This window comes from Leucobacter faecis, assembly GCF_054456695.2.
In genome coordinates this window covers 1-56,790 of sequence record NZ_JBTJER020000014.1, presented here as the reverse complement: position 1 = coordinate 56,790, position 56,790 = coordinate 1, and the positions used below count along the sequence as shown (strand labels likewise).

Here is a 56,790-nt window from a genome sequence, read left to right as displayed (position 1 = left end):
TCACGCTTGCGCTCTGCCGCGGGCTTGCGCACCTGCTTCTTGGCCGAAGTTGACACCACGCAACCCATCCTATTGAATAAGTGACCAAATAGGTGTTGTACACGTGTCCAACTGTTTTGCTCGGCAAAGGAGCCACCATGTCCGAAACGGTCCTTCCACCACACACGACAGCAGAGGCAGCGCGCCACCCAGAGACTCGCGGTATCGACCTCATCTCACCGAGTGAGCGGCGCGGCGGCCCACGCGATCTCCTGGCTGTGTGGGCTGCGCCCAACATCAGCGTGCTGAGCCTCACCGTCGGGACTTCCCTGGTGCTCGTCCTGGGGCTCGAGATTTGGCAGGCGATTTTACTCATAGCCGTCTCAAGCGTGCTCTGGGCATTTCCTGGCATCCTCGCCACGAGCGGCCCGGCCGTCGGCACCTCCGGCTCTGTGATTACTCGCGCAATCTATGGCATCAACGGGAACCGTGTCATTGTGGCGCTGCTGGGCTGGCTCATTTCGGGCGTCTTCCTCGCACTCAACTGGGTCGCTTCAACGTTCATGGGAGGCGAGCTCGTCACACGCCTGGGCATCGGCGCCGGTGGCTTCTATACAGCCGCCGGCGTAGCGATCGTCATTGCCGCCATCACCGTACTCGTAGCCGTCTACGGCCATGCTCTTATCTTGCGCGCCTACACGTTCGTCACGATCACGCTGCTGGTCGTATTCACCGTAGCGATTGCATTTCTCAGCCCTTACATGGACCTATCGTTCGCGCAGCCCGAACCGTTGCACGGCCTGGAGCTATGGTCGTCGCTTTCAATCGGCTTCGCGATTCTCGCTTCGACACCGCTGTCCTATAACAACAGCGCCGACCTTGCCCGCTACCTTCCCCGGTCTGCCTCGCCCACTCACATCGCACTCGCCACGGCACTCGGCGGGGCTGTTACCGGGTTTCTTGCTACCGCGGCAGGCACCCTGCTCGCGACCGCTGTGGGTGCACAGGCCCTCGAGTTCGGCATTGAGTACGCGCTTCTTGACCTGCTGCCCGGCTGGTTTGGTCCCGTCTTTGTTGGCGCGATCATTCTGAACACGATCGCACTCAACGGCATGACGACCTACACCGCGAGCATGGCGCTGCAGGCGGTCGGCGTGCCGATCCGGCGCATCCCATCGGCGGTTCTGATCGGCGCGCTTGGCACCGCATTCACGATCTACCTTGCTGCGTCGACGAGCCTCATCGACGCGGTCAACCTGATGCTGCAGTTTCTGCTGATCGTGTCGGTGCCCTCGATCACGATCTACGCGGTCGACGTACTGCTGCGCCGCAATCAATATGATGCGTTCGACCTCTTCGATGAGAGCCGCACGTCACGGTACTGGTACCGCGCCGGCTTTAGCGTCGCGGGTCTTGCGTCGTTTGCGTTCGGTGCGGTCGCGACCGCGCTCTTCCTCTCCACCGACGTGTGGACGGGCCCGCTCGCCGTCGCCCTCGGGCACATCGACCTCTCGGTGCCCGTCGGCGTCACGGTGAGCGCGCTCGTCTACGCGCTCCTCGCCCGCCCTGGCCGTTTCACGTGGCCCCTCACGAATCAGGATTCATGACCGACGCAGATCTCCTCATCTCAGCCGGAGGCGTGCTCAATTTCGCCTCAGATCAGGCCCCCGGGCCCGGCAGAGCGACCCACGTCGCCATATCTGGGCGCCGGATCATCGCCACCGGCGGCCCCGAACTTGCGGCCTTAAACCCCGCGGCCCGCAGGCTCGACTTTGGCCCGCGGGCCGCGATCCTGCCTGGCTTGGTCGACACCCACACGCACCCGGTGTGGGGTTCTGAGAGCCGCGGTGGCGGCGTCGATCTCACCGGTGTTACGTGCCTCGAGCAGCTGCGGCGCCGGATCGCGGCCGCCGCGGCCGGGGGCGCATGGGTGAGCGGCTTCGCGCTCGACCCTGCCGTGTTTGGGCCAGAACCTTGCGGCCGCGTGCTCGAAACCTGGTTTGCGGGTGTGCCGATCGTGCTCATGACGAGCGACGCGCACGCCGTGGTAGCAAGCCCCGCGGCCATCGAGGCGGCGGGAATCACGGGCGACGAAACCTTTGCCGACGCATCTCGGGTCGTCTGCGATGCGTCGGGGCCGACGGGCTGGCTAGTTGAGCTGCAGGCCATGGATCTGGTCTTCGCCGCGCTGCCGGCAGCGCCGCTCGAAATGCAGGCCGAGTACCTGCTCGACGCGCTCACCCAGTTCGCCTGCGCCGGGCTCACCGAAGTGCACGCCCTCGACTTTCATGACCCATCAAACGAGCTCTACGAGCTCCTCGAAACACAGGGAGAGCTGCCCGTACGGGTGCGGTGCTTCCCGCTCGTTCCCGCAGATTCTGGGCCCGATGTGTGGGCCGAGATCGCCGCGCTTGCAGCATGCGGCGGCAGGCGCTGGCACGTTGCAGGGGTCAAGTTGATGATCGATGGCACAGCCGACAACGGCACGGCCTGGTTTGAGCACCCCGACTGCCACGGTGAGAACCGTGAGGCGCTGTGGCGTGACCCCGAGGCGTTTCGCGCGGCCGTAGCCTTTTTTACGGCGGCCGGGCTGCCGACCGTGACGCACGCGATCGGTGACCGGGCGGTCGAGTATGTGCTCGACGTGATCGAGAGCACCGGGCACACCGCGGCCGCGCCGCACCGCATCGAACACATCGAGTCGATTCCTGACCGGCTGGTCCCGCGGTTCGCGTCGCTCGGGGTCGTCGCTGGGTTGCAGCCCACGCACGCAACCCGGTTCACGCGGGCCACGGGCGACGACCCGTGGTCGCAGCGGCTCGGCGCCGAGCGCGCCGCGCAGGGCTGGCGCGTGCGCGACCTGCTCGATGCGGGCACGACCGTGACCCTCAGCTCTGACTGGCCGATCGGCGAGGCGGACCCGCGTATCTCGCTCGCTGAGGCGCAGCTGCGACGACCGCTTGCTGACGCAGATCAAGAGCCGGTACAGCCCACGCAGCGCATCGGCGCGCGTGAGGCGTACCGCGCGATGACGGTCGCGGCGGCTGAGGCGAGCGGGGAACCCAGTGAGCGGGGCGTTGTCGCGGCGGGGTACGCGGCAGACCTCACGGTGCTCAGTGCCGACCCGACGATGCTTGCGCCCGAGGCGCAGGCGGGTGTGCGTGTGCTCGCCACCGTGGTCGATGGCGAGCCGCTCCTCGTTACACGCTGAGCGTGCGCCACTCCTTGCTGCCCGCGTCGAGCGGCGTGCCGTCGAGCACCCGCAGGGAGCGGGCGGCGGGGTCGGTGAGCACCGTGCAGAGGGTGGCCCAGCGCTCGCCCAGCGGCTGAGTCATGTCGGGCACACAGGTGAGCGGCGGCTCCCCCGCGCCGCTTTCGAGCAGCGCGACCAGCTGCTCGTCACCCGCGGGCAGCCCGGTCGCGAGCCGGCGCTGTACGAGCGCGAGCCGCTGCGATGAGTCGGGCTCGTAGACGGGCTTCTGCCGTTCGAGCGGCAGCGGCGCCTGAAAGTGGTTGGTGCGCACGACCGCGCCCGCCTGCTGCTCAATCTCGAAGACCCCCACCGGGGTGATCTCGAGCGACACCGCACGCCCCGCGTCGATGAGGGTGAACGCTGACGACGAGGTGATGGGGACCGCACGCACGAGCGCGATCGCTTCGGCGACTGTCGCGCACTCGGCGAGCACGACGTTCGCGAGCACGTGCATCGGCACCCCGCCGGGGCGGTCGTGTTCGTGGCCGAGAATGTTGAAGTGCAGTGCGAGCCCTCGCTCGTTGACCCCGATCTTGCCGATGATGCCCTGCTCGGTGACGCCCGCGAATCGGTAGCCCGGGCCCGCGACCTCTTGTGTGTGCCAGAACGGGTCGAGTTCGACGTGCCAGTCCCACGTTTGCACCCCGCGCTGGCGGCCGTTCACGAGCGCTGCGATCGTCGAGCACTCGTTGCTGGGCTTCGCCGAGGCGGCGAGCACCTCGGTGCGGGCGTTGAGCGCGGCGACCTGCTCGAGGGTGACTTCGGCCGCGGAGGCGATCGCCTCAAACTCGGTCACGATTTCTGGGCGCCACGCGCGCAGTGTGTCAAGCGTCACGGCTGCGGCCTGTCGTTCGGTGGCCTCGTCGACTCCGGCGGCGCGAAACAGCTCGGCGTACTCTTGATAGGCGGCGGCGAGGGTGTCGCGCAGCTGCGCCCCGCGACTCGCGCCGAGCTCGGCGCGCGTCGCACCGGTGATGACGAGGTGTTGGCGTGAAGGTTGCTGGGGCTCGTGGGACATGCGAGGAAATCTCCGTTGATCGGTGCGGATGCTTGGTGGCGCTCGTTGCGCCGTGCGTTCGAGCCTAGGTTTCTAAATCGATTTAAACAACTAGGCTTGAACCCATGCGTGCGCAGGGAAGACGAACCACCATCAAAGACGTGGCGCGGGCGGCCGGGGTCTCGCCTGCGACGGTCTCGCTGGCCCTCAACGGCAAGACCACGGTCAACAAGCAGACCGCTGAGCGTGTGCGGCGCGTCGCCCGCGAGCAGGGCTACCGCGCGCACGCGATTGCCCGAGGCTTGCGCACCTCAAGCTTTGGCATTCTCGGGCTGATCATTCGACCGCTGCACACCCTCGAGAATCCCATGCCCCAGGGCGTCGACTTCTTCATGCGCCTCGCGGGAGCGGCGGCGCTCACCGCGCTCGACCGCGGCTACACGCTCATGCTGGTCGGCGACCCGACCCAGCCCGACAGCCCCAACAGTGCACTCGCGGCCGACGCGTTTATTGTGCTCATGCCGCACGAGAACGACCCGATTCTCACCACTCTCGATGCCGCACAGATTCCGTTCGTGACCGTGGGCGCTGACCCGGCGCGGCCCGACGCCTTCGCCGCGATCGACACCCGCATCGACGAGGAAATGCGGGTGATGCTCGACCACTTCTGGGCACAGGGGGCGCGTCGCCCCGCGCTTGTCGTGGGCACCAAGCCCAACGGGTGGCGTGCCGAGTCGCTGCGGCACTATGCGCAGTGGTGCCGTGGGCGGGGCATTGCGGCCCGCGCAGGGTCACACCCCGAAGCGCTCGGTGAGGCCGCGGGTGAGGCGATCGCCGGGGAGCTATTCGGCTCGAAGAGTGATGCTGGCGGCACCTCTGCCGGCGCCTCTGCCGGTAATGCCGAGCTCGTGCCCGACGCGGTGTACTGCCTCACCGGGCGTCACGCCGACGGGCTGCTCACGGCGCTCACGGCGCGTGGCCTCTCAGTGCCCGGCGACGTGCTGGTCGCCGCGGCATCGGGCGCCCCGGCCAACCTGGTGTCGACGCCGGCAGTCACCACCCTCGACCTGCACCCCGACGATCTCGCCCGCACCGCGGTCGACGCCGCGATCGCGGTCGCGAACGGCGAGGCGCCCGCGGCTCCCCTGCGCGGCCCCGCGATCACGCTGACGGCCCGGGCGTCAACCGCGCGCGGCTGACGCCGGGGATCCGGATCACTGCTCGAGCTCGGCGAACTTCGCGGTCATCGTCGGATTGCCACGGGTGAGCTTCTTGATGGTGAGGTCGTCGGCTTTGTCGTTTGCGAGCCGCAGGTTGTTGGCCGACTTGTGCAGCGCCTGCTTCACCTTCTCGAGGTCCTTGATCGACTCGTCGATGCGCTTCACCGCCTCTTCGAACCCCTCTGAGGCCAGGCGCCAGTTGCGTCCAAACGCATTCTTAAATGTTTCGAGCTTGTCTTCGAAGTCGGTGATGTCGATGTTCTGCGCCTTCACCTGCGCCAGCTCGGTCTTGTACTTGAGGGCGTTCATCGCGGCGTTGCGCAGCAGCGTGATGATCTGCACAAAGAACTGCGGTCGCACGACAAACATCTTGGGGTATCGGTGCGAAACATCGACGATGCCCGTGTTGTAAAGCTCGTTCTCTGGTTCGAGCAGCGACACGAGAATGGCGTACTCGCAGCCCTTCTCGGTGCGGTCTTTGTCGAGCTCTTTGAAGAAGTCTTCGTTTTTCTTCTTGGTGGCGGTCGTGTCGGCCTCGTTCTTCATCTCGAACATGATCGACACGATCTCGGTGCCCGCCGCGTCGAGGTCACGAAAAATGTAGTCGCCCTTGCTGCCGGTGCGGGCGTCGTTGTCTTTCTCGAAGTATGCGAGCGGAAACGCGGTCGCCCGCAGCTTGTTGAACTCGATCTCGCAGTGCTGCTCGAGCGTCTCGCCCACCATCTTGGTCGAGAGCTTCGCTTTCATGTCGCGCAGCCGCTCGATCATGTCGTCACGGTCTTTGATCTGCGTCTCGTACTTGTCCTTCAACGACGTTTCGGCGAGCTCTTTCTCAAGCGCCGCGCGGTCGAGGCTGTTCTTGAGCTCATCGCGCTGCTTCTCGACCTTGCCGACGGCCGCCGCGAGCTCAACCTGTTTTTCGAGCGTGGCCGAGGCGAGCTGCGCCTTGAGTTGCTGCACCTCGGCCGCGCGCTCGGCCGCCGCTTTCTGTTGCTCGGCCGCAAGCTTTGACGCGGCAAGCTCGGCGGCCGTCTGCTGCTCTTGTCGCGCCACCGCTAGATCGCTCTGCAGCGCATCGCGCTCTTTTTCGAGCGCCGCAAGCGCCTCGGTCACCGCGAGCTTTTGGTCGGTCTCACTGGCTTCAAGTTTCGCCTGCAGCGCCTGCGTCTCGGCCTCTTTCTCGGCGACGGCACGCTGCATCTCGCTGCGGGCGTTGGCCGCGGCGAGTTCGAGCGCGCTGCGCTTTTGGGCCTCGGCAATCTCAAGCCGCTCGTGCAGCTGCGCCTCAAACTCGCTGTCGCGCACCTGCTTCACGATGTCTGCGTAGCCGGCCTCGTCGACGGTAAACGTCTGCCCGCAGTGTGGGCACTTGATCTCGTTCATGCCACCACCCTACGGCGAGCCTACGACAGCGCTACCGCGGCCATGCCCAAGACAGTGAAACCCGCCCGCTCACTGCGCGAGACTGCTCGCGAGACTGCTCGAGACATGCCACGCGCCGCGCCGCACCATACGCTCAAGCTCGTGCGCACGCGCCGCAAAATCTTCGCTCGAGGTAGACAGCGACACTGCGCCCACGAGGCCCCCAGAAGGCGAGCGCACGGGGGCCGCGATGCAGGCGAGGTGCGGCATGTACTCGTCGACTTCAACGGCCAACTGTTGCGCACGCACGTCTTCCAGCTGGGCACGCAACTCGGCCGCGTTCGTCACGCTCTGCGGCGCGACCCGCGCCAACCCGTGCTGCTCGAGGTACCCGGTGAGCTCGCGCTCATCGCACCCCGAAAGCATGAGTTTGCCAAACGCGGTGACGTGTGCGGCCTCATTAAACCCCACGTGCAGCTGCCCGATCCGGCGATAGCGTGTCGAATCAGCGACGTAAGCGACCGCGATCTCACCGCCCCGAAACACAGTGAGGTAGGCGGGCGCGCGCGCCGCGTCGCGCAGGCCACTGAGCACCTCGCGCACACCCGGAGTGACGGCGAGCTGCGCGTGCATCGCGCGGCCCAGGTGCTCGACCGCGCGGCCGAGCAGGTAGCGTGCGGCGCGAGTGCGCACGAGGTATCCGCGGCCCGTGAGCGTGCCGAGCAGCCGGTAGGTCGTGGCCACCGTGAGCCCCAGCTCGCTCACGAGTTCGCGCGCGGTGAGCCCGTCAGGCGCCTCGGCCACCGCGTCAAGCACCTGCAGCACTCGGTCTGCAGAGCGGATCGGGGCTTCTTCATCGAGCGGGCGGGCGGCCATGCCCCATGATAAGCACGCCTGGCCCGCAAAAGGCAACGATCTCGCCCCGCTTTTGCACACAGTGAGAACGCGGCTGGCGAGGCTCCGCACGTCGCGCGCACAGTGGAGGTAGACACTCCGTCTCTCCCCCAGTCTGGCATCGACGCCCGACACCGAAAGCGAGCACACCATGGCGAACAAGATTCTCATCATCACCGGCGACGCGGCCGAAACCCTCGAGGTGTTCTACCCCTACCACCGGCTGCAGGAGGCTGGCTTCGAGGTGCACATCGGCGCACCCGAAAAGCGCAAACTGCAGTTCGTGGTGCACGATTTTGTGGACGGTTTTGACACGTACACCGAGAAGCCCGGCCACACGTGGGACGCCGACGTGGCACTCGCCGATGTCGACCCGAACGACTACGTGGCGATCGTGGTGCCCGGCGGCCGCGCCCCCGAGTACCTGCGCAACAACGCCGACGCCCAGCGCATCACGCAGCACTTCTTTGCGCAGGACGCCCCGGTCGCCGCGACCTGCCACGGCCCGCTGTTGTTGGCCGCAGCGGGCGTGCTGAACGGCCGCACCACGTCGACCTACCCCGAGCTGGCGATCGACGTGACCGCCGTGGGCGGCACGTTTGAGAACGGCGGCGACGTCGTCGACGGCAACCTGGTGTCGGCGCGGGCCTGGCCCGACAACGGCACCTGGATGCGCGCGTTTCTCGCGCTGCTCGACGAGCGCGGCATCACGGCGTAACTCTGCTGGCGTGGCGCAGCTGCGTGGGCTGCGCTACGCGGCCCGCTCGGCCGCGAGCCTCGGCGCGAGATCCTCCATCTGATTCATCACGAGGTCGATCGCGGCGGGCTGCTGGTCGGGCGGGTAACGGTACTTGACGAGCAGGCGCCGGATCGACGAGCGCAGCTTAGCCCGCACGTTCTCGCGCACGCTCCAGTCGGTGCGCACGTCGCGGCGTACGATCTGCACGAGCTCGCGGGCGATCTGGGCAAGCGCCACATCGCCCTGCAGCTGTTTGGCTGACTCGTTGGCGGCGACCGCGTCAAAGAAGGCGAGTTCGTCGCGCGTGAGCGGCGGGTCAAACAGTTCACCGCGGGCGGCCTCGGCGGTGATCTCTTGGCCGACGCTAAACAGCTCGGCGATGACCTGCGCGGCGGTGAGCTGCTGGTTCGTGTAGCGGTTCATGATCTCGGTGATGCGCCCCGAAAACGCCTGCTGCCGCACGAGGTTGCCGCGCGATACCTCACGGGTTTCTTGGGTGAGCTGCGCCCGCAGCGCCTCGATAGCGAGCTGCGGGTTCGACGCCTGCTGCGCGCGGGCGAGCGCGTCGGGGCCGAGGTCGTCGAGTGACAACCCCGGCAGCCCGGCTGCCTCATAAATGTCGATGACCTCATTCGACGCGGTCGACTCGGCGACGAGGCCGCGCAGCACCCGCTGCACCTCCTCGGGCACCGGCTCGTCGAGCGCCTGGCGCGCGGCGGAGTCATACTTCGCCATCCACACCCGTACCTCTTCATAGAACGAGATCTCGTCGCGCAGCTCGGGCAGTTGTTCGCTGCCCGCCGCAAGCGCCCACGCACGGGCAAGCTTGCTGCTGAGCTCACGAAACCGCGTCGCCGCCGGCGTCACGCCATCTGCGGCAACGTGTGCCGGATCGCGCAGATAGCCGGTCGCGATGGTCGCGGCGGTGATGAGTGCGCGAGGGGATCCGGAGCGTGCGACGCGCTGCCAATCACAGCCCGCCAGCAGCGCGCGCAGCTCGGTGACGAGTTCGTGCGCGAACGCGATCGCCTCGGCCGTGTCGCGGCCCACGGGCCGGGTCTCTTGGTCGGTGGCGGTGTACTCGGCGAGCGCGGCGCTCAGGTTGTCGACGAGCGGGGCGTACGCGACGAGCAGCCCGTCTTGTTTGCCGCGGAAGGTACGGTTGACGCGCGCGAGGGTCTGCATGAGCAGTGCGCCCTTGAGCGGGCGGTCGAGGTAGAGCGTGTGCAGCGGCGGCGCGTCGAAGCCGGTGAGCAGCATGTCTTTCACGATGACGATTTCGAGCTCGTCGTCTGGGTCTTTGAGGCGCGCTTTGACGCGCGTGTTTTCTGAGTCCCGGCGCACGTGCTTCTTGATGAGCGCGGGGTCTGACGGCGTGCCCGAGTAGACGACCTTGATGCGGCCCGCGAGCGGATCGTCATCGTGCCAGTCGGGGCGCAGCGCGATGACCGCGTCGTAGAGTTTGGCGCAGATCTCGCGGGTGCCGCCCACGACGAGCGCCTTGCCGGGCCCCTCGATGAGCGGGCGCATGGCGCGGCTGCGGCGCTCCCAGTGGGTGACGATGTCGTGCGCGAGCTCATCGATGCGCTGCGGGGCGCCGTAGACGGCGTTCATGACCGCGACGGAGGCCTCGATCTTGGCGCGCTCGGTGTCGTCGAGGCCGAGGGTCGCTTCGTCGGCGGCCGCGTCGATCTCTTCGGGCGTGAGTTCGTGAGAGAAGCCCACTTTGATGAGCCGGGGCTCGAACGCGACGGGCACGGTGGCGCCGTCATCGACGGCACGGCTCAGGTCGTAGATGTCGATGTAGTCGCCGAACACGTCGCGGGTGTTGCGTTCATCGAACGAGATGGGGGTGCCCGTGAACGCGATGAGGGTCGCGTGGGGCAGCGCGCGCTTGAGGTGGTGGGCGTAGCCGTCGAGCGAGTCGTAGTGGCTGCGGTGCGCCTCATCGACGATGACGATGACGTTGCGGCGCTCGCTCAAGAGCGGGTGGCCAAGCCCCGCGTCTTTCTCGGCCTTACTGAGGCCAAACTTTTGCAGCGTCGTGAAGTAGATGCCGCCGGTGACGCGTGAGCTCAGTTCGACGCGCAGCTCTTCGCGACTGGCGACCTGCCGGGGGGTTTCGCCCAGCAGCCGGCTGCGCTTGAACGTCTCAAACAGTTGACCGTCGAGCTCGGTGCGGTCGGTGACCACGACGAGGGTGGGGTTCTTGAGTTTTGGGTGGCGTGAGACGAGGCCCGCGTACAGCTCCATCTCCATCGACTTGCCCGAACCCTGCGTGTGCCACACGACGCCCGCCTTGCCGTCGGAGTCGACGGCGTGCACCGTCGCGGCGACCGCTTTTTCGACGGCAAAGAACTGGTGCGGCTTGGCGATGCGCTTGCTGAGCCCCTGGTCACCCTCGTCGAACGCGGTGAAGTGCCGCGTGAGCTGCAGCATGCGGGCGTGATCGTAGAGACCGTAGACAGCGTCGTCGATGGGCTGCACGTCGACGACGGTGTCAAGTCCTGCGACACGGTCGATGCGCGGCTGCGCGAGTTTGTGGCCGTCGCCGTCGACGTTCCAGGGCGAGAAGTGGTTGAGCGGTGTGAACGGGGTGCCGTAGCGGGCCGAGAGCCCGTCGCTTGCGAGCGTGAACACGCAGAACCGAAACGCGAGCGGAAACTCTTCGAGGTAGGTTTCGAGCTGCGCGTGGGCGTGCGCGACGGTCGCGGTGGAGCCTGCGCTTTTGAGTTCGATGACGCTGAGCGGCATGCCGTTGACGTAGAGCACAACGTCGAAGCGGCGGTGGGCCTCGCCGTGGCCTGGGCGAGTTTCGCGCAGCGTCACCTGGTTGACAGCAAGCCAGTCGTTGCGAGCCGGGTCTGGGCTGAGCAGCTGCAGCGTGGGGTTTTGTTCGACACCGTCTGCGTCGAGATAGCTGAGCTGGTAGCCCTTGACGAGCCACTCGTGCACCCGGTGGTTCTCGGTGATCGCGTCTTGCGACGACGGTGTCGCGATCTCGCTCGCGGCCTGCAGCAGGTATTCGGCGGGCACGCCGGGGTTGAGCCTGCGCAGTGCTTCGACGAGCCGCGGCTTGATGAGCAGCTCGCCCCACGACTCGCGCTCGCCGGTGCCCGGCGCAATGTCTGACCCGACCGCGACCCGCCAACCGAGCGGCTCTGCCAGCTGGTCGAGCACCCGGTTCTCCCAGTCAGCCTCGCTCGTGCGCATCATGCGGTGTCGTCCGTTCTACGTTGGTGCGGCAGGTGCTCGTCGGTGATCGTCACACCTTCATTCACCCTAGCGAATGTGACGCCCGGTCCATCGATACCTGGACCTAAGACCTGCGTGAAGCATGCCGACCGAGAGTGCTATGTCGCCGACATGCGCCGAATCCGCGCCGCATAGTCATCGAGCACGCCCAAGATGCCGCGGTGCTGCCACACTCGCCCACGTGACTTCCCTGTCGTTTCAACGAGCACTCCCCTTGCAACCATTGCGTCGAGGGCGCGCAGCGCCGCCATCTCTCCCAGCCCAAGAGCCCGAATCAGGTGCTTCGTGTTCACCGCGGGCTGGCTGATCAGCGTCGGCAGGATCCGCCATGCGGCTGCATCGGAGCGAATGCCCGCCAGTTTGGCCTTCGAGTCGTCGAGCTGAGCCGCGAGATCATTCACGAGGTCGCGGCCAGTGACGGCCGCGACCCGACCGGCGCGCGCAAACTCATGAATGATCTGAGCCGCATCTCCCTGGCGAAAACTACCCAGAGCGGTGAAATAGCGGTCAATGTCGACGAGCAGTCCTGCTGAGATCGGTACCGCAGTCGATTTCACGAGGCCTTTGTTGCGCAAGATTGACTGGGCAAGAGCTCTTCCTGTGCGACCGTTGCCATCGGGGAACGGGTGGATCGTCTCGAACTGCGCATGAGCCACCGCCACTTGCGCCAACACTGGCAGATCTTGCCGCCGCACAAACCGAATGAGGTCGGCAATGGCAGCGGGCACGCGGGTGTGGTGCGGTGCCACAAAGTCTGCGGTCAATGGCCCGGCCTCCCCCGGCCCGATCCACACCTGCTCGGCCCTGAAGCACCCTGCGAGCACGGGATCGAACCCACGCTGGTGCAGCATCAGAGCTTTATACATGGCAAGAATGGATTCCTCGCTCACGTCGCCAGCTAAACCCAGTGCGGCTTCCATCGCATGCACGTTGCCGATGACCTCCCGCGCGTTCGCTTTATCGCCCTCATCGATCTCAGCGAGCGCAAGCTGCTTCGCCGAGGTCGTCAACTGTTCGATCTGTGAGCTCGAAGCAGCCTCCGTACGCAACAGAATTGCGGACATCGGACCAAGGGCAGGGTTGTCGCTTGCGAGGGTGCGCTGCGCGTGCAGATCAAATTCGACCAATTGGCGCGTTGCATCCTCCACATCAGCCAGCGCCTCTGCAGGAAAGGCAGGCGCCCATTCCGCGATTGGGGCAGCAACAGAAGCCCGGTAGGTTCCAGTCTGCCGCTCAAGTTCCGCGCGAGTGTACATTTCGGGCACGCGCGGCTTCCATTCGAACTCCTCAAACGAGACCGCATGAATTGGAATCAGTGCCCTCGCAATATCTGTTGCCACCGCACCATTTTACCAACACTTATTCCGATAAGTGTTGGTAAGGCGATGTGCATCCATCACTTCGCAAGCGCAGTGAATCGCATCTTCACCAGGAACTCGCACAGTGAGCGACACCGCCTCCGACCTAATTTAACCCCGGGACCGCTGAATCAATCGAAATGGCCCGGCCATATTGACTGGTTGCGTGGCTGCTATTGATTATCAAAAGTCGCGGTTTTTGATAATCATCGAGGAGGCCGCTATCAACTCAGTCTTTCTACACGCACGAGAGCAGAAAGCCTGACCTCTGGACTTATAGCAGGAACCTCGGTGCGAGATTCCACAAGCCCCAGCGCCCCCAAAGCCGCCATTCGCGCCGTCACATATATCGTTCCAAAGTCCCGCGCCCGTTCCAGACCCACCTCAAACTCACGCACACCATCGACGGATTGAGCTACGCCACCCCACCCTTCAACGAGTTGCGCGCCAACGTCAACGGTGACCGATCCACGCTCCCCAGCAACATGCAGATGACCGAGCAAGAACCTGCTCCCAAATTCGTCACATTCTGGCGCATATCCAACGCTCCAGGCGACATGAGGCCCATACACACCTTGCCCGTCGACTTCCACGGTGAGCACTCGAGGCCCTGCAACGTAGCCCATTCCGCCTTTCTCAAGCATGTGGCTCACCCTCCGCTCGGGCCCAGACACCATTAGTTGATATGCGGCGTGGCGCAGTAGCGCCAGGCAGCCTCCAGAGTGAGCTGCCGTCCGCCACACCCGTGACACCTACATGTCGATTCAGAGACAACGTCTCGCCAAGAACGTGAAGTGTTGCGGCGAGCGTGCCCACGCCAATGTTGTGCTCACCCTTCAGCCTGCGGGTGATCTCTGCTCGACTGACACCAAGCCTGCGTGCAAGTTCAGCGCGGCTCACACCACTACGCTCCAGGGCGGCTGCAATGCGCTCAGCCGCATCAATCTTGGCGGCCTCCTCAGCGTAGACAAGGTCATGCTTCGGATCGCCGCCCCTAAAAATATCTGTACTCATAACTCGTCCCCATTCCATTCCCAAAAGATGTCGAGCGCCTTGCGAACCTCCCGTGGAACCTGGCTGTCTTTTGGCTTTACACGACCGTGCGTCACATACCAGCAGGCTTGATACCGCACGACGTACAGCCGATATTTGTCGACTTTGATCTCATAGACCGTTGGGTCTTCACCCGCTGAGCTGAGCCGGCGAAAATTCTCGGGAGACTTGATTGGAATGCCATCACGCAAGTACTCCAAGTATCGCTCGTACCGCACGCGAAACCGCAGCTGTAAGGCTTGAATGAAATCAAACGCATCGCTCTTCCCCGGCCTCCGGTTCATTGCGAACACCGTGTCGCAGCTTGACCACAACCTCCTAATGTGTTCACTCATAACTTAACACTCTTCCTTGGGTGTTTCGCCGGCCCCGGACTCACGCATTACCAACGAGTTTGCACCCTGCACACTTTGGGCTGTCAAGCTCCGGCACCGGGGCTGACGCCGGAGCGCTGCCGAATCGCGGAATCACCTACATTTATCCCCCGCAACGACGGAGTCACTGAATCCGCTGCCTCAACCACCAGCTCGGCGGCGCCCTCGGGCGATCGATTATCAAATATCTCGGCTTTTGATAGTGATCGAGGAGGCAGTTATCCACTCGGGTACCGGATAGCGACCGAAGATGTCGGCTTCTGGCTCGCTTCCCTGGCAAACTGTAATCTTGATTACATGTCTAGTCATGTAGTCACGATCCGTCTCCCCGAAGCCCTCGGTGAGCGTCTTGATCTGCTCGCTAAACGCACACACCGCAGCAAAGCCTTCTACGCACGCGAAGCAATCGAACAGCACCTCGAAGACATCGAAGATGCGTACCTCGCCAGCGAGATTTCGCGCCAGGTTGCCACTGGCGAAATGCCCACTCGCGAGCTGAGTGGCCTTCGCCGCGATTTTGGAGCCGAAGGCGACCCCGACCTTTCACTGCTTGAAAACATTCAGTGAGTGACCACGCGTGGCCGGTGCGTTACACCGTCTACAAGCAAGCCAGTACATTCCACGCCTCACCTCGCCAGCCACCCTGCACGTCGAGGGAGCCGCTGAGGCCACAGCCTGCGTTCCCGACCCACCCCACGACAAGTCAGTCATTGCGGGCCGAGTCTGTGCTGGGCTCCTTTTTGAGCGTGCGGCGCCCAGCTCTCGCAGCAAACGCGTCGATCGTTTCGAGCACCGCTGGTGCTCTCCACACCGCTGGCCCTTTGTGTTCAACCTTGAAGGCAAGCACGCCCTCGTCACGAAGGTTCTTGAGATAGCGATAGACGTTTGACGGAGCGATACTGAGCGCCCGTGCGACCATCTCTGCGGTGAACGCTGGCCGCTCCAGGGCATAGTCGAGGATCTTCTGTTTCGCGCTCCCCTGCCTGGCTCGTGTAGCTTCTCGCCACTGCAACGCGACTGCATCGAGTTCTTCGAGCAACATACGGCCGTTAGGCACCGCCAAGAGTGACGCTGCGGCGAACTGCTGCACGATAGGCCCGACATCACCTTCGCGGTAGGCCGTGAGCGCGCTGTGATACCCCTGCACATCGGTGAGAAGTCCTGCTGACACGGGCACCGCAACAGTTCGAGTGATGCCACTGTGGCGCAGCATCGCTTGCGCTAGCGCGCGACCAGTGCGACCATTGCCGTCGCTGAACGGGTGGATCGTCTCAAACTGTGCGTGCGCAATCGACATGTGCACGAGGCCCGGCAAGTCACTGCGGCCACAGAACGCTGCGAGGTCTTGCATGAGTTCTGATACCCGGTTCTCAGCGGGCGCCACGTAGGTTGCTCCGATTGGGCTATACGCGCTCAACCCGATCCACACCGCCTCGCCACGGTACTCCCCTGGAGTATGGCGCGGTTGATCGCGCATCAGCACTCGGTGCATCTGCCGTATAGCTTCGACATCAATCGAGTCGCTGAGCTCTAGCGCAGCCATCAGCGCTCTCGTATTCGCCACAATCTCAGCCGCGTTGCGGGCGCCACGCCCGCCGAGTTCTGCCGTAAATATCTGTCGGGCAGAGGCAGTGAGGTTCTCGATCTGAGACGACGACGCAGCCTCAGAGCGCAGCAGGATCGGGCCAAACGCTGCCAGCCTGTAACCGCATTCTGTGTCGAAGCGGGCAAGTTCTTGTTCTGCTTCTCGGGCAAGATTGTCAACTTCGCGTGTAACGCGAGGCACACGGTGCGCGATGAACGGCGGCACGGCAGAGAAATAGGCCGCGCCCCGCTGAGCGAGCTTCGTAGCCTCGGGGCCGACGGCGGCAAACTGCCCGCCTTCCCATACCTGCTTCTCGTGGTCAAGCGCAGGCCACGAGGGAACATCCCCTTCACCTTGCTGCATCATCGTGCCACCTCACCAATTCGTGTCATGATAATCAAATCACAGTTCATTATCAAAAGTCGCGGTTTTTGATAATAGATGAATGATCCGTTATCAACTCGGCTTCCGAGCACACGAGGACATAGCAACCTTTTTGCCACGTTCGAAAAACGTTTAAAAAATCGGGCCGATTTTTTACACGTTTTTGTGATGTGTAAAGGCGCTTTACACGTGCTGTGGCCACCTGCGCCCATGTTTTCGACTGAAGCCTATGGATTCGTCCCCTCTATCAGGGACAAAATCATAGGCGCGGGTCGAAAGCATAGGCGCAGGTGAACATGATCGTTCCGGATCAGGCTCCCGCGGCCTCTGCGATGCGCTCGGCGTCGAGCACACGCAGCTGCCCGCTCATGAGCTTCGGCAGCAGCGCGTCCCGCGTCTCGGCGAGCGTGCGGTTCTCGCGCACTGCACTCTCGACTATGCCTAGTAGAGGAACGAGAGCTTCTTCTACTGCAGCTGCTTCGTGACTGTTCCACGCCATAGTTAAATGATCGAACGATTGCTTAGTGATTGTGTCGAACACAGATCCATGCGCCAGACTGCGCGCGTGCTTAGCAGCGAACAAGAGCGAGAAGAACAAAATACTCTGGGGCACCACACCGGGGACGAATCCATAGCAGGACTGATTAAACGCAGCCGGCTCCGCAAGACGGGCGACTTCCCCCACTGTGCCCCTTGCCGTCAAGATCACCGATCCAGATGGCAGTGGTTTAGCTTTCGTCTTCTCTGTCGCCAATAACGTAATTCGTTCAGCGGTCTCCAAGACAACGTTCGCGTTTGCCCCCGTCACGTCCTTTGCAGAAATCCACCGACATACGCCGTCAGCCCAGTATTCTTGCTTCGACCTCGCAGGTGTCCCGCCCAATATCGGATCAAGAATGCTACTCAAGGGAACCCGATCCCACGCCAAAGTTCGTGCACGGTAAAGGTCACGCGCGAGCTCGTCGGCGGTGGCGGCGAGGCGGGTGTTTGCCGCGATCTTGTCGTCGAGTGCGCCCAGCACCTCCGCGATCGCGCGCTGCTCTGCAAGTGGTGGCGCGACCGTAGGGATACCTCCGAGAATACTCTGGTTAAGCAACGGCTGACCTGATCCTGATCTCCAAGAGTTCAACTTCAGATTCTTCAAACTGTATGCCCAGAACCGCGCCGCACCTTTATCCCGAGGTGTAGCGATGAGAGCATTCTCTGTTATCCATGCACCAGCGTTCACGAAGTGCACTGACCCACAGAACGACCCCACACGGCCGATCACAATGGCATCGTCTTCAAGGTTCGAACTACCAGAAACGGCATACTGTCCATTGGCACCGTAGACCGGAACGTTCCCCTCGTTTAGGAGGTCAACGGTCTTTCCGTTTCGAAACGTAAGACATTCACCAAGCGTTACCTCGCGCCACTCAGACATCGACACGCCCCAGCTGCTCGCGCACCACTGCGGCCAGGCGCTCCGACTCTGCGAAGTGGGCGAAGAGCTCCGTCTGCAGGCGATCGAGCTTCTCGGCGATCGGCTCGCCGTCGTCCTCGGGCTCGGGAGCCCCGACATACCGGCCGGGTGTGAGCGCGTAGTCGGCCGCCTTGATCTCGGCGAGCGTCGCCGACTTCGCGAAGCCCGCCACATCGGCGTACCCCTCGGGGCAGGCCGCAGCCGCCGCTTCAGACTCGATGCCCCGCCACGCGTGGAACGTGCCCGCAATCTTCGCGATGTCTTCATCGCTCAGTGCACGCTCGGCTCGATCGACCATGTGGCCGAGCTCGCGGGCGTCGATGAACAGCACCTCGCCCGTGCGGTCAACGGTGGGAGAGGACACGGCACCAACAGCACCAGCACCAGCACCGCCAGCCCCAGCGGCCTTGTTCTTCGCGAAGAACCAGACGCACACCGGAATACCGGTCGAGCGAAACAGCTGCGTGGGCAGCGCGACCATGCACGACACCAGATCGGCCTCGACGAGCTGCGCGCGAATCGCACCCTCGCCGCCCGAGTTCGACGACATCGAACCGTTCGCCATCACCACGCCCGCCGTGCCGCCGGGGGCGAGCTTCGAGATGATGTGCTGAATCCACGCGTAGTTCGCGTTGCCCGCGGGCGGCACACCAAACCGCCACCTGGCGTCGTCTTCGCTGCGCGCCCAGTCCTTAATATTGAACGGCGGGTTAGCCATGATGTAGTCGAACTGCACATCGGGGTGCAGGTCGCGCGCGAACGTGTCGCCCCAGCGCGACCCGAGGTTGCCCGAGAGCCCGTGAATCGCGAGGTTCATTTTCGCCATGCGCCAGGTGCGTTCGTTGAGCTCTTGCCCGTACACCGAGATGTCGGCGCCCTCACCGTGGTGCGCGTCAATGAACTTCTCGGCCTGCACAAACATGCCGCCCGAGCCGCACGCCGGGTCATACACGCGGCCGCTCGCGGGCTGCAGCAGCTCAACGAGCACCCGCACCACGCCCGCGGGCGTGTAGAACTCGCCGCCGCGTTTACCCTCGGCCGCCGCGAACTTCTCAAGGAAGTACTCGTACACCTCACCCAGCAGGTCGCGCGCACGCCGCCCGTTCTCAGCCCCCTGCCCCTGGCCCGCAAACTTCGCCGAGTTGAACAGGTCGACGAGCTCGCCGAGCCGACGCTGGTCGAGGTTGTCACGGTTGAAGATGCGCGGCAGCGTGCCCTCGAGCTGCCCGTTCGCGGCCATCATCGTTTCCATCGCCTCGTCGATGAGCTGCCCGATCTGCTTGTCGGGCTGGCCGTCGACCCCGGCGAGCCCCTTCGCGTGCTCGGCGAGGTACTGCCACCTGGCACGCGCGTCGACCCAGAACGCACCGTTGCCGGTGTACTCCTCGGGCTCGTCGATGATGTCGGCGATCTGGTCTGCCTCGTAGCCGTCTGCGACAAGCTCTGCCCGAATCTGCTCGCGCCGCTCGTCGAACGCGTCTGACGCGTACTTCAAGAACACGAGCCCCAAGATGACGTCTTTATACTGCGACGCGTCCATCGACCCGCGCAGCTTATCGGCCGCCTTCCACAGCGTGTCCTTGAGCTCCTTCATGGTCGAGGGCGCGGCTGGCGCCCCCGCGGTCTTCTTACGAGGCGGCATGGGTGGTCCCTTCATCGGCGGGTGAGTGAGAAGTAAGTAGAGTCACGGTTGGGTCTTGCGGCGCAAGCTGCACACCCGCCGCGGCGGCATCGACGAGCAGCCGCTCGGCCCGCTCGATGCGGGCGGCGCGCGCTTCGAGCGCCCGGCGCTCGGCCCTCAGGGTAGCAAGCACCTCAGACAGCGCGGGCGCGGTGTTTGCGTGCACTCGGCGCAGCTGCCACCCTCGCCACGGGCTGCCCGGCTGCTGAGACGCCACGTCGGCCGCGAGCACGTCGGGGTGCAGGCCGCCATCTGGCGCGGCACGCAGCACGCGCGCCGGATACTCCACGACCGACGTTCCTTCGCGGTCCACGAGCGCGGCCGGGTGGCTGCCCGCCGTAAACACGACGTCGCCCGGCTCGGTGAGCATCGCGCGCGGGTACGCGGCCGCGAGCCGCAGCGGGTCGATCGCACGCTCGCTCCCCTCTCCACGCACCTCGGCCGCACCGATCACGCGGTACCCGGCAGCCCGCCCGGTTTGATCCGGATCATGCGTGCCTGCACCCGCAATATCGCTGGGGTCGAGGCGCGCGCCGCCGAGCAGCCGCAGCGCCTTTGCATCGAGCGCCTGCTGCGCCGTCACCGCGAGCGTCTGTGTGCCGGGCGTCGCGGTCACGGGGGTGACAGGCGCGGCAGGCGCCGGGCTCACGCGGAGGGTAGCCAGCGCCGCATCGACGGCCGCGGCGAGCTCGGTGGGAGCCGGCTGCGCCGAGATCAGCGGGGCCGCCAGCGCACCGTGCGCGACGAGCGAACCGCCCTCAGCGAGCAGCCGGGACGTGCGCACCACCCGCAGGTAGCGAAACGCGTGCCCGCGCACCTGCGTGATGCTGCCAAGCATGCTCGACAGGTCAGTTGCGAGGTCGCGCATGCCGGCGTGGGTGAGGCGCGTGCCGCGCAGGTCGCCGATTGCCGAGATGCGCTCGGCGATGCCGCCCGCGCGCTGCGACCCGCCCACCAGCCACAGTGCGAGACTGTGGCGGGGCGCCGCGGGCACCCAGCCCGCTGGCAGCCGCGCGATCGCACGCACCCGGCCCGTACGCAGGAGCGCGTCGCGCGACGCCTCGCCGGGGCCCGCGAGCTCGTCGACGAGCAGGGTGTCTGGGCCGAGCACGAGCGCCGTCTGCCACTCGTCGAGCTCGATCACGAGCTCCTCGAGCGCCGCAAGCTCTGCCTGGGGTGCCAGGCCGGGCAGCCGCGCGAAGACCAGGGACGCCGGTGTCGGTGTGTCTGCTGGTTCGTGGCCATGCACGAGGAGGTACCTGGCCGCATGCCTGGCGCTGCCGTCTGTGGGCAGCGCAATACACCGCTCGGTGTCTTCGCCTGGCCCGTCGACGAGGTCACGAAACGTCGCAGCATCTGCGAGCGGGGCGCCCGCGCAAGCCAGATCGAGCATGGCGGGCGGCATCGCCTGCGTGACGAGCAGACGCAGCAGGTGCAGCGCGTCAGCGTCGAGTGCGCCCGCGGGGCCGTCGTTCGACCGATGCCGGGCCGCAGCTACTCGCCGCTTCCACGCACCCTCGGGCGAGTAGGCGGCGTCGACGAGCGCGTCGAGGTACGCGGCCCAGTCAGTGCCCTTTGGTCTGGTCGTGATCTCTGCGGCGAGCGCTCGGTCTGACCGATCGTGGGTGACCGCGAGCGTGTCGAGGTCACGGCCTGTGAGGGGTTCGCCCACCCGCACCCGCAGGGCGATGAGCGCCTCGACGAGGGCCTCGTGCTGGCCGGCCTGCGCGACCGGGTCGGTGAAGGCCGCGGCGTCTGCAACCGCGTCGGGGTTGTTGCCGTGCCCCGTGTCCACGAGCCACGCTGCCACGTCGTGCGCGTCAAACAGATCGGTGCCCTTTTCGTGGGCCTGGGGCGAAGGAAAAGGTGTGGAGCTTTGCGCGAAGCGTGATCGCCAGGCCGAAACGACGGGACGCTGCACCCGCGCAAGCTGCGCGATCTGCGAGGGCGAGATGAATTGCCCGGTGCGGTCTGTCGTGGTCATGTGTTGATCGTACTGTGATTGCTCGCTTATTTGCTTGCGAAGTATTGATAAGGGGGCTTATCGACGGTCTCGGGACAACATGGTTCGTGCCAGCTCTATTGTCGATTCATCACCCACCAGCCATCATCAATGCTAGGAGCCCCGATGTCTCTTCCTGAAAACACTCCCCCTGTGGCGACCACGCCTCAGCCCGCGGCAGCTACCCCTCCGACCGGGGCGGCGACCGGGGCAGCGACCGCACCGGCTGCGGGACCGGCTGCGGCACCGGCTAAGAAGCCTCGCAACACCATTGGCCTCGTCGCGCTCATCACCGCGATCGTCGGGTTCATCTTCGCCTGCATGCCCGGCGCGCTCATCGTCGGATGGGTGCTCTTGCCCGTCGCGTTTATTCTCTCGATCGTCTCCCTCTTCATGAAGGGTAAGGGCAAGGGCCTCGGCCTCTCAGCCCTGATCCTCTCCATCGTGGGCACCATCGTTGGGTTCGTCGTGTTCTTTGGCACGCTCGCCGCGGGCATCGATGACGCTCTCTCTGGGAGTGAAACCTCCGTCTCAGCGCCACAGGAGTCGGGCGACGAAGCGTCGACCGACGCTGCAAGCGACACCGACGAAGCGGCGGGCGCCGAGGTGGGCACCCGCGCCAACCCCGCCGCCCTCGGTAGCCTGATCGAGCAGGGTGACTGGAGCGCCACCGTCAACAGCGTGAACCTCGACGCATCGCAGGCGATCGCCGACGCAAACCAGTTCAATGAGCCTGCCCCCGAAGGCAGCGTCTACGTGCTCGTCAACATCACCGCCACCTACAACGGCACCGACGAAACCGGCACGACGCCGTTTCTCACCACCGAGTTTGTGACGAGCGGCGGCAACACGCTCAAGAGTTACGACTCGATGGTCGTCGCGCCCGAGCCGTTCGACGTGATCGGCACCCTGTACCCGGGCGCGAGCAGCACCGGCAACTTCGTGTTCACCGTGCCCGCAGCCGAGGTTGCAGGTGGCACGATCGCCGTACAGCCCGAGCTGCTCGGCGACAAGGTATTCGTCGCGGTGCAGTAGCGCTGGTGTTATCGGGGGCGGGCGCTGCCGCGGGAGCGCAGCCCGCCCCCGTGCTGCTTCTGCTTTTGCTTTAGCTTTTGCTTCCCAGTATCAACCCCAGCGCCAGCACCAGCGCCAACGCCCGCACCAGCGCCCGCACCAACCCCAACGTCACGGCGATCTCGAACGGAAACTCCTATGCACATGAGCGCCCAACACCTCCCCCGCCACCACGACGAGTCACCAGCGCCCGCTAGTGCGGCTGATGACACACCTGATATCTCTGCCTGTCGCGAGGATCACGTCGTGGGCGGCGTACCCATAAAGCATCTGGTGGCCGGCAGCTTCATCATCGCAACTGCTTTGGGCCTCCCCGAGGCTGGGGCGCAAGCCATGAACCCTCCGTCGGCACGAACACAGAATGGTCCACAGCATGACGAACACTGAACCCACGGATCTTTCGCCGGCCCCGGCAGAAGTACTCGACAACACCTCAGCAGAGCGCCTCGCGCGCAAACGCCGACAGCTACGGACACTCGCGTGGGGAGCGGCCGCCACCATCGTGGCCATAGGCATCGCCTTCGGAGGTGTCGCAATCTCAAACGGTGTCGCCGATGCGAAAGCGGAGCGCGTAGAAGTCGTGTCAGCGTACGACGAAGCCTTCTTGCAGTATCGCGCCAGTAAAGAAACCTGGTCCGTCACCGAAGCAGAAGCCCTCGACGCTCGATCCGGCCTCAAAGCGGCTGACCTCGCAGCAGACGACGAAGCAGGCAAGGCCTTCTTGGCGGAGTGGGATACTGCGCTGTCGGCGATGCAGCAAGACGCAGACGCGATATTGGGAGCCAAACAACTGCCCACTTCAGCCACCAATGCAGAGCTCCAAGCGGGCACAAAGTCCATCACGCAACTCACTCAGTCTCTTGATGAAGACCTCGACTCCCTACTGGCCGCCCAAAACAGCTTGGAGAGTTCAATTGAAGAACGTGCTGAGATCGAACGAAAGGCAAAAGCCGAGGCCGAACTGCAAGCAAAGAAAGCCGCGGCACAGCCAGTGACGTACGAAGACCTCTTTCGGGCTGGCGACCAAGCAGCCGGCAACTACTACACGTTCACCGGCAAGATCATTCAAGCCATCGGCGACAGTCAGTATCGCGTGAGCATCACAGCAGACCCCGGCTACTCGCGCACGTTCTGGAAGGACCCGATTCTTGTCATGATGAACGGGGAGCCGTCGCAGCGCCTACTTGAAGACGACATCATCAGCTTCACAGCAGCCTCGCTCGGCGTCACTTCGTACGAGTCCATTTTCAAGCAAACCATTCAGATTCCGCTCGTCGCAGTCGCAGCCGCAGACGTCTCGGTCACCGGCCGCGACGGGTAGACAGCCCGCCAGTCCGTTTCGGCTACCGCACATACCCAAATGACGAGTACACATGAGAAATGCGTGATTTCCGTGTGTACTCGTCATTTGGATGTGGGGCGGGGGCGAGTTAGCCCTGCGAACGCGCGCGGCGCTTACGTGCTCCCGCGGTCACAGCCAGCGCGACAGCTCCGAGTCCCGTAAGACCGAGCGCGATGCCCCAGGGTGGGACCTCGGCGCCCGTACGTGTCAGCTCGGGGGGAACCTCCTTGGGCGGGTCAACCTTGGGCGGCGTCGTCACGGGAGGCTTCTCAGGAGGCGGTGGTGTCTCTCCCTCTTCGTCGCCCTGCAGTGTGATGCGCACATCGAACTCAGCCAAACGGGGGTCGACATTCGCTTTGTTGCCCGATGTCGCCGCTGCCGGGAAGTCGTAGCTGAGGGTGATGGGCACAACCTCACCCACCGCGATCGGCCCAGCCATGATCTGCGTCGTACCTGCCGCATCAAGCGAAGTCATCGATGCCTTGCCCGTGATCCAACCGATCGTCAGGTCGTCATAGAAGTCGCCCTGTGCGCCCGCCCCCGTGTAGAGGCCCGACGTATCGGGGGCTTCGTGTGACTCGTTGTGATGCACGTCTAGCGCCTCGGGCGTGCGCAGCTTCACATTGACAATGTCGGCCGTGAACGTTGCTGCGGTTGGCCCGCTGTTGCGCACGTAGAGCGTGCGTTCAGCCGTATCGCCCGGCACGGTCACGGGTGAGCCTAGAAAGCTTGCCGTTGTCGTCGAGGTGTAGGTTTTACCGTCCCACGACAGCTGCAACGCGTCATCGTGGGCGCCCTGCGCGACGGCTGGCGATACTGCGATCGCGAACGCGCTGGCGGGAGTTGCCATCGCTGGACCAAACCCTCCGCCCACCGTAATCATGGCGGCTCCTGCCAGCACACCGCACGCCAGGCGCACCCCGCGATTGAAGGAGGTTACTGTGCTCACGGGGTCTCCTCTGTGACTGCTGGGCGAAACGAGTTGTAGCCAAACATGATGGTGTGCGGCGGCCCAACGGTGTAATCAGGGTCCTTCGTGATCTGCACGTGCCAGCTATCGGTCGCCGAAAGCTCGGCACCGCTCGGGTCGTTGCCCGTCACGGTAGCCGTGTTCTCGTACTCCCCACTCGGCTGCGCTTCGCCGAGCTGCGCCGTGAGACACCAGTACTCGACAACGGGCTTGGTTGATACCGAGTAGCTGGCGTCAACAGGAACCGATGAAAGCCCCTCAACCGTTGCGGGCGGCACAGGCTTTGCGCCGCCAACCACGCACGACTCAGGCTTGTCGACCCAGTAGACGCCAACGGTCGATGCTCCAAACACCCCCGCACCCCAGTCTTTCGGCAGTGTCAGCTGGTACGCAAGGCCCTTGTTGCCCTGGCTCAACGACTCAGTCACGAAGGGAATCGCGATCTTCTTGTCTGCCTCAAGCTTCTGGGCGTCTGCGACGGTGATGGTGACGGGCACGCGGCCAAAATCATCAGCCGCCTGCAGCTGCTGCGCGTCGACGCGCGCAGCAGCAAAGTACTCGTACCCCGACGTGGTCTCACCAACGGCTTGCGCGCTATCGCTCCACAGTGCCAGCGTGCTGGCACCACCGAGCCCGACGGCAAGACCGAGAACACCGCACACCACTACTGTGACGGCCCGGCCTGGGCGCCGCGTTCTATTCATGAAGCTCATTGAAATCCATCTCCCGTACGGCGCTGATCGAGCGTGACCTCGATCGGACCAAGGTTCGCGACCTGGGCGAGGGTAGCTGCGCCCTGCCGGTCCTCCATCTCACTGAAATCAAGCTGCACCGTGAGCAGAAGCTTGCTGCTCTTACCCGCGTTATCTGCCACGAGTCGATGTTCATCGGCGTCGATCTGCACCGGCGTACCGAGGCCAGTGAGGTCGGTGAGGTCGGTGAGTGTGCCGTCGGCTGCCTGTAGGTACAGCGCATACGTGCCGTCGACGCCCTCGGGCAGTTGCGGCGCGACGGGCCAATCGACACCGAGCTCACCTACGAGATTGTCACCCTGCACAGCAGCCGTCAGGTCGAAGCTCGCTGCGAGCGAGTCCCCCTGCCGCACGAGAAAAGTCGCCGGATCAATGTCTTGCTGCGGGTGTGCAACATCTGGTGACACCTCGTGCCACACGCCGTCGCTCGCTTCGATCTCGAGGTCACCCGCGGTGATGATCACCGGATCGATCTGCTCAGCTGCGTTCCAGAGCGCGAAGCTTGATCCACCGCCCACGGCGGCGAGCGCAAAGGCCGCCACAGCTAGCACCGGAGTGCTCAGCTTGATACTCATTCTTGTTCCTTTGTGTTCTGAGGCTCATGCGTTTGGGAGGGGTGCTGGTCTGCTGCTCGTGCCCGTTTCGAGCCGCGCGCAGGCCACAGCACGGCATAGGCGCCGTACCCAAGCAACCCCGCCCCCGCGATTGCGATGAGCGTGCTGCGATGTTCACCGAAAGCGAGTGCTACGTGCCCGATTTGCGGCACGCTGTAGGCCACCCGGCCCATCACCTGTGCTGCCTCGATCGGATCGTCGTCTGACCCGTTCGCGTCGCCGCGTGTTGTATAGCGCGCTCCATCTGGGCCTAGCGAGACTCCCACGACACGGTGTGTGATCAGTGTCGGGTCGCCCGACACCGGCTGAAAAGTGACGGCGTCGCCGATGCGGTAGCGCTCTTGCGGCAGCACAACCACCATGTCACCCGGGTGATAAGTCGGCTCCATCGACCCCGTCAAGACAGTAAGCGCCTGCCCGCCAAATACCCGTGGCACGACCGCCAACGCAATCGCGAGCGCGGCGAGCGCGATCAGAAGCACCCATGTCGCGCCCTGCATGATGGCGCGCCAGAGCCCAGCTTCGCCCGCGGGCTCCCCTGCGCCGCCATGCGGCGCGACGGGGTCTGCTGCTGCGTGTAGCACGGTCACTCCTCGGGGTGCTCAGCGGGTTTCGGGTGTCTTGGCGGCAGCTGGCTAATGCTGCCTGGGATGGGAGGCTGCTGCCTCCCACCCCAGTCGAGTACTTAGTTGTAGCCGTGCGCGTCTTCACGCACCTGGTTGAGCTCGATCGCCCCCTCAGAAAGCGCAGCGGTGGTCTGCACCAGATCCTGCTCTGCGGTGGCAGCATCGAATGCGGCGGTCACGACGACGGTGTAGGTAGCGCCTGCGGTAACGACCGGCAGTGCGCCCTTGTTACCGTTGTCATTCGAAGCGAAGTTGAGTGCAACGCCGTTCGCGCCGCCGGTCGCGATCACGGTATCGTCGGCGTCGCGCACACTGTAGCTGAGCTCGAGGCCCGTCAGCAGGTCGCCGGTGTGAGCGTCGTCGTACGCGAGCGCCAGGTTGGCGACAAGGTTCTCGCCCTCGAGCTCGGGGGTAACGGTGTAGCGGCCCTCAATGGTGTCGCCCGGCACAACGCGGTGCGTTGCGAGATCGGCAATCACGTGACCTGAGTCCGTGCGGTCTGCCGAGACATCGAACCACTCTGACTTTTCGAGCGTCACGTCGAGGTTACCCGCGGTGATCGTTGCACCAGCGACGTCTTCGCTGTCGCTCCAGAGCGCGAACGTGGTGCCGCCGAGCAGCAGCGCTGCTCCTGCTGCACCCGCAATGATTCCCTGTGCCTGCTTCTTCATGGTGTTTCTCCTTTGTATTAAGCCCGGATCGGGCGGTCGGTATCGCGGGGAGTCTTCCCACGCGGTGATTAGTGTGAATCTGTGGGGGCGTGGTGTGACTAGCCCGAGGTGATGCGCACCGGCCCGGTCGCGGTGCAGCGCATGGTCGCGCCGGCTGCGAGCGTGGTGGCGGGGCAGTCGACGCTTCCCGCGGCGAGGCGGTTATCGACGAGGTTCAAATCGTTGATGTCGGTTTCACCGGTGTTGGTGACGTCGTAGCTCCAGCTCACCTTCGTGCCGTCTTTGATCGTCTCGCCCTTAGCGATCTCGGTCGCGGTTTCACGGCCGGGGGTGTTGATCGTGTCGGTGTCGTCGGTGGCCCAGCCTCGTTTCACGAGCGTGATGGACGGTTCACCCACCTGCTCGTTCTGAAAGGTGCAGATGATCTTGTCATCTTTGCTCGCAGGTACTGTCACACCCATGTCTGTGATGGGTTGCTGCACTGCAGCGCCGCCGTTCGTCTCGCATGACACCCCCGTCAGCTTCCATTTCGCGTCAGCCTGGCCAGCCGTGAGCCGTTCGGTAATTGAGATATTCGTTGAATCCTGCGCCTCATCTACAAAGCGCACGGTCTGCGTGAACGAACCCGTCGAGTCTGTAACGTTCGACGCCTCGTTGCTGCCGGTGCTTTCGAACTTGGCGTCGACACCGCTATCGAGATCGAAGTTCCATCCGGCCCGGGCGGGCGTGAACTCACGCTGCCCAAAACCGCGAACCTCTTTTTTGACCGTGATCTCTGCGGCACACTGGGTTTGCCGCGCAATCTCACCGAGACGCTCGGCCAGGTGCTCCCATTCCGTAGTGAAGTAGTCGGCATCTTCAACCTTTACGCCAGTTTTGAACTCCTGCTGACCCGAGATCGCGGCCAAGTTCACAGGGCTGCCTTTGACGATGTCACCCACCCCCACCGCAATGACTCGGGTTCCCTTCGCTTTCAACGCGTTGGCAGAGTAGATCGATGCCTCTACCTCAGAGATACGTGTCGCCTGCGTCAGTCCGTATGGCTTCGTTCCGTGTAGCGTGGGCAGACCATCTGTGACAACGATCGCAAGATCGAACTGGTTGGCGTCGGTTACAACTTGATACAGGCCTTGATCCCAGTTCGTGCCCACTGCGGTCTTGTATCCGTTGATCCGCTTCGTCATGTTCGCGAGATGGGTCGCATCATCGACAGGAGCGAGCGGGTAGTTGGCCGCTGTCGACGCAGGTGCCAGGTCAGCGAAGGTGAAGACCCCCACAGACGAACCAGTACCTGAGAGCGCATCGAGGAACCCTGTCGCGGCTGACTTGAGGCGAGGTAGGTTGCTCTTCTTCGTGATCGGATCCGGATTGTCGATCGATCGCGAGAGGTCGAGTACGAGCGCGACGTTGAGCCCAACACGGCACCCGAGGTCAGAGTTTTTGCGCGAATTTTGCCAAACCCCCAAGGAGTTTCGCTGTGGCACTGCTCCAGTGCCGACAGGGGCGCCATCCATAAAACGGCTGTCGTCGTCGTCCCATCCTGCGGGGTAGTCAACCCGTCCCGATTCGTAAGTGCGTCCGGGGAACAACCGCTTAGGCGTCAAAAATTCGTATCGTTGTTCGAAGTTCGGCTTGTTGTCCTTACCAGTACGAATGATGGGGTTTGCGTACCACCCGCCGTTCGCACCCACGGCGTCAGACTCGATCTGAGCAATCACAAGCCTCGTTGAGTGGTTCTTTTCGCCCACACCAGTTTCGGGCACGATGAAGGAACAGTGGCCGTCGGCGTCTGAGGTGCACGTAGCCCACGATTCGAGGATGGGCTGGTCCATCCAGTTATTCGCAGTCTTCGTGTGGAGGCGAAGCTTGATTCCCTCGAGCGGTGCTACACCGGTCGGTACGTTGGCGGCTCGGTCTCCACCCACCTTCACCATGATCACCGACTCGTTGGCCGCTTTGTCGGGCACAGGAACAGCACGCGAGGTGCCTTCGGTATTTGCCGCAGCGGTCGGAGACTCCTCCCACTCAACATCCATCGGTTCTGTTGCGGCCAGCGGCTCTGCGCTGTCGTTCGAATCAGCGAGAGCGTCTTCACTCGCGACACCATCCGCGCCCGTCCCACTCGGTCCCTGATCCGGAGCAGAATCACCAGCACCGTCACGCTCAGCGTGGTCAGGAGCGCTCGCGCCCTGAGTCGCCTGCACGCCATCTGTGCCCTGTGAGCCGGGCACAGCGTCGGCCGCGTCAGGCACGTTCATGCCGAGCAGCCCCAGCAGCAGGGGCAAAGCCCACAGCGCCGCCAGCAGTGACGAGCGCGAGGTGCGCTTGACACTGTGACGCGAGTGGTCAGGGGAAAAGTTTGAATGCATGAGAACACCTCTAAGTTCGCGAGTTCCCATGCCAGAGTCCCCGCGCGTAGCCGACGAAGTGCGCGGAGGGCAGCACAGATTCACCCGATGCAGAGGGCATCGCCTGTGTGTGGGCCGCGGCATGACTAATCTGGCCGCTGGCCCGTCCTCCCCGACGAAGTAAAACTTTACTCTCGGAGAAAACAACGGGATCGCCAAAATCGCGCCCAAAAGTCGACAGTCAACTTTTGGGCGTTCTCGCGGACCTAGCCCGACTTGGACAAGACTCGAACCGGTCACGATTTACGGACGCTTGGGCCCGTCTGCACCGCTTCGCGGTACGCTTATATGCTGTTCACGATCTAGGGGCATGCCCATGCCTCGCGGTATTTCAGCTGGGGAACGGTGCCGCATGCCACACAAGTTTGAGCTCAAGAATGAGGCGTTCGCTGAGTGTTCGCAGGTTTTCGACAACCACGCGGCCGACACCAAACGGGTCTCCCACGATATTTTGCAGTTTGTACAGTCGCTGCCCGCACAGGCACGGCACTGGTCGCTCGGCGAACAGCACGACGCCAATACGTTTCGGGTGGAGCATCTCACCGGCCCGTGGGCATCTGACTATGCGTGGCGCGAGCATTTCACGCGACAAGAAAGCGCTGGCGCACAGCACCTTGAGATTTTCGGGCTCTTTCCACATTTTGGGCGCTTCGGTTTCGAGGGTTCCGACCTCAAAGACACTGCCGCGTTTATTCACGCGGTGTCACGCTACCGACTCGCGCGCGGGCTGTTTAGCGCGCCGCTGCCCGCAGCGGCGCTACCGTTTCTTGCGCCGTTTGCTGAGGCGGGCGCCGAGTTTCGCCTACATCAGCGCATGCCCACGTGGATGTGGGTTGACTCTGGCACCACGGTCGCTGTGCCAACGACACCCGGCGTGCGCGACCGCGGTGACGTCACTGTCATTCACAGCCCCGTGCTCGCGCACGCGGCACGTGAACTCTTTCGTAGGCTCTGGCTTACGAGCTTCTCGATCGACGACCCGACGCGTGCACCCTGGTATGCCCTGCTTTCGCTATTGAACGAGGGACACACGATCGCGTCGGCCGCCGCGAAGCTTGGTGTCAGCGCCCGCACCGCCCGACGCAAGCTCGATAGCGCAATGGAGCACTACAACACCGATTCCTTCTTCACACTCGCAACCGCATGGGGTGCAGATACAGCAGCGCACCCGCCCATTTTGCCGCATCACGACGTGGGCGTTACACCGCCCTCACGGGCAAGGGAAACACCATGATCTCCCCACAAGACCAAGAGCTTCTGCTCAAACTGCTGCGCAACAGGCCAGGCCACGTAGCTGACCTCGCCTGGCTCACAGGACTCTCACGCACCGACCTTGACGCTGCACTTGAACGACTCGAGCACGCGGGCTATGTTGCGCGACGAGGCGACGAGCTACTCACCCATTCACCGGCCACCGTGAGCCTCGAATCCATGCGCAGGGTTCTTGACGACTACGTTGCCGCTACCCAGCGTCTCGCGAACGACGTGCAGGCGCTCACCGAAAGACTTCTCGACAGCCTGACACAGGCCAACACCATATCGGGCGGCAGCGCCCACCCCTACCCCGTCGAAACATACTCCGGCATGCTTGCGGGCCCGCAAGCGCTGCAGAGCATGATCTCCCACGACCCCGCCCGCGCTGACGTCATTGGCCTGCTGCCCGCTCTCCCGCCGCCTCCCATGGGCCACGACATGCAGCGCGACCTGTGGGCAACATTCGCGCTTGCCCCCCAGCGCTCTCGCATTCTCGTGCCGGAGTCGCCCGACGCACTCACGCTCGAAGACATGGCTGACGGCTTCGCCCAGAACAGCGAGGTGCGCACACTAACCGAACCGCCTTCTTGGATCTGGGCAGATCTACACTCTGGTCGCGTCGCATTGCCGGTCGTGTGGGGCGAATCGTTTCCGGCGTCCGTAACAGTTGTCGAGCACCCCGCCGCCACGCGTCTCATAGCCACCCTCTTTGATCTGCTGTGGGCGACAAGCAGCCCGATCATAGTGCCCGATGACGTGCCCCTCTGGGTGCCGGTGATGCAGCACATGCGTGACGGTCTCAGTCTCGACGAGGCCGCCGAACGCCTCGAGATCAACCCTCGCAGCGCGCGCCGACGGCTCGAACGCGGCATGCAGCACTACGGCGTCGATTCGATCTTCGCGCTCGGGGTCGCTTGGGCCCAGGATCCGGATCAGGGGTAGGCTCTACGCCTCGGCCGCTCGCTGAGCGCCGCTCAGTTGACGCGGCTCAGGTGACGGGGCTCAGTTGACGCGGCTCGCTGAGCGCGGCTCAGTTGACGAGTCGGCATCAGAACGACGAATCAGCACGGTAAATACGCATTTTCGATGCCGACTCGTCATTTCGATACCGACTCGTCGTCCCTCTGCAACCAGAATAGAGTCATGTTCGGAATCGATGTGCATGACCCGTGGCGGTCCCCTGAGCCCACGCTCCTGCCCGTGCCACAGACGACACGCGGGTTTGTCGTGCGGGTCGATCTGCTCCACACGAAGCCGCCCGTGTGGCGGCGCCTCGAATTGCCTGGAGACATCAAGTTGCCGCAGTTGCACGATGTGCTGCAGGCTGCGATGGGGTGGACCGACAGCCACCTGCACAAGTTTCGCACCAGCGATGAGCGCAACGCACCCGAGTTTCTCACCCCGTTCGACTTCGAAGAAGGCGAAGTGGGGGTCGCTGAGGACGGGGTACGCTTCGACCAAATCGTTGCCACCGTGGGCGATCGATTGTTTTACGACTACGACTTTGGCGACAATTGGCAGCACTGCCTGCGCGTCGAAAAAGTACTCGAGGCTGCGCCCGAGAACATCACGTGCACGGCCGGCAAGCTCGCCTGCCCGCCAGAAGACTGCGGCGGCACATGGGGTTACCAAGAGATTGCCGAGTGGGTGCGCGGCGACTACGCTGACGACCTTCGACCCGAAGTGTTCGAGAGCACTGAGCGCGGTCAGATGTGGCTGCCGCACGGGTGGCACCCCGAAGCGTTCGACCTCGCAGAGACAAACAGAATGATCGCGGTAGAGTGCGCTGAAATTTCGGCCGTCACCGCCGAGCTAGGAGCGTTGCTGACACACGCGGCAAGCAGTGGATCACGCACGCTGCGCGACCTGCTCTCGCTACCGATTTACCACTCAGACAGCCAGGCCCAGCCCCTCGTGACCGCCGAAGACGCTGACCGGTTAACAGCACCGTTTCGCGTACTACTCGACGTCATCGGCGAGAGCACACCGCTCACCGCGGCCGGGTACCTCAAGCCCGTGCACGTCAAACAGATCGCCGAAGAGTCCGGGGTAACCGAGTGGTGGTTCGGGCTCGTCAACCGCGAGGATCTCACCGCTCCCGTAGCGCTTCTGCGCGACAGCGCCCGAGCGTTAGGGCTCGTGACAGTGCGCAAGGGCAAGATTTTTACCACCCAGGCAGCCAAACGATGTGCGGGCAACCCCGAGGCGCTCCTCACACACATTGCTAGGCGGCTGCCGCTTGGCAAACCCGAGTACGAGCAGCACTCGGGGTGGATCGCACTCGTCGTTGCCGGGAGCGAAGCACCTATCGAGCAGTGGCGTGAAGCGATCAGCGAGATGATGTTCGAAATCGGTTGGCGCGATGGTAACGATCGGCGCGCCCTGCCGTCTCCGATGAGCGGCACGCTCGATGTACTCACACTTCTCAACGGGTACATGCGTAAGGGGTGGAACGCGGCCGGCACCGACCCCGCCGTGGCAGCGTTCGCACGCCGGGTCGTGCGCGGCGATTAGCACCGCCGAGCCGCGGGTGTGCCCAAACATGCCACGGGGCCGGATCCTTCCCGATCCGGCCCCGCGCCTAGCCCAGCAGTCCTAGCCCAGCAGGCCTAGCCCGCTAGTACCTAAACGTCGCGAGCCCGTCGCCGTCTGGAGCGCTCAGCGTGCGCAGCGTGCCCGACGAAGCGAGCGTCGTGATGAGCGCGCGGTTCGCGTGCGCACGCAGCACGGGGTCGGCGATGCGCGCATCGTCACGCGGCAGGTAGAGCGTGTCGACTCGGCCTTCACCCGCCGCCTGCGCGATCTCGACGAGGTCGAACGCGCCCTTGCCGTTGTGGGCGAGGGAGCGGGCGCGATCCTGCTCTTCAGCCTCGTGCGCGCGGTCGTTGTCGCGCAGCAGATGCCAGGCGGCCGAGCGCAGGTCGTCGGGCAGTGCGTGCTCGGGGTTGCCCGCGATCGCCTCGCCAAAGATCGCGGGGTAGTCGCAGGCCTGCTTGAACAGCGGCAGGTATTCGGCGACGGCAGCGAGCACGAGCGGCTGCGAACGCGCCGTGCCCAGCCGCGCCCCGACAGCCTTGCCGACCGCGTGAATGTACTTCTCGATGAGCAGCTGCTGCAGGTCGCCGGTGTGCCCGTTCGAGTAGGGGGCATTGGCGCCCGGGCCCGCCGACCGCACGTCGATCGTGCGCTCGGGCAGCTCTTCAACAACCTCGTCGAACGACGCCGGAATGTTCTCGAGCGGCAGCTCCTCGACCGTGTTGCGGGTCGCGTCGAACAGGCGCACCGCGCCCTTCGCGAGCGCGAGAATGTAGGTCTTGCGGTCGCTCGCGAGCACCGGGGCGAGCGGCAGCATGTTGAAACTGTCTGCGACGGTGAGGCTCTCGTGCACCGCGATCGGAATGCGCACCGCGTGGCAGAACCCCTCGGCTACGAAGATGATGAGCCCGCGGCTCTGCAGCCGCCAGTACGACGTGTCGGCTGCGATCTCGGCAACCGGCGCGAGCATGCTCGCGGCGTCAGCTTCGCTCACGCCGGCCGATTTGAGATGCGCGCGGGCGTCGCGCACCTGGTTCTTCAGGGTGAGCGCGCCGATGTTCGCCTGCGCGCCTGTCACGTCGGTCGGCACGGTGAGTGTCAGCTTGGGGCCCGCCTCGGCCCCGCGCCGAAACACGATGTCGAAGTCGAGGGCGTCGACGATTCCCTGGGACGTGTGTGTCATGTAATGCACCTTTCCGCGTGAAATACGACGGGGGTCGCCCACTACGGGACCCCAGTGTCCCCAGCCTGCAGCTTGAGGCCTGGTGCCTCCCAATACTCCCAGGGATCCGGATCACTGCACAAGGCCTACCGTGCTTCGGTGCCGTTGGGGCCCCGGCTTCGGCCGCTTGCGTTCTCGTCTCGCGCGTCAGTGGTGAGTTTCTCGGCTTGTGCGACGATGCTGCGGCTCATATTACGAAATATGAGACCGTGGAATGGCAGCATGCTTAGCCAGTAGAGCCTGCCCGCAAGACCCTGGGGGATGAAGGTTGCGCGTTGCCAGTACCTCGTCTCGTCTTTTTCGGCTTCAACGCCGAACTCAAGCCAGGCCTGACCGGGCACTCGCATTTCGGCTCTGAGCCTGAGTAGCTTGTTAGGGATCACTTGCTCAACTCGCCACACATCGACGGCGTCACCCGCCCTGAGATTTACGCGTGAGCGCCGACCCCGTTTGAGCCCGACCCCGCCCTGAAGCCGATCGATTACACCCCGCAGCGACCAGAGCAGCTGAGGTGAGTGCCACCCCTGTGCGCCCCCGATTTGTGAAATCACAGACCACACATCCTCTGCAGCCGCGCGTGAGTGCTGGGTACGCTCGTCGGTGAAAACCGTTCGGCCTGACCAGCCCGGGTCACTCGGCAACAGGTCACTCGGTAACGGCTCGCTCGATGCTCTCGGCACCCGGGCGTCGACCCAGCTCGTCTCGACGGAATCCCCTTCGATACGGCCGAGCGCAAACTTCACTGCTCGTCGGTACGGGGTGAGGCCAGGCTCTGGTCGCTCGATCCACTGGTCGACATCGTGTTCGAGCATCACACAGTCGTGCTGCAATGACTCGACGAGCGGGCGGGCAATCTGGCGTGGCACCGGCGTTACAAGCCCCACCCAGTGAGAGGCGAGCCGCGGTGTGAGGACAGGCAACGAGGCGATGTGCCGCTGTGGGAGCCCGGCTTCGAGTGCGTACCCGTTCATCATTTGGCCGTACCGCAGCACGTCGGGCCCACCAATGTCTAACGTTCTGTTCAAGTCATCTGGTATTCGAGCCGCGGCAAGCAAATAGTAGAGCACGTCACGGATCGCAATGGGTTGGATAAAGTTGCGCACCCATCGTGGCGCAGGCATGTACGGCAGCACCTCTGTAAGGTGGCGCACCATCTCGAAAGAAGCCGACCCTGAGCCGATGATTACACCGGCTTGCAGCACGATTGTGGAGACACCCGAGCAAAGAAAGATGTCACCAACCTCGACACGTGAAGCGAGGTGCTCTGAGAGTTCACCGTCTCGCGGGTGCAATCCGCCCAGGTAGATCGCCCGTTGCACGTGAGCGCTCGCAGCTTCGCCGATGACATTACGAGCAATCATCCGATCTGCGTGTGCGAACTCCTTGCCCGCAGTCATGGAATGGACAAGAAAGTAGAGCGTGTCTACGCCGCGCAAGGCCTGGCGCACTGCGGCAGAATCAGCTGCATCTCCAACCCTGATCTCGACTTGCGACGCCCAGGGCATCCCAGCAGCACGGTCACGGTCTCGTGTCAGCACTCGCACTCGGTAACCCGCCGCAAGTAGCCTGGGTACGAGCCTGCCGCCGACGTAGCCAGTTGCTCCAAACACGAGCACGAGCGGCGCAACCCCACCGAGGGAATTCGCACGCAATGCTCGTTCTTGACCTGTCGGAAAGCTGAGGTCAGCCTCTTCTGCAACTCCAGAAGTTGGCTGCGGCTTCATTCGTTCCATACTGACACCCCTTAGCTTCGACTCGACAGGCTGAACTAATCCGTTGTTGGAGGTTTTACTGCGTTCCAGGCTGCCCGATCGCCGACTATGCCCCGAGTAACCTCGTCAAGGAATCGGGCGACCACTAGTCTCTCTGCGCTCGAGAGCTGCGCAGCAGCGTTGAACCGCCTCGCCTGCTGGCGGCCCACCGATCTCTGTACGAGCGCGCGGGTGGCGGGCGACACTTCAATCTGAATGCCTCTGCGGTCGTGTGGATGGAGCGATCGAGACAGGTGCTCTGCCCGCTCGAGTTTATTGAGCAGCTTCGTAATCGAGGCCGCCGAAACCCGTAGGTAATCGGCCAGCATGCTAGGTGAGACGATGCGGTCCCCCTGCTGCTCAGAAACAACAAACTGCAGCGCCCGCATATCTTGTGCAGACACGCCGAGCGCGACGCGCGCTGATTCAGTCAGAGTGCGCTCTGCATTGCGCAGATGCGCGAGCCCGTTCACTACTTGGAGAACTTCTTCTACCTGCTCCTGCGACATGCCGGGAACTTCGAGTTCCTCGTTCTCTGCCGACGCATGCACGAGGCGGTCAACGCCTTGTTCACTGTGTGAATCATTCGCATCTGCACCGAACGTGTTCATGCTCGAGCCCCCGAAACAGTCAGTTGGAAGTGCATCATTTACTTTCCTTTGGTTTACTATAGCCTAAAGTCAATGAAATATTGAAGGCGCGCAGCCGTCTCAACAACGCTTGGAGGATCAATGCCACTAGCAGAACGCGTCGTGCTGCTCGACAAGGACGGCAGCCCGATAGGCGAACGAGCGAAGAGCGACGTACACACAACCACGACTCCTCTCCATTTGGCATTTTCTTGCTATCTATTCAACGATCAGGGTGAACTGTTGATGACTCGCCGGGCCATTTCGAAGCAGACCTGGCCGGGGGTCTGGACGAACAGCTTCTGCGGACACCCGGCGCCCGAGGAGAAATTCGAAGACGCCATCAAGAGACGTGCAGCCCAAGAGCTGGGCACCACAGTCCAAGATATCCGGTGTGAGCTACCGAAATTCTCTTACCGGGCAGTGGACGCCTCAGGGATCGTGGAGAACGAGGTGTGCCCCGTATTCTCCGCCCGAATTGAGGGGTCACTCAGACCGTGCAGCAGCGAGGTGAGCGAGTGGGCCTGGGTCCGTCCCGAAGCACTCGCCACAGCGCTCCCACTGACGCCGTTTGCATTCAGCCCCTGGCTGCGTGAGCAGCTTCCGCAGCTGCATGCCCGGGGGCTTTGGGGAAAGGGCAGCATCGATGCTTGACACACAGTTTCGTGGCGAGATGACTCAGGCCCTGGTGCACGAAATCTCGTCAGAGCTAACACGCATACTCTCCGAGCGCGGCGCACAGGCAAGAGGTCTGGGAGCCGCATATGACGAACTTTGGCAGCTCGCGATCAGGTGCGTAGGGGGCGGCAAACTCCTACGCCCGCGCCTCGTCATGGGCGCATTTGATGCATTCACCGATCATCACCCTGAATCAACGGCGCACCGGGATGCCGCGCTCACCGTTGCTGCAGCGCTTGAGATCCTTCACTACGCGTTTCTCCTGCACGACGACCTCATCGACGAAGACGTGCTGCGCAGAGGACAACCGAACCTGATCGGTCATCTCGCAAACGGAACACTCGGCACACCATACCCGGACTCCTCACAAGCTCAGCGTCTGCACTGGGCCCGCAGCAGCGGTTTGCTCATCGGCGATCTTATGCTGACCATCGCCCACCAAATCTTTGCAAGAGTCCATCTGCCCGAGGCGCAGCGCATCGCATTACTCGATGTGCTCGATGCCACAGTGACTGAGACTGTCGCGGGCGAATACTACGATGTTGGACTCGCTGACCGCTGCCTAGCCCCCAGCTTGACCGCTGTGCTTGATATGACGCGCATGAAAACAGCGACCTACACTTTCGAGCTGCCCCTTCGTGTCGCCGCGATTATGGCGGGGACGGACGACCGAACTCAGCAGCAGCTGGGCACCATAGGCCGCCATTTGGGCCTCGCCTTCCAGCTGCAAGACGATCTGCTCTCTGCCTTCAGCATGAGCATGACGCACGGCAAGGACCAGTTCTCTGACTTCCGAGAAGGCAAAGAAACAGCACTCATCGCGTTTGCACGAAACACGTCAGCTTGGCCAGCGCTCGCAGAATTGATCGGAGCTCAGGATTTCTGTTACGAGTCCGGGGTTCAAATTCAGCATTTGCTCGTGGAGTGCGGGGCCAAGGGCTTCATGGAGGCGATGGTGAGCGAACGCATCAGCACCGCCATCGCCTCGTTGACTCAGGGCCCCGGAGCGCTGCCAGCCCCAGTGTGCCTTTTCTTACTCGATCTCATCGACTCACTTGACGGGCGCACAACATGACAACCCGAAGAGACAATCTCGCACCGTTTGAGAAGTACAGTCGTGCTTCAGAACGCGCGACGGATCAGATAATTCGCAGCTACTCCACATCCTTTGGTGCCGCCACCAACCTATTGGGTGCCCGCCACCGCCAGCACGTTCGAAACATTTATGGACTAGTGAGGATCGCCGACGAGCTAGTCGACGGTGTGGCAGCCGCTGCAACACTCTCCCCTGCCGCTCAAGCACACCGCCTAACCGCACTTGAGCAGGAAACAGATGCTGCCGTCTCCACTGGCTACAGCAGCAACCCCGTCGTACAAGCCTTCGCCAATACTGCTCGCCTTTCGGGCATCGACTGCGCACTTACACGCCCATTTTTTGAGTCCATGCGCATGGATCTGCCCGTAACCACTTCGTCCGCACCCTCGAACAATGCACACACTTCGCAGATGAACGAGTTTGACCCGGGTGCCCATGCAGCCTACGTCTACGGATCAGCCGAGGTAGTGGGGCTCATGTGTTTACGTGTTTTCATGCAAGGTCAGGCACGGTCCGCGAGCGACATGTCGAGACTTGAGCACGGGGCCCGCAGCCTCGGCGCGGCATTCCAGAACGTAAATTTCTTGCGCGACCTCGCCGACGACACTGAACGTCTGCAGCGCAACTATCTCTGCGGAGATGCCCCCTTCACTGAAGCCCTCAAACAAGAGTGGATCGCAACGATCCGGGCACAACTCGCAGAAGCCAACGCAGTCCTGCCGCTGCTCCCAAGCGATGCGCGGGTAGCAGTGGACTGCGCACGTCGTTTGTTTTTGCGGCTGACGAACAAAATCGCTGCGATGCCCGTGGATCAGCTACTCACACAACGTGTCAGAGTTTCGAATCCCGCGAAAGCGTTACTTATTGTCCAGTCCATTTACCCCAGGCGAAAGCTGAGTAGAGTATGACTCGCACGATCGTTATAGGTGGCGGCGTTGCGGGTTTGGCTACCGCCGCTTTACTCGCGCGTGAGGGCCATCGCGTACGTTTGCTGGAGCGCCACGACCGCGTCGGCGGTCGCGCCGGCACGTTCCAAGACCAGGGGTTCAGGTTCGACACCGGGCCGTCGTGGTACCTCATGCCCCGGGTGTTTGAGCACTTCTTTGAGCTCCTCGGAACCTCGAGCGCAGAGCAGCTCGATCTTCGCACCCTTGACCCCGGATATAGCGTTTTCTCAATGCCACAGGAAGATAGGCAGGTGAAGCAGCTGACCATCCCGTTCGGCCTCGATCATGTCACCAATATTTTCGAGGAAGTTGAGCCCGGAAGCTCGGGGCGTCTGCGTAAGTATGTAGAATCCGCTTCGCGCACAACCGACATGGCTGAGCGCTACTTCCTATACAACACGTTCACCAGCTTCCGTTCGTTACTCACACCCGAAGTGCTGCGAGCAGTGCCTCGCCTGATCCCGCTCCTGCTCCGATCACTCAAGCGCTTCATCGAACCACGCTTCAGCGATCCAGTACTGCGTCAAGTGCTGGGATATCCTGCTGTATTCCTCGGCACCGACCCTCGTCGTGCGCCTTCCATGTACCACCTCATGAGCGCACTCGATCTCGACGACGGCGTGCAGTATCCAATGGGAGGTTTTTGGCGGCTAGTCGGAACGATCGAACAGCTCGCTCTCGACAACGGCGTCGAGATCGTCACAGGGGCCGAAGTTACCGAGATCCTGACTCGACAAGCCTCCGGTGGGGACTTTAGTGCGAGCGGGGTGAGATGGCGGGACCAAGACGGCACAGAGCACATCGAGCATGCCAACACCGTGGTCTCAGCAGCAGACTTGCACCACACCGAGACCGCACTATTACCGAAAGCCGCCCAGAGCTTTCCAGAAAGCTGGTGGCACAAACGCCAGAGCGGGCCGGGAGCCGTTCTTGTGCTCTTAGGCGTATCGGGCAAGCTGCCCCAATTGGGCCATCATTCGCTCTTTTTTACCGACGATTGGGACGCGAACTTCGATGCAATCTTTGGCCCACAGGCCCGCATTCCAGACCCTGCGTCTGTGTATGTATGCAAGCCGAGCGCGACGGACCCGAGCGTTGCGCCAGCAGATGCAGAAAATCTGTTTGTGTTAGTCCCCGTCCCAGCAGACGCGTCGATTGGATCAGGAGGTAACGAGGGTCTCGGCAGCTCAGCAGTCGAGCAGGCCGCAGATCGCGCTATCGATCAGATCGCTCACTGGGCAGGCATCTCTGACCTGCACGATCGAATCGTAGTGCGCCGTACCATTGGTCCCGCCGATTTTGTACAGGACTATTCTTCGTGGAGCGGGGGCATGCTCGGCCCGTCCCACATTTTGAGTCAGAGCGCGATGTTTCGGGCCCAAAATGCATCGAAGCGAGTCAAGGGGCTTTACTATTCCGGCGCAACCACGGCCCCAGGGGTCGGTGTTCCCATGTGTTTGATCAGCGCAGAGCTCGTCCTCAAGCACATTCGTGGCGACAAGACAGCGGGCCCGACAGTTCCTCGCGCAGGCGGTTTCTCACCTCCCGCGCCCGCGCCAAGGGTCAAACTTAAGCGCTCAGCACAGCGAGGGCTGAAATGAAACCGATCCGCATTCGGGTGGCATTCAGCATCGATTGCACCGCTGACGCAGCGTGGAACGCCATGCACTCTTCCTCGGTAGCTGCCACCCTCTACCGCCCGCTGCTACAAATGCAGCCCACAGAACACTCGTTCTCAGCCGCGTTCGCCCCGGGAACACCCGCAGATGTGCGACTCCTCGCATTTGGCAGGCTTCCAGTTGGGCGACAACGCATCCTCATCGAAGACATCACACGCGACCAGCTCCCTCCAGGTTCTCGCACGATGCGCGATTATGGCCGTCCGCTAAGTGGGCCGCTGGCGCTCACGCGCGGCTGGAACCACGAACTGTCGGTCTGGCCAGCGGGCAATTCGACTGCGGTGTGGCACGACGAGCTCACGGTCGCTGGCATATTCGCATACCCATTGTCATTGGCGCTCTGGCCCCTTTGGCTGTGGCGCAAGACCAAGATTCGCAGGCTCGCGCACGCTTGGCGCCGGGGCGCGACCGTCACGGACCGATAGCCAGCGAACAATCCGCAGCAGCACAAATGCCCAGGTCACTTAGAAAAGAAACGAAACGGCATGTTCTTCATTCCTGATTCAATGCAATACGTAGCCCTCATGTTGGCCTGCCTCCTGTTGACAGTACCCCTCGAGATAGTTCTGGGTGCGCGCGTGTATCGTCGGCCGCTGCGGCTCTTGCAAGCCGTTCTCGTCACGGTGCTGGTGTTCTCCATTTGGGACATCATCGCGATCAACGCAGGGCTCTGGAGCTACAGCGAACGCTTCACCACCGGTCTGATGCTTCCGTTTGCCCTGCCGCTCGAAGAACTCATCTTTTTTGTGGCGATACCACTGTGCGGGCTGCTCACGTATGAAGCTGTGGGGAGAGTCCTCACATACTTCAAAAAGGTCGTGCACCGCCGCACCCGTTCACATCAGGAGAATGAAAATGCTTGAGTACACCCTGGCCACGATGGTCACGATGGTAGCCGTGGTGCTCTTGGAGGTGCTGTGGTTGCGCACCGGAATCTTTCGGACTGCACAGTACTGGATTTCTCTGTTGATCATGTTCTCGTTCCAGGTACCTGTCGACGGCTGGTTGACGAAGCTTTCAAATCCAATCGTGATCTACAATCCAGACACGATGCTCGGCATCCGCTTCCCTTGGAACATTCCCATCGAGGATTTTGGTTTTGGGTTCGCCATGCTCACACTGACGATCTTGATTTGGAAATCGGCAGGGCGGGGCGCTCGCGAGGCGCGAGCTACCGATGCCCCGGCATTAACAAAGCGAAAGGATGTTTAACGTGCCGACGTCCAAATTCCACCGGGATCGTCGGGCAGTGCACTTTCCCGGTTCACAAGGAGCTTCGCAGCCGGATCGGCCCCGGCGTGTAGTCGTCATCGGCGGCGGCATCGCAGGCCTGGCCGCAGCGAGCGGTCTCATCGAGCGTGGCGTCTCCGTCGAACTCATCGAACCCGAAGAAAACCTTGGCGGCCGCGTTCGGGCTTGGAACGTCAGTACGCCAGCGGGTGACGTCAGTATGAGCCGCGGGTTTCATGCGTTCTTTCGTCAGTACTACAACCTTCGCAAACTACTCAGCCGGGCCGACGACCTTTCAGAGATCCTGAGACCTGTGGCAGATTATCCAGTGGTTAGCGCCAACGGTGACCGCGATTCGTTTACGCGCATCCCTCGCACACCACCCTGGAATTTCATTTCCTTTGTGCTCAAAAGCCCCACGTTCACGGCTCGAGATCTCACCAAGGTCGATATCGATACCGCTCTGTCACTTCTCGACGTCGATTTTCCTAAGACCTACGCCGACCTTGATCACGTCAGCGCTTCAGACTTTCTCGACAAGTTGCGCTTTCCGGACAGGGCACGCCACCTCGCGCTCGAGGTGTTTGCTCGCAGCTTCTTTGCCGATCCGCGCGAGTTTTCTGCTGGTGAGCTTGTAGCGATGTTTCATAGCTACTTTCTGGGTTCTGCTGAGGGTTTGCTGTTCGACGTGCCACGCGATGATTTCAACACCGCGATATGGAAGCCGCTCAGTGCGGCGCTCGAACGCCAGGGTTTGCAGCGAGTGCGCGGGTCAGTCGCACACATCGAGCACTGCCCCGAGCAGAAAAACTGGTGCGTAACCCTTACAGGTGGCTCCCGCTATGAGGCAGACGCAGTAGTTCTTGCAGCGGGCCCGCAGGCAACGAGAGAGATCGTGACCGCGTCACAGCTCGAGGCCCACAGCGAGAAGGCGCACTTATGGAAGCAACGGGTAGAAGCTACCCAGGTCGCACCACCCTTTGCAGTACTGCGACTGTGGCTTGACGGCCCAGTCAGTCAAGATCGTCCGCCTTTCCTGGGTACAGCTCGCTTCGGACCCCTCGATAACGTGAGTGTGCTCGAACGGTTCGAAGAAGGGGCTCGCGCTTGGGCCGCGGCCAATAACGGTAGCGTCGTAGAGCTTCACGCTTATGCACTTCCGGGTGACTTTCGGGGAGACACGGCGCAAGAACAAGCGCTGGTGAACGAGCTGCGCGCAGAACTTGCTCGCGTATATCCAGAAACCGCGGCGCTTGGCGTCGTCGCTGAAGAACTGCTCATCGAACGCGATTGTGCATTGATCGGCACTGAGTCTTGGCAGGATCGCCCAGAAGTGGCGACCCCGTTACCGGGGCTCATGCTCGCAGGCGACTGGGTGAGATGCGACCTGCCCATCGCACTCATGGAACGTGCCGCCACGACAGGCTGGATAGCCGCGAACAATCTGCTAGAGGCTTGGGGGGTGAAAGGGCACGATCTGTGGAGCGCGCCCTTGAAAGGCCGGCACTGGTGGCCCAGCGCTGCACGAAAGCTTATAGCTCGCGTGCCGGGCTCTCGAACCGCAGGGTGAAGCCGCGCAGTTTGTAGCCTTGCACGAGCGTGTCGAATTCATGATCCGGCTCTCGCTCGAGCGTCGCTCCCGCGGTCAATAGTGACCTCACGAGAGCGTCAGTTTCGAGCAGAGCGAGGTGGGAGCCTGGGCAGCGATGGGGCCCATCGCCGAAGCTCAGCCCGGTGCGTTCAGACGCCGCGAGCTGCCTGGCCGGGCAGGCAGCTTCAGGGTTCGGCTCAAACACCTGCGGGTCACGATTTGCCTGCCGCACGTTGACGTCAACGAGCGCCCCCTCGGAGTGCGGGCACTCGGTCGTTGAAGCCTGCACACGCCGGTAAATGTGCGCGACGGGCGGTTCGAGGCGAATAATTTCGCTCAGAATGGCGATGCGCTCTCGATAGTCACCCTTGAGATACTGCGCACGCAGGGACTCTTCGCGCAAAAGATACAGCATCGTCATGCTCATAAACTCGCGCGTTGTGACCATTCCCGCGGTGCCATACGTCAGACACTCCATGAGAATCTCGCGGGGGCGGTAACCCTGCTCAAGAAGGTGACCGATCACATCGTCTTGCGGCACACGTCGGTGTGCCCGAATCGCGGGTCGTACATCTTTCATATAGAAGGTGAAAAGGGGTGTGAGGGCGTTACGTGCGGCCCGTATCCAGTCTTTGCGTGTGCGTCCGTGATCGCCCCGGGTGTGATCGACTTCGGGCTGTCGAAAAAACGCTTCAAGTCGTTGTGCTAAAGCGGGAACGCTGCTCTGAGTGAGCCCCACGATCTCTGACGCCACCCGCACCGAGAAGTGCAGCGCGAGCTCATCGAGTGCGCAGCCGCCCTGCTGCTGCACGCCCGCAACATACTCCTGCGCGGTACGCTCAATGAACGCTCGATGTTTCATCTCCAGCGTTCGCGGGCTGAAGAACCGCACGAGCTGCCGACGGTGCTCAAGGTGTTCGTCACCATCATCGATTAGGATCGGTCGCCGAGCGAAGAATCGTTGCGGAATACGCTCAGCAGTGAACCCAGCCTGAGTGGTAGCGCGCTGAGCCCGCAGCAGGGTTTGGCTCTCACGCATATTCGTAAGCGCAATGACTTCTTGCTCGGCTCCTTGCCGCTCAGACAAAGTGCTCGCCTAAACTTCGACAGACGCGCGCAATGCACGGGCTGCGCGCGCCCTGTACCAGTGCGTCAGTTCGATGACCGCACGCAGTACGTTTTCAGGCCGCTCCGTGTCCTCGAGATCTGCAAATGTGCTGCGGTAGCCCGCGGGTGTTGCACCGGCCGACTGACGCAGGACTTCGTGTCCCATCGTCCACTCAGAAAATCGGCGTTCGTGAACGGGCGTTTCGAGGAGCACCCGTAGGTTCGTGTGGCGAGAGTCCGCGCATATCTCACGATATAGGTCTTTGATACTGCGCTCTGGCCCTTCAATGTACTGAAAGAATTTCCCCTGGCGAAATAAGAGGATTCCGGTGATGCCGCGAATCGTGTTCTTTCGCCGGGCGGTGTGCAAGATGTCGTCGAGCGTTGCCTCGTCAACCCCGCTCACTGCATCGCTCGAATACATGAGGGCAAAGAGCTGCCCGCTGGTTACAGTATCGTTTCGGTTCAACTCAGCTCCTCCCCACGTAATGCCAACAATCCGTCACGTTGTGCATGCTCTATGAGGCACGCCTGGGCCGCCTCGAGCGAACTGAACAAGCCCACCTGTTCTGACTGAGCGTTGCACACCTGAAAAATGTCGCTCTCTATGCGATCGACAAATCCTAAGAACCTCATCGACTGTGTGGCGACGTAAAACCCGTCTTCCACGCACGCCCAGACAGCGTGTGCCTCCTCCGAAGAGCGAGATGATTCAGTCTCCACGTCGCTCCATCTCCTCACATGCCGTCATTACACCCACTGTTCAGCGTAGCAGCGGAGGTTTCATTTCAGCTGCGCCTCGACAGGACCTTCACGAAAGCGCGCCCCGCTCTCACGCAGGGTCCGGAGAGCCTTCGGTCCAACCCCGTGCAGCGCGAGCAGCTCCTGTTCAGAATGGGTGCCTAATTGGCTCAGCCGGGCGACGCCGATCGACTCGAGCGCAGCTCGAGCGGGCCGCCCGATCTGGGGAAGCTCGTCAGAGACCGACTCAACCCTGTGCGAGATCACGCGCGTAATGAGGTCGATAGGCAGTGGTTCTGTGAGCGGCAACTGCACCGAACCTTTGCCCTGCACGTAGGGCGCGAACTCTTCTGCAAACGCCGCTTGGCCAGCCGGGGTTGCGTAGAGCCCGATGTGCTGTTTGAACCCGCCAAAGTAGATGACTGGGTGGCCGTTGAGCTTGTACCCGATGAGGCCGTAGCTCATTCCCTCGGCTGCGGCGGGGCAGCGCTCACGAACGAGGCCTCGAAGCGTTTGAAGGCGCTGCTGCGTCTGATCTGGAAACTGCGCAAGGTATGCAAGTACATCATCGGACATGGGTGCAGCCTAATTCCCCAGGCTTGAACGGCCAAGCACAGCGACCTGCCCGCTCAGACTTCACGACGCCCGCGTCTTCTGGAGCTTACAGCGCGGCCGTCGTGATGGCGACGAGCGGGTCGGTGGTGGGGGCGCCCGTGGGCGAGCCGCCCGCCTGCTCCACGGTCACCGCGATCGTGTCGCCCGACTCGAAGTCACTCAGAAGCGCAGGCTCGCTCCCGTCTGCGAGCACGCCCGCAGAAATCGGCGTCTCACCGCGCACGAGCCACACCTCAAAGTCTTCGCCGCTGGGCAGCTGCGGCAGCCCATCGGTCACAAGCAGGGCACGGTCGAGACCCTGCGACCAGTGCAGGGTCGCTTCGCCGCCGCCGGCAACCTCGGCGGTCTGCTGCTGCGCGTCACCCGCCCCGGTCACTTCGGCGAGCGCGACCACCGCCGGATCCTCGTGCGTCACCGATCCCAGCAGCTGCGGGCCGAGGGTGATCGCCGCGAACACCGCGAGCGATGCGGCGAGCGCGAACGCACCGGCCACCCACATTCTGCGGCGGCGGCGAACGCGCCGATGCCGAATCGGGGCGGAGCCGCCTGGCTCAGTCGCAGCGGGCTCCGGGCCACCAGTCGCGGGCTCGGGCAGCGCAGGCCCGACGGCCGCGGCCGCACCCGCACCCGCACCCGCACCAGATTCCGCCTGCTGCGGCAGTAGCGCGATCTGGTCGAGCAGGCTGGCGCGCAGGCTCGCGGGCGGCTCGGCGCCTGGCACCGCGTCGCCGAGCGCGGCGGTCGTCTCGAGATCGTCGTCGACGATATACCGCCACTCGGGGTGCTCAGTGAGCGCCCGTGTGAACGCGGCCTCGTCTGCTGCGCTGAGCGCGTGCAGGGCGTGGCCCGCCGAAAGCTGTCTAAACTCCCCTAGATTCATGACACCACCTCCAGGGTCTTGCGCAGGCGTGTCAGCCCGTCGCGCATGCGCGTCTTCACTGTGCCCAGCGGAACACCCAGCAACACTGCAATCTCGCTCTGCGAATAGCCCCCAAAGTAAGCGAGCACGAGCGGTTCACGCTGCGCTTCGGGCAGCGCGTGCAACGCCTCAGTGGCCTGCGCCCCGTCGACGAGCAGCTCGACCTGTTCGTCGATCGGCTGACCCGGCGTGCCCAGCTCACGCAGCCCAGCCCGCTCATCGCGGCCCGCCGCGGCGTGCGCCGATCGCACCCGGTCGACCGCGCGTCGGTGCGCGAAGGTGAGCACCCACGCGCGCGCACTCCCCCGATCCGGATCAAACGAACGCGCTTGCTGCCACACCTCGAGAAACACCTCCTGCAGCACTTCCTCGCTCTGGGCGTGATCGATGAGCACGCGCCGGATCAGGCCGAGCGCCCTCGCCGACAGCATGTCGTAGAGGGCGGCGAAGGCCCGCTGGTCGCCGGTGGCGACCCGGGCGAGGGCCGCGTCGGCAGGGTCAGCGGCCGTCCCGTCTTCGGGAATGTCGCAACCGTCGATCACCATCTCCTTCAGCATGCCGTACTCACCCGCTTTCTGCGTGTTTTGCCGGGCGATTCTTAGCCGAATGTGAATGAGTACACTTCGACCCCGACGGGCACCTGCACCTCGAGCGTGCCCGCGGGCGGCGAGTCTTTGCCGAGGAGAGCGTACGAGCGCGGTGTGCCCGAGACCTTGACGGTGCGCTCGCCGGCGGCGTCCGTGACGCGCAGGCTGCCCTCGCCCGCCACGACCATGCGCACCTCACTGGCGCGGTAGTTCAGCCGAATGGCGGCGGTGTCACCGGGCGTCGCGGGGTCGGCGAGGCCTGCGGGGCCTGCGGGTGTCGCGTACTGGCTCTCGACCCGCCAGGAGCCGTCGAGCGCGAAGGAGTCTTGGGGCTGCTCTTGCGGCAGCGTGAACTCGTTCACCCCCGCACCGTAGTCGCCGGGCCCCGCAAAGTTCACGTCTTTCGCGTAGCCGAGAAACGTCTCGGGCGTCGTCGTGCCCACCTGCGGGGTGGTGTCTTTCGTGTCGGTCGTGTCGGGGAGTTTCACCGTCGGGTCTGCGTCTTTGAGCAGCTGCCTGATCATGCGCTCGGTGGAGTCGTAGTTGCCCTCACCAAACGAGATGTGGCGCACCGTGCCCTGCGCGTCGATCAGGTAGTGGGCTGGCCAGTACCGGTTGCGGTAGGCCGTCCACGTGGACAGATTGTTGTCTAGCGCGACCGGGTATTCAATGCCAAACCCGCGGGCGGCGTCTGCCACGTTCTGTGCGTCTTTCTCGAACGCGTACTCGGGTGAATGCACACCGATTACGCGCAGCCCGGCGTCGCGGTACGCGCGGTCCCACGCCACGACGTGCGGAATCGACCGCTGACAGTTGATGCACGAGTACGCCCAGAAATCGATGAGCACGACCTCACCGCGCAGCTGCGCAAGATCGACGGCGGCGCCTGCAGGCGTGTTGAGCCAGGCCTCAATGCCGCGAATATCGGGGGCGGTGCCGCAGCTCTCGAGCTCGGCCGCCCCGTTGCTGCACTGATCAAGCTCACGGTTCTCATCGGTCACGAGCCCGCCCAGGTCGAGCGCGCGCCTCGCACCCTCGCTCCCCGCGAGCTCCTGCTGGAGCCCCGCGGTGTAATCAGGAATGAGGCGCTGAATGGCCTGGGGAAGATTGAACGCGAGGCCCGCCGCGAGCGCGAGGAGGGCTGCGGCCGCGGTGATCCGGATCGCGCGTTCGCGCTTGCGAAACGCCCTGATGCGCTCGGTCAGCCCGCGCCCAGCGAGCGCGAAGGCGAGCAGCGGCAGAGCGACGCCGATCGCGAACGACACGGTGAGCGCGATCGTGCCCGCGCCGATCGTGCCGGTGGAGCCGGCGACGATGATCGCCGCGAGCACCGGGCCCGCACACGGCACGAACACTGCGCCGAGGGCGAGGCCCATGCCGAAGCCGTTGCCTCCGTCATCGACCTTGCGCCGCGGCAGCCACTGGAACGGGCGCTCGAGAATCTGCTCGACGCGAGGAAACAGCATGCCGACGCCGATCAACACAAGAACGGCGACGCCCGCCCAGCGGATCGCTGCCTGCGGCAGCGAGAAGAAGCCGAGAATAATCGAGCCCGCGAGCGTGACCGCCGTGAAGCTCAGCACGAGACCCGCGATCACGAAGTAGGGGCGGCTGCGGGGCGCCGGGATCACCTCGGGGGTTTCACCGACCCTGGCCGATTGGGCGCCCGCCGTCAAAAAGATGACCGGCAGCACCGGCAAGATACACGGCGAGATGCCGGTGATGAGCCCGCCCAGCAGGCCGATAAGCACGGTGTCCACGATGCCTCCCTTAGTTGAGAGGTATTCGGCGCCGCGGGCCGATCGGATTGCAGCAAAAAGTTTTTTGGGAATGTGCAATCCGGTTTCGCGGGGGCTCCGAATGAGAGTTAAGCCGCGGGTGACCGTGGTTCCACAACGAGGAGGACATCATGACTACCACCCGCAAGATGATCGGATCGGCTTTCGCACTCACGTTTGCTGGCGCCGTCGCGCTGACCGGTTGCTCGATGAGCGCGCCCGCCGATGAAGGCACGAAGCAGTCCCAGCAAGACACCAACAAGGAGCAGACGCCGAAGGAGGCGCCTGAGACGGAGGGCAACATGGCAGACCCGGCCGCGAACCTCGTCGGCCCCGGCTGCGCGGCCTACGCTGAGGCGGTGCCCACAGGCGACGGTTCGATCCAGGGCATGTCGCAGGACCCCGTCGCGGTCGCTGCATCGAACAACCCGATGCTCACCACGCTCGTCGCAGCCGTGAGCGGGCAGCTCAACCCGAAGGTTGACCTCGTCGACACCCTGAACGGCGGCGAATTCACCGTGTTTGCGCCAGTCGACGACGCGTTCGGCAAGATTGACGCGGCCACCATCGACGCGCTCAAGACCGACGATGGCCTGCTGTCGAAGATTCTGACCTACCACGTGGTGGCCGGCCAGATCGAGCCCGCCGACATCGCGGGCAGCCACGAGACCGTCGAAGGCCAGGCCCTCGAGGTCACCGGATCGGGCGACAACCTGAAGGTCAACGACGCGAACGTGATCTGCGGTGGTGTGCAGACCGCCAATGCCGTCGTCTACCTCGTCGACTCGGTGTTGATGCCGCCGGCTGAGTAGCAGCCACCCGCTTGCCCGGGCCTTTGTACTCTGCCCTGGCTTCGAGTTCACGAAAGGTGTGCGCCCCGACCTTGGCCTTCACGGCCAGTGTCGGGGCGGTCCTGCGTGCATGTCCTGCGTGCTGGTCCCCGTGCTGCCGCAAGCGACCGGCGCAGTTCGTTACGCGGCTCACTTCTTGTCGTCTTGCGCGTCTTGCGCGTCTTCGACGGTCAGCGGTTTTGCAAGGTCTTCGAGCGCTTCCCCCTCAGCCTTCACACCGAATAGGAGCTCGGCGATACCACCGAGGGTCATCACTACCGCGCCGATCACAAACGCGAGTGCCACGAGGCTACGGTCGCCCGAATCGATCATCCAGCCGAACAGTAGCGGCCCGGCAATACCACCGGCGGCCGTGCCCACAGCGTAGAAGAATGCGATCGCGAGCGCTCGTGTTTCCATCGGAAATATCTCGCTCGCGGTGAGATACGCAGCGCTCGCGCCAGATGATGCGAGGAAGAAACAGACCGCAAGCACACCCAAAAACAGCCACTCGTTACCGATCTTCGCAACGAACAGATACGCCAAGACGCACGCAATCACAGCAGAACCGATATAGGTCGACGAAATCATAGGCTTGCGCCCGACGGTGTCAAACAGCCGACCGAGCACGACCGGCCCGACAAAATTACTCGCCGACCACATAATGATGAAGATCGGCACGGTTGCCGCTGCTACCCCGAAGAAGCCGTGAAACAGTGTGCCGAGGTTAAATGTGACACCGTTGTAGAGAAACGCTTGGCCGATGAAGAGCATGAGGCACAGCACGGCACGTTTCGGGTACAGCTTGAACGCGACCTTCGCGATCTCACGAAACGGGATGGTGTCGCGCTGCCTCACCGTGAGTGAGTCCTCTGGTTCGGGCAACGGCTCTGACCTGTGCTCGGTGATTCCCTTCTCGATGTCAGCGACAATCGATTCGGCTTCCTCCTCGCGCCCGTGAATGAACAACCAGCGCGGGCTTTCGGGCACGTGCCGCCTCACGACGAAGACGATGATGGCCAGCACCGCCCCCACCCCGAAGGCGAGGCGCCAGCCCCAGTCTTTCGGAAGGATGTCGGTGTTGAGAAACACGAGTGATGCCGCAGCGCCAGCCACGGCACCCAGCCAATACGTGCCATTAATCACGAGGTCGGTGCGCCCGCGCACGCGAGCCGGAATCAGCTCGTCAATCGCCGAGTTGACGGCGGCGTATTCACCGCCGATACCGGCTCCGGTGATAAACCGTGCCAGATAGAAGTACCACGGAGCAAACGAAAATGCCGTCGCGACCGTCGCCGCGAAGTACACGATCAGCGTGATGATGAAGAGCTTTTTACGCCCGAACCGGTCAGTCATCTGGCCGAAGAACAGTGCGCCTAGACACGCTCCCAGCACGTAGACACCACCAGCAACACCAATCTGACCCGCGCTAATTGAAATCCCGCTGCCATCTTCCGTGAGTCTCGCCGCGACATTGCCGACCATCGTCACTTCCAGGCCATCCAGCAGCCAGACGCTACCAAGACCCACCACCACTAGCCAGTGGAATCGTGACCACGGCAGTCGATCTAACCGGGAGGGCACCTGCGTGGTGATCTTCTTTCTCACCGCTTTGCTGTTCACGAGAACCTCGCATCCACGCCCATAGCTTGGGCTTGTGGAGTCAGGCTACATCTGCCCACCCGGCCGGCCAAGCAATCGAGGGAGCCTTGACTATGAGCTGCCGGGCGGCTATCTGCGTCGCTTCAGCCAGTACCAAATACGCAGCGGAAACATGCCCAGAAACGGCGCACGTCGCCCTAGGTCGTCGCGATCTTGCTTCTCAAACTCGCGGGCGAGTGAGGCGGCCTGCGCCGAAGTTGGGTAAGTTTTCGCGCCGCTCGCCTCGTTGCAGCGAGCGCACCTCCAACACAGCTGAGGGCCTTCTGCGGAGAACTGGAGACGGTGACCAAAAATAAGACACTTCCACACCGCAGACTCCCTTCACTGCGCGACGCGGGCGAGCCCGCAAATTGGCCGCATCGACAGTCTGCCTGCCAAGAGCGGATCAGTCATCAATCAACTGCAGCGCACTGCCCTTGTGCGCCGCCACATGATCAGATTTGTCACTCTTGATTTCATATTGCGGGTCGCCCGGTGAAGCCCGGTGAGTGTGGCCCTTGTAATCAAAGTCTTTCGTGTGCACCGTAGTAATCGTGCCGGTAACGTGCCCAGCCTCAGAGTTCCAGCGCACGTGGTCTCCGACATGGAATTTGTGGGACATTGCGATTCACCTCTTTCCCACTTCATTGAAACACCGTCGCCGCAGCTCGTCTAGGGGTGGTGTTTAGCCGAATCATTCGGTAGCGCCTGTGGGCGCACATGGTCTACCCGACAGCACGGCAGGGGTGCATCACACCGGTTTGAGTTCCCCTTCAAGATCCCAAACAATCTCGACAGCGCTACGAATCATGTCGACCCGTTCTGCAACCGATGCGTTCATGGGCCGAGAACCCATCTTGACAGCAACCCAGTCAAGGCTTCCCGCTGCGGCGAGCGCAGCGTGTGCTCGTTCACGCGTAAGCAGGGACGAGGGTTCACCTGTCCCTCCTTGATCGCGGGGCGCAAACGGGGGGTGGTTGTCTTCCCAGGCAGGGCCGTAGGTGTTCTGAACTGCTGATGCACCTGAGAACACGAACCCGCGCAGGAGGCCGCTCTGCTGCGCCCGTGCAACCTGCTCGGCGACCAGGTCGGCGTCACGCAGTTCAATTGCGCACCGGCCCCAGTTCAGGGCGAGGCCGACCGTGCCGCCAACTGCCTCGAGTGCGGCAATCTCATCATCGAGCGAAAGATAGCCCTTTTCGGGGCGTTGGCCCGCGATGAGGGTGTCGCAGTGTTCAATGACCAGGTCTGCACCATTCCAATCCCACGCCGAGATCTGGGCAAGTGAATCGGCAAGCGCGTCGCTACTCCCGTCAGTCGCCAGGGGCGCGCTGTGCAGCTCAACGGAGACAACACTCGCTCGTCCTGAGCGCTGCACGAGACGTTCCACGTCGTCGCGCAAGCGCTTCGCACCGACCAACGCAAGCTCACGGCCTTCGGAGTCGACGGACGCGAGCCCAAAACTAGGGTTAGCTGCGAGGGATCCCACAGCGTGGCCGATCGCCGAAACAACGAGGTCCGCAGAACCAGGAAGATGTTCAAGCAGCCATGCATCATCGTGGGCGTGCAACTGCCCTGGCCAGGGAAGTTCCAGCCCACGCACATGATCGAGATTCAAAACACTGTCGAGGTACTCTGCTTCGAGTTGCGGTTGCCACCCGGTCAGCGACGGTGATGCAGCGTACGCTCCGACGATAATGCTCATACAAATGGCTCCTGTTTCCTTTGCTTCTGCGTTAAACACACGGACAGTGAGCGCCCGTAGGGAACAGACAATATGCATTCAACCACACTGTGAAATGGACTTCGTGTCCCGCGCTGTCCAGCGGCGGGGTGGGGCACCTTCAAGGTGTACTCGCGCATGGTCTCCCCCGAGCAACGAAAGGCTCACTCGGGCGATGCGGGAACCCTGAAAGTCGTCATCGCATCCGACTTCTCGATGGCAAGGTCGAAGTCGCCCTCAGTCATTGTTGCTAGCAGGTCTGCGGGGGCTCGCATCAACCCATCAGAAGCAGTTGGCAGATCGGTGTGTGGTGTCTGCCACCAGTCGAGGAGTGCCTCTGCCGTCTCCGTAGAGTCTCGTTTTTTACAGCGTGCAGACAACGCCTGGTTAATCTCTGCCACTGCGTCGATAATCTTGCCATCCCTGAACTGGAAAGCTGGGTAGTGTCTTGCTCCCCCAAGCTCGATCTCAATCAGCACATTGTGGTGCAGATACGTTCGGAACAATTTACGTTGTGCGGCCTTCAACGCTCGCTCCAGCTCCGGTTCGCTACGCTCTTTGTCTGACTCAGCGACTTCAGCCGCGGTAAGTGCGGACCGCGCTTCGACTGCCGTGTAAGTCTCTACTCGGTCAAGCAGGCTCGCAGCACGCCTAGGCGATCTGGGTAGCGTGAAGTCCGCCTCCCATATCTCTTCGTCTTCCCACCCTGCAGGGAACCCAAGTTGATCAAGATCAAACCGAACCGTCTTCGCCCGTTCAACAATGAACTGGGCGATCTCAAATGCATCATTTCGTTTCGGTGCGATGCTCAGTAGAAGATGCCGAACGATCAGGAGCACGCCATAGAGCTTGTTACTCACTGCCGTGTCGGCGAGTGCCGCCAAGTGATCTGTTGAATCTTTTCGCGCTTGTCCGGGTGCGTCGATAAGCACGTCGAAGGTACGGTTCCAGACGCGTCCGTAGTGTGCACAGATATTTCTCACGTGCCGGAGGCTGTTGAGCCAGTTGGCCATCGCGCCGCGGTCACCTTTGCCGTCGGCGGTATTAACCTGAAGACGTGCAGCGAGTATTTCCTGATCAATCTGGGGCATCAAGGTATAGAGGTTGCTCAGCACTCCGAACGACATAACTTCCGTCGCTACCCAGATCGGCAGGTGGGGGCCGTATTTCCTTCGAAAATGTAGAACGAAGGCGTCCCTGGCACGATTTTCATGACGATCGTACTCCGTAAGCCACTCGTTGTAAGACGTCTTCGGTTCGGATGACCCCTCGGGTACAGCATCGCGCATGGCTCCCAGTACTTGGGGTTTGCGGTGCGCAAATTTATCTACCCGCCCCAGTCGGTGCCCAATGAAGTATCGAAGCGAGATTTCAATCGTACTCAGCACCTCGCCGAGCTTGGTGCGCAGCGCATGGTCAAAGTCGTACAACGCAACAACGTGCGGCAGGTTGGTACCCTGAATGAACGTGTCAAGCCTGAGCTCTCGACCATCCTCGTCAGTTCGCGGATTCGGCTCCAATGGCAGTTCTCGATAGAGGTGCCAGTACCCAGACAGCCGATAGTAGCCGTAGCGCTCTAACACTGCAGTGGCGAAGGCGCCAGATTGACAGTCCATGCCGCGTTCACGCAGCCGGTGGATCTGCGCGGGCACCGTCAGGAACGGTTTCGCGTATGTGCTGTCAGGGTTCGTCACGTCATCAACATCCTGGCTCTTGGCGAGCCTGGGCGTCTCGCACTGAGTAGAAATAGAACAAGCCCGCGTCTCATCTAGAGAAGCGAGCCTGTCGTGTTACCTCAAATAATACGTGGCGCATCCGGCAACGTCAAGGTGGCGGCGTACCTTACGTATATTGATCGCGTAGCACGAGTCGTGCCTCACATACTTTGATCGCATGGTTCTACGCTGACGAGTATGAACAAGGACGTGGTGTCAATGGCGACGCGTATCGAAGTCACCAAAAAGCTGAAACAGGCCTACCGTGCGGCAACTCGCTCCGAGAAATCTGAGATCTTGGACCAGTTCTGCACGACTACCGGGGTATCTCGCGTGACCGCGAGACGCTATCTCAGTAGCCCCCATTTGGGTGTAAAGAACGTCACCAAGCTTGACTGAGTATTCGGACTTCTGAGCACCGCCAGTATTCCGGTTGAGCACCGCCCGCTGAAGCGCAGTTATTGTCT

Annotated in this window: 51 protein-coding genes (1 of these 51 only partly in view); 20 read left to right on the top strand and 31 right to left on the bottom strand. The window is 63.0% G+C overall.

All coding sequences use genetic code 11. The features are described 5' to 3' along the window. Positions 1-59, bottom strand: partial view of a TetR family transcriptional regulator gene (locus tag ACXR2W_RS12835; RefSeq protein ID WP_458816452.1) — the 5' portion only. The gene continues 574 nt to the left of window position 1, outside the view; the window shows 59 of its 633 coding nt (coding positions 1-59); its start codon is at positions 57-59; the stop codon falls past the left edge of the window. Between the two features lie 78 nt (positions 60-137). Between ACXR2W_RS12835 and ACXR2W_RS12830 the strand changes: the two genes are divergently transcribed. Next, positions 138-1,586: a purine-cytosine permease family protein gene (locus ACXR2W_RS12830; RefSeq protein WP_458816450.1), complete on the top strand. Its 1,449-nt coding sequence runs from the start codon at positions 138-140 to the stop codon at positions 1,584-1,586. Further along, complete coding sequence (locus ACXR2W_RS12825; protein WP_458816448.1) at positions 1,583-3,190, top strand: amidohydrolase; 1,608 nt, start codon at positions 1,583-1,585, stop codon at positions 3,188-3,190. Before ACXR2W_RS12830 ends, ACXR2W_RS12825 begins: the two co-directional genes overlap by 4 nt. Here ACXR2W_RS12825 and ACXR2W_RS12820 read toward each other — a convergent pair. Then, entirely contained in the window at positions 3,180-4,250 is a 1,071-nt protein-coding gene (locus ACXR2W_RS12820) for a C45 family autoproteolytic acyltransferase/hydrolase (RefSeq protein WP_458816446.1), read from the bottom strand. The genes ACXR2W_RS12825 and ACXR2W_RS12820 overlap by 11 nt on opposite strands. 104 nt (positions 4,251-4,354) lie before the next feature. On the opposite strand from ACXR2W_RS12820, the gene ACXR2W_RS12815 reads away from it, so the two are divergent. Further along, on the top strand, positions 4,355-5,428 hold the full coding sequence (locus ACXR2W_RS12815; RefSeq protein ID WP_458816444.1) for a LacI family DNA-binding transcriptional regulator: 1,074 nt from the start codon (positions 4,355-4,357) through the stop codon (positions 5,426-5,428). Positions 5,429-5,443: 15 nt separating this feature from the next. Here the strand turns inward: ACXR2W_RS12815 and ACXR2W_RS12810 are convergent, their stop codons facing one another. Further along, positions 5,444-6,832, bottom strand: a complete 1,389-nt coding sequence (locus tag ACXR2W_RS12810) for a DUF2130 domain-containing protein (protein WP_458816442.1) — start codon at positions 6,830-6,832, stop codon at positions 5,444-5,446. A gap of 69 nt (positions 6,833-6,901) precedes the next feature. Then, positions 6,902-7,687 (bottom strand): IclR family transcriptional regulator, encoded by a 786-nt coding sequence (locus tag ACXR2W_RS12805; protein WP_458816440.1) that lies wholly within the window; start codon positions 7,685-7,687, stop codon positions 6,902-6,904. A gap of 169 nt (positions 7,688-7,856) precedes the next feature. Here ACXR2W_RS12805 and ACXR2W_RS12800 point away from each other — a divergent pair, with 169 nt between their 5' ends. Continuing rightward, on the top strand, positions 7,857-8,423 hold the full coding sequence (locus tag ACXR2W_RS12800) for a DJ-1/PfpI family protein (protein WP_458816438.1): 567 nt from the start codon (positions 7,857-7,859) through the stop codon (positions 8,421-8,423). Positions 8,424-8,456: 33 nt separating this feature from the next. Here the strand turns inward: ACXR2W_RS12800 and ACXR2W_RS12795 are convergent, their stop codons facing one another. The 4 genes from ACXR2W_RS12795 to ACXR2W_RS12780 form a co-directional block, all read right to left on the bottom strand. Continuing rightward, entirely contained in the window at positions 8,457-11,657 is a 3,201-nt protein-coding gene (locus ACXR2W_RS12795; protein WP_458816456.1) for a type I restriction endonuclease subunit R, read from the bottom strand. A 140-nt stretch (positions 11,658-11,797) separates the two neighbouring features. After that, complete coding sequence (locus ACXR2W_RS12790) at positions 11,798-12,955, bottom strand: Fic family protein (protein WP_489948860.1); 1,158 nt, start codon at positions 12,953-12,955, stop codon at positions 11,798-11,800. 738 nt (positions 12,956-13,693) lie between these two features. Further along, the gene (locus ACXR2W_RS12785) at positions 13,694-14,071 is read right to left on the bottom strand and encodes a helix-turn-helix domain-containing protein (protein WP_458816434.1); all 378 of its coding nucleotides are present in this window, start codon (positions 14,069-14,071) and stop codon (positions 13,694-13,696) included. Further along, on the bottom strand, positions 14,068-14,445 hold the full coding sequence (locus ACXR2W_RS12780; protein WP_458816432.1) for a hypothetical protein: 378 nt from the start codon (positions 14,443-14,445) through the stop codon (positions 14,068-14,070). Before ACXR2W_RS12780 ends, ACXR2W_RS12785 begins: the two co-directional genes overlap by 4 nt. A 336-nt stretch (positions 14,446-14,781) precedes the next feature. Here ACXR2W_RS12780 and relB point away from each other — a divergent pair, with 336 nt between their 5' ends. Beyond that, positions 14,782-15,051, top strand: a complete 270-nt coding sequence (relB, locus tag ACXR2W_RS12775; RefSeq protein WP_458816430.1) for a type II toxin-antitoxin system RelB family antitoxin — start codon at positions 14,782-14,784, stop codon at positions 15,049-15,051. A 136-nt stretch (positions 15,052-15,187) separates the two neighbouring features. Here the strand turns inward: relB and ACXR2W_RS12770 are convergent, their stop codons facing one another. The 4 genes from ACXR2W_RS12770 to ACXR2W_RS12755 all read right to left on the bottom strand — a co-directional run bounded on the left by ACXR2W_RS12770 (position 15,188) and on the right by ACXR2W_RS12755 (position 21,580). After that, positions 15,188-16,435 (bottom strand): Fic family protein, encoded by a 1,248-nt coding sequence (locus ACXR2W_RS12770; protein WP_458816428.1) that lies wholly within the window; start codon positions 16,433-16,435, stop codon positions 15,188-15,190. A 328-nt stretch (positions 16,436-16,763) separates the two neighbouring features. Further along, positions 16,764-17,876 carry a restriction endonuclease subunit S gene (locus tag ACXR2W_RS12765; RefSeq protein WP_458816426.1) on the bottom strand — a complete coding sequence of 371 codons (1,113 nt, stop codon included), beginning with the start codon at positions 17,874-17,876 and terminating at the stop codon, positions 16,764-16,766. Beyond that, the gene (locus tag ACXR2W_RS12760) at positions 17,869-19,557 is read right to left on the bottom strand and encodes a class I SAM-dependent DNA methyltransferase (RefSeq protein ID WP_458816423.1); all 1,689 of its coding nucleotides are present in this window, start codon (positions 19,555-19,557) and stop codon (positions 17,869-17,871) included. The genes ACXR2W_RS12765 and ACXR2W_RS12760 overlap by 8 nt, the downstream gene beginning before the upstream one ends. After that, entirely contained in the window at positions 19,544-21,580 is a 2,037-nt protein-coding gene (locus ACXR2W_RS12755) for a hypothetical protein (RefSeq protein ID WP_458816421.1), read from the bottom strand. The genes ACXR2W_RS12760 and ACXR2W_RS12755 overlap by 14 nt, the downstream gene beginning before the upstream one ends. Positions 21,581-21,724: 144 nt before the next feature. On the opposite strand from ACXR2W_RS12755, the gene ACXR2W_RS12750 reads away from it, so the two are divergent. Then, a complete protein-coding gene (locus ACXR2W_RS12750; RefSeq protein WP_458816419.1) occupies positions 21,725-22,633 on the top strand; it encodes a DUF308 domain-containing protein in 909 nt (302 codons plus the stop codon). A 412-nt stretch (positions 22,634-23,045) separates the two neighbouring features. Next, positions 23,046-23,993: a hypothetical protein gene (locus ACXR2W_RS12745; protein WP_458816417.1), complete on the top strand. Its 948-nt coding sequence runs from the start codon at positions 23,046-23,048 to the stop codon at positions 23,991-23,993. A gap of 109 nt (positions 23,994-24,102) precedes the next feature. Here ACXR2W_RS12745 and ACXR2W_RS12740 read toward each other — a convergent pair whose 3' ends face one another. The 6 genes from ACXR2W_RS12740 to ACXR2W_RS12715 form a co-directional block, all read right to left on the bottom strand. Continuing rightward, the gene (locus ACXR2W_RS12740) at positions 24,103-24,963 is read right to left on the bottom strand and encodes a hypothetical protein (RefSeq protein WP_458816415.1); all 861 of its coding nucleotides are present in this window, start codon (positions 24,961-24,963) and stop codon (positions 24,103-24,105) included. Beyond that, on the bottom strand, positions 24,960-25,688 hold the full coding sequence (locus tag ACXR2W_RS12735; protein ID WP_458816413.1) for a SipW-dependent-type signal peptide-containing protein: 729 nt from the start codon (positions 25,686-25,688) through the stop codon (positions 24,960-24,962). The genes ACXR2W_RS12740 and ACXR2W_RS12735 overlap by 4 nt, the downstream gene beginning before the upstream one ends. 5 nt (positions 25,689-25,693) lie before the next feature. Beyond that, positions 25,694-26,311, bottom strand: a complete 618-nt coding sequence (locus ACXR2W_RS12730) for a SipW-dependent-type signal peptide-containing protein (RefSeq protein WP_458816411.1) — start codon at positions 26,309-26,311, stop codon at positions 25,694-25,696. Next, positions 26,308-26,934: a signal peptidase I gene (locus tag ACXR2W_RS12725; RefSeq protein ID WP_458816409.1), complete on the bottom strand. Its 627-nt coding sequence runs from the start codon at positions 26,932-26,934 to the stop codon at positions 26,308-26,310. Before ACXR2W_RS12725 ends, ACXR2W_RS12730 begins: the two co-directional genes overlap by 4 nt. Positions 26,935-27,035: 101 nt before the next feature. Next, complete coding sequence (locus tag ACXR2W_RS12720; RefSeq protein WP_458816407.1) at positions 27,036-27,647, bottom strand: alternate-type signal peptide domain-containing protein; 612 nt, start codon at positions 27,645-27,647, stop codon at positions 27,036-27,038. Positions 27,648-27,745: 98 nt separating this feature from the next. Next, positions 27,746-30,016: a vWA domain-containing protein gene (locus tag ACXR2W_RS12715; protein ID WP_458816405.1), complete on the bottom strand. Its 2,271-nt coding sequence runs from the start codon at positions 30,014-30,016 to the stop codon at positions 27,746-27,748. A 391-nt stretch (positions 30,017-30,407) separates the two neighbouring features. Here ACXR2W_RS12715 and ACXR2W_RS12710 point away from each other — a divergent pair, with 391 nt between their 5' ends. The 3 genes from ACXR2W_RS12710 (at position 30,408) to ACXR2W_RS12700 (ending at position 33,823) form a co-directional block, all read left to right on the top strand. Beyond that, on the top strand, positions 30,408-31,289 hold the full coding sequence (locus ACXR2W_RS12710) for a helix-turn-helix transcriptional regulator (RefSeq protein WP_458816403.1): 882 nt from the start codon (positions 30,408-30,410) through the stop codon (positions 31,287-31,289). Next, the gene (locus tag ACXR2W_RS12705; RefSeq protein ID WP_458816401.1) at positions 31,286-32,251 is read left to right on the top strand and encodes a hypothetical protein; all 966 of its coding nucleotides are present in this window, start codon (positions 31,286-31,288) and stop codon (positions 32,249-32,251) included. The genes ACXR2W_RS12710 and ACXR2W_RS12705 overlap by 4 nt, the downstream gene beginning before the upstream one ends. A gap of 201 nt (positions 32,252-32,452) precedes the next feature. Further along, positions 32,453-33,823 carry a plasmid pRiA4b ORF-3 family protein gene (locus tag ACXR2W_RS12700; protein WP_458816399.1) on the top strand — a complete coding sequence of 457 codons (1,371 nt, stop codon included), beginning with the start codon at positions 32,453-32,455 and terminating at the stop codon, positions 33,821-33,823. 103 nt (positions 33,824-33,926) lie between these two features. Here the strand turns inward: ACXR2W_RS12700 and ACXR2W_RS12695 are convergent, their stop codons facing one another. From ACXR2W_RS12695 to ACXR2W_RS12685, 3 genes are all read right to left on the bottom strand, one after another. Then, entirely contained in the window at positions 33,927-35,027 is a 1,101-nt protein-coding gene (locus tag ACXR2W_RS12695) for a baeRF3 domain-containing protein (RefSeq protein ID WP_458816397.1), read from the bottom strand. A gap of 125 nt (positions 35,028-35,152) precedes the next feature. Next, positions 35,153-36,799, bottom strand: coding sequence for an SDR family oxidoreductase (locus ACXR2W_RS12690; protein ID WP_458816395.1), 1,647 nt, complete (start codon positions 36,797-36,799; stop codon positions 35,153-35,155). A gap of 35 nt (positions 36,800-36,834) precedes the next feature. Further along, positions 36,835-37,428, bottom strand: a complete 594-nt coding sequence (locus ACXR2W_RS12685) for a MarR family winged helix-turn-helix transcriptional regulator (RefSeq protein ID WP_458816393.1) — start codon at positions 37,426-37,428, stop codon at positions 36,835-36,837. 120 nt (positions 37,429-37,548) lie between these two features. On the opposite strand from ACXR2W_RS12685, the gene idi reads away from it, so the two are divergent. Genes idi through ACXR2W_RS12645 form a run of 8 tightly spaced genes read left to right on the top strand, consistent with a single transcriptional unit; the run spans position 37,549 to position 44,646 of the window. After that, on the top strand, positions 37,549-38,100 hold the full coding sequence (gene idi, locus ACXR2W_RS12680) for an isopentenyl-diphosphate Delta-isomerase (protein WP_458816391.1): 552 nt from the start codon (positions 37,549-37,551) through the stop codon (positions 38,098-38,100). Continuing rightward, positions 38,060-39,199 (top strand): polyprenyl synthetase family protein, encoded by a 1,140-nt coding sequence (locus tag ACXR2W_RS12675; protein WP_458816389.1) that lies wholly within the window; start codon positions 38,060-38,062, stop codon positions 39,197-39,199. The genes idi and ACXR2W_RS12675 overlap by 41 nt, the downstream gene beginning before the upstream one ends. Beyond that, positions 39,196-40,128: a phytoene/squalene synthase family protein gene (locus ACXR2W_RS12670; protein WP_458816387.1), complete on the top strand. Its 933-nt coding sequence runs from the start codon at positions 39,196-39,198 to the stop codon at positions 40,126-40,128. Before ACXR2W_RS12675 ends, ACXR2W_RS12670 begins: the two co-directional genes overlap by 4 nt. After that, the gene (gene crtI, locus ACXR2W_RS12665; protein WP_458816385.1) at positions 40,125-41,768 is read left to right on the top strand and encodes a phytoene desaturase family protein; all 1,644 of its coding nucleotides are present in this window, start codon (positions 40,125-40,127) and stop codon (positions 41,766-41,768) included. The genes ACXR2W_RS12670 and crtI overlap by 4 nt, the downstream gene beginning before the upstream one ends. After that, complete coding sequence (locus tag ACXR2W_RS12660; protein WP_458816383.1) at positions 41,765-42,271, top strand: hypothetical protein; 507 nt, start codon at positions 41,765-41,767, stop codon at positions 42,269-42,271. Before crtI ends, ACXR2W_RS12660 begins: the two co-directional genes overlap by 4 nt. Before the next feature lie 60 nt (positions 42,272-42,331). Continuing rightward, on the top strand, positions 42,332-42,709 hold the full coding sequence (locus tag ACXR2W_RS12655; protein WP_458816381.1) for a lycopene cyclase domain-containing protein: 378 nt from the start codon (positions 42,332-42,334) through the stop codon (positions 42,707-42,709). Further along, entirely contained in the window at positions 42,702-43,058 is a 357-nt protein-coding gene (locus tag ACXR2W_RS12650; RefSeq protein ID WP_458816379.1) for a lycopene cyclase domain-containing protein, read from the top strand. The genes ACXR2W_RS12655 and ACXR2W_RS12650 overlap by 8 nt, the downstream gene beginning before the upstream one ends. A 1-nt stretch (position 43,059) precedes the next feature. Then, entirely contained in the window at positions 43,060-44,646 is a 1,587-nt protein-coding gene (locus ACXR2W_RS12645) for an FAD-dependent oxidoreductase (RefSeq protein WP_458816377.1), read from the top strand. Here the strand turns inward: ACXR2W_RS12645 and ACXR2W_RS12640 are convergent. The 6 genes from ACXR2W_RS12640 to ACXR2W_RS12615 all read right to left on the bottom strand — a co-directional run bounded on the left by ACXR2W_RS12640 (position 44,609) and on the right by ACXR2W_RS12615 (position 50,396). Further along, positions 44,609-45,754 (bottom strand): cytochrome P450, encoded by a 1,146-nt coding sequence (locus tag ACXR2W_RS12640; protein WP_458816375.1) that lies wholly within the window; start codon positions 45,752-45,754, stop codon positions 44,609-44,611. The two genes, ACXR2W_RS12645 and ACXR2W_RS12640, sit on opposite strands and share 38 nt — an antisense overlap. Positions 45,755-45,763: 9 nt before the next feature. After that, positions 45,764-46,243 (bottom strand): BLUF domain-containing protein, encoded by a 480-nt coding sequence (locus ACXR2W_RS12635; protein ID WP_458816373.1) that lies wholly within the window; start codon positions 46,241-46,243, stop codon positions 45,764-45,766. Positions 46,244-46,557: 314 nt separating this feature from the next. After that, entirely contained in the window at positions 46,558-47,091 is a 534-nt protein-coding gene (locus tag ACXR2W_RS12630) for a DUF1801 domain-containing protein (RefSeq protein WP_458816371.1), read from the bottom strand. An 85-nt stretch (positions 47,092-47,176) separates the two neighbouring features. Then, positions 47,177-48,010, bottom strand: coding sequence for an anti-sigma factor (locus ACXR2W_RS12625; protein WP_458816369.1), 834 nt, complete (start codon positions 48,008-48,010; stop codon positions 47,177-47,179). Next, positions 48,007-48,606 (bottom strand): ECF RNA polymerase sigma factor SigK, encoded by a 600-nt coding sequence (gene sigK / locus ACXR2W_RS12620; protein ID WP_458816367.1) that lies wholly within the window; start codon positions 48,604-48,606, stop codon positions 48,007-48,009. Before sigK ends, ACXR2W_RS12625 begins: the two co-directional genes overlap by 4 nt. 41 nt (positions 48,607-48,647) lie before the next feature. After that, on the bottom strand, positions 48,648-50,396 hold the full coding sequence (locus ACXR2W_RS12615) for a cytochrome c biogenesis protein DipZ (RefSeq protein WP_458816365.1): 1,749 nt from the start codon (positions 50,394-50,396) through the stop codon (positions 48,648-48,650). A 149-nt stretch (positions 50,397-50,545) separates the two neighbouring features. Here ACXR2W_RS12615 and ACXR2W_RS12610 point away from each other — a divergent pair, with 149 nt between their 5' ends. Then, the gene (locus tag ACXR2W_RS12610) at positions 50,546-51,226 is read left to right on the top strand and encodes a fasciclin domain-containing protein (protein ID WP_458816363.1); all 681 of its coding nucleotides are present in this window, start codon (positions 50,546-50,548) and stop codon (positions 51,224-51,226) included. Between the two features lie 168 nt (positions 51,227-51,394). Here the strand turns inward: ACXR2W_RS12610 and ACXR2W_RS12605 are convergent, their stop codons facing one another. The 4 genes from ACXR2W_RS12605 to ACXR2W_RS12590 form a co-directional block, all read right to left on the bottom strand. After that, positions 51,395-52,867: an MFS transporter gene (locus ACXR2W_RS12605; protein ID WP_458816361.1), complete on the bottom strand. Its 1,473-nt coding sequence runs from the start codon at positions 52,865-52,867 to the stop codon at positions 51,395-51,397. A gap of 424 nt (positions 52,868-53,291) precedes the next feature. Further along, positions 53,292-53,507 carry a hypervirulence associated TUDOR domain-containing protein gene (locus tag ACXR2W_RS12600; RefSeq protein WP_458816359.1) on the bottom strand — a complete coding sequence of 72 codons (216 nt, stop codon included), beginning with the start codon at positions 53,505-53,507 and terminating at the stop codon, positions 53,292-53,294. 129 nt (positions 53,508-53,636) lie between these two features. Then, positions 53,637-54,590, bottom strand: a complete 954-nt coding sequence (locus tag ACXR2W_RS12595) for a DUF4862 family protein (RefSeq protein WP_458816357.1) — start codon at positions 54,588-54,590, stop codon at positions 53,637-53,639. Between the two features lie 182 nt (positions 54,591-54,772). After that, entirely contained in the window at positions 54,773-56,302 is a 1,530-nt protein-coding gene (locus tag ACXR2W_RS12590; RefSeq protein WP_458816355.1) for an Abi family protein, read from the bottom strand. A 219-nt stretch (positions 56,303-56,521) separates the two neighbouring features. On the opposite strand from ACXR2W_RS12590, the gene ACXR2W_RS12585 reads away from it, so the two are divergent. After that, positions 56,522-56,722 (top strand): hypothetical protein, encoded by a 201-nt coding sequence (locus ACXR2W_RS12585; protein ID WP_458816353.1) that lies wholly within the window; start codon positions 56,522-56,524, stop codon positions 56,720-56,722. Positions 56,723-56,790 lie beyond the last annotated feature (68 nt).

What these genes read in the sequence shown, in the direction of transcription:
- ACXR2W_RS12670 (WP_458816387.1), top strand. Translation starts at nt 39,196, where the DNA reads ATGACAACCCGAAGAGACAATCTCGCACCGTTTGAGAAGTACAGTCGT.
- ACXR2W_RS12815 (WP_458816444.1), top strand. Translation starts at nt 4,355, where the DNA reads ATGCGTGCGCAGGGAAGACGAACCACCATCAAAGACGTGGCGCGGGCG.
- ACXR2W_RS12685 (WP_458816393.1), bottom strand. Translation starts at nt 37,428, where the DNA reads ATGAACACGTTCGGTGCAGATGCGAATGATTCACACAGTGAACAAGGC.
- ACXR2W_RS12690 (WP_458816395.1), bottom strand. Translation starts at nt 36,799, where the DNA reads ATGGAACGAATGAAGCCGCAGCCAACTTCTGGAGTTGCAGAAGAGGCT.
- idi (WP_458816391.1), top strand. Translation starts at nt 37,549, where the DNA reads ATGCCACTAGCAGAACGCGTCGTGCTGCTCGACAAGGACGGCAGCCCG.
- ACXR2W_RS12790 (WP_489948860.1), bottom strand. Translation starts at nt 12,955, where the DNA reads ATGTACACTCGCGCGGAACTTGAGCGGCAGACTGGAACCTACCGGGCT.
- ACXR2W_RS12800 (WP_458816438.1), top strand. Translation starts at nt 7,857, where the DNA reads ATGGCGAACAAGATTCTCATCATCACCGGCGACGCGGCCGAAACCCTC.
- ACXR2W_RS12655 (WP_458816381.1), top strand. Translation starts at nt 42,332, where the DNA reads ATGTTCTTCATTCCTGATTCAATGCAATACGTAGCCCTCATGTTGGCC.
- ACXR2W_RS12825 (WP_458816448.1), top strand. Translation starts at nt 1,583, where the DNA reads ATGACCGACGCAGATCTCCTCATCTCAGCCGGAGGCGTGCTCAATTTC.
- ACXR2W_RS12720 (WP_458816407.1), bottom strand. Translation starts at nt 27,647, where the DNA reads ATGAAGAAGCAGGCACAGGGAATCATTGCGGGTGCAGCAGGAGCAGCG.
- crtI (WP_458816385.1), top strand. Translation starts at nt 40,125, where the DNA reads ATGACTCGCACGATCGTTATAGGTGGCGGCGTTGCGGGTTTGGCTACC.
- sigK (WP_458816367.1), bottom strand. Translation starts at nt 48,606, where the DNA reads ATGCTGAAGGAGATGGTGATCGACGGTTGCGACATTCCCGAAGACGGG.
- ACXR2W_RS12780 (WP_458816432.1), bottom strand. Translation starts at nt 14,445, where the DNA reads ATGAGTGAACACATTAGGAGGTTGTGGTCAAGCTGCGACACGGTGTTC.
- ACXR2W_RS12750 (WP_458816419.1), top strand. Translation starts at nt 21,725, where the DNA reads ATGTCTCTTCCTGAAAACACTCCCCCTGTGGCGACCACGCCTCAGCCC.
- ACXR2W_RS12745 (WP_458816417.1), top strand. Translation starts at nt 23,046, where the DNA reads ATGACGAACACTGAACCCACGGATCTTTCGCCGGCCCCGGCAGAAGTA.
- ACXR2W_RS12765 (WP_458816426.1), bottom strand. Translation starts at nt 17,876, where the DNA reads ATGTCTGAGTGGCGCGAGGTAACGCTTGGTGAATGTCTTACGTTTCGA.
- ACXR2W_RS12730 (WP_458816411.1), bottom strand. Translation starts at nt 26,311, where the DNA reads ATGAGTATCAAGCTGAGCACTCCGGTGCTAGCTGTGGCGGCCTTTGCG.
- ACXR2W_RS12770 (WP_458816428.1), bottom strand. Translation starts at nt 16,435, where the DNA reads ATGATGCAGCAAGGTGAAGGGGATGTTCCCTCGTGGCCTGCGCTTGAC.
- ACXR2W_RS12820 (WP_458816446.1), bottom strand. Translation starts at nt 4,250, where the DNA reads ATGTCCCACGAGCCCCAGCAACCTTCACGCCAACACCTCGTCATCACC.
- ACXR2W_RS12705 (WP_458816401.1), top strand. Translation starts at nt 31,286, where the DNA reads ATGATCTCCCCACAAGACCAAGAGCTTCTGCTCAAACTGCTGCGCAAC.
- ACXR2W_RS12695 (WP_458816397.1), bottom strand. Translation starts at nt 35,027, where the DNA reads ATGACACACACGTCCCAGGGAATCGTCGACGCCCTCGACTTCGACATC.
- ACXR2W_RS12785 (WP_458816434.1), bottom strand. Translation starts at nt 14,071, where the DNA reads ATGAGTACAGATATTTTTAGGGGCGGCGATCCGAAGCATGACCTTGTC.
- ACXR2W_RS12585 (WP_458816353.1), top strand. Translation starts at nt 56,522, where the DNA reads ATGAACAAGGACGTGGTGTCAATGGCGACGCGTATCGAAGTCACCAAA.
- ACXR2W_RS12805 (WP_458816440.1), bottom strand. Translation starts at nt 7,687, where the DNA reads ATGGCCGCCCGCCCGCTCGATGAAGAAGCCCCGATCCGCTCTGCAGAC.
- relB (WP_458816430.1), top strand. Translation starts at nt 14,782, where the DNA reads ATGTCTAGTCATGTAGTCACGATCCGTCTCCCCGAAGCCCTCGGTGAG.
- ACXR2W_RS12675 (WP_458816389.1), top strand. Translation starts at nt 38,060, where the DNA reads ATGCCCGGGGGCTTTGGGGAAAGGGCAGCATCGATGCTTGACACACAG.
- ACXR2W_RS12760 (WP_458816423.1), bottom strand. Translation starts at nt 19,557, where the DNA reads ATGCCGCCTCGTAAGAAGACCGCGGGGGCGCCAGCCGCGCCCTCGACC.
- ACXR2W_RS12755 (WP_458816421.1), bottom strand. Translation starts at nt 21,580, where the DNA reads ATGACCACGACAGACCGCACCGGGCAATTCATCTCGCCCTCGCAGATC.
- ACXR2W_RS12625 (WP_458816369.1), bottom strand. Translation starts at nt 48,010, where the DNA reads ATGAATCTAGGGGAGTTTAGACAGCTTTCGGCGGGCCACGCCCTGCAC.
- ACXR2W_RS12810 (WP_458816442.1), bottom strand. Translation starts at nt 6,832, where the DNA reads ATGAACGAGATCAAGTGCCCACACTGCGGGCAGACGTTTACCGTCGAC.
- ACXR2W_RS12795 (WP_458816456.1), bottom strand. Translation starts at nt 11,657, where the DNA reads ATGCGCACGAGCGAGGCTGACTGGGAGAACCGGGTGCTCGACCAGCTG.
- ACXR2W_RS12630 (WP_458816371.1), bottom strand. Translation starts at nt 47,091, where the DNA reads ATGTCCGATGATGTACTTGCATACCTTGCGCAGTTTCCAGATCAGACG.
- ACXR2W_RS12700 (WP_458816399.1), top strand. Translation starts at nt 32,453, where the DNA reads ATGTTCGGAATCGATGTGCATGACCCGTGGCGGTCCCCTGAGCCCACG.
- ACXR2W_RS12735 (WP_458816413.1), bottom strand. Translation starts at nt 25,688, where the DNA reads ATGAATAGAACGCGGCGCCCAGGCCGGGCCGTCACAGTAGTGGTGTGC.
- ACXR2W_RS12595 (WP_458816357.1), bottom strand. Translation starts at nt 54,590, where the DNA reads ATGAGCATTATCGTCGGAGCGTACGCTGCATCACCGTCGCTGACCGGG.
- ACXR2W_RS12610 (WP_458816363.1), top strand. Translation starts at nt 50,546, where the DNA reads ATGACTACCACCCGCAAGATGATCGGATCGGCTTTCGCACTCACGTTT.
- ACXR2W_RS12715 (WP_458816405.1), bottom strand. Translation starts at nt 30,016, where the DNA reads ATGCATTCAAACTTTTCCCCTGACCACTCGCGTCACAGTGTCAAGCGC.
- ACXR2W_RS12660 (WP_458816383.1), top strand. Translation starts at nt 41,765, where the DNA reads ATGAAACCGATCCGCATTCGGGTGGCATTCAGCATCGATTGCACCGCT.
- ACXR2W_RS12600 (WP_458816359.1), bottom strand. Translation starts at nt 53,507, where the DNA reads ATGTCCCACAAATTCCATGTCGGAGACCACGTGCGCTGGAACTCTGAG.
- ACXR2W_RS12650 (WP_458816379.1), top strand. Translation starts at nt 42,702, where the DNA reads ATGCTTGAGTACACCCTGGCCACGATGGTCACGATGGTAGCCGTGGTG.
- ACXR2W_RS12710 (WP_458816403.1), top strand. Translation starts at nt 30,408, where the DNA reads ATGCCACACAAGTTTGAGCTCAAGAATGAGGCGTTCGCTGAGTGTTCG.
- ACXR2W_RS12830 (WP_458816450.1), top strand. Translation starts at nt 138, where the DNA reads ATGTCCGAAACGGTCCTTCCACCACACACGACAGCAGAGGCAGCGCGC.